Raw genomic sequence first — 53,964 nt, forward strand, 5'->3', positions numbered from 1 at the left:
AGCTCGGGCGCTACGCGCCGCGAGAATGCGAGTTCATACCCTCATGCTCTCTAGAAAGTAGACCAGCCAGAGACGGAAGCGCCATTCCGCCAAGTCAATGCGGCCTCAACCGTCGAAAAAATTTGCAGGGCGATGTCGGCTTCCGGAAACCCTGTTCGTCGTTCCGATGCCGCAAACCATGGGATGGAGATGACATGGCAAAGCTCGTCTTTGCAATGAACCAGTCGCTGGACGGATACGTCGATCACCTTGAAATGAGGCCGAGCCCTGAACTCTTCCGTCACTTTATTGAACACGCTCGCGATCTGACGGGCAGTGTCTACGGCCGCCGCATGTACGAGATCATGCGATATTGGGACGAAGTCCATCATGAGTGGAGCGCGGAGGAACGTGACTTCGCGGCCGCGTGGCGGCGCCAGCCAAAGTGGGTTGTGTCAGGCACGTTGGAGTCGGTGGGCCCCAACGCCACCCTCGTGGGGGAAGCCCCCGAAGCAGTGGTGCGCAGGCTCAAGGCTGAGCGCGTCGGGGAAATTGAGGTCGCGGGCCCTGAGCTTGCGCAAAGCCTGACCGCCCTTGGCCTTATCGACGAATACCAACTTTACCTGCATCCCATCGTGCTTGGTCGCGGCACGCCATTCTTCGCCGGCGCCCGCCCGCCGCTCCGGCTTTTGGCCAGCGATCGAATCGGCGCGGACGTGATTAGATTGACGTATGTTCCCGCCTGATCGCGTGACCGTCTTCAGCGGAGTGCGCCGATCCGCTCTCCCGCTATTCGCGGCCGATGATTTTTGGGCCAAGGAGGAGCCTCACGATGACCATCACCATAACTGCCTTTGAACGGTCACCCGATGGCGGCAAGGGACTGGCGCGTGATACGCGCGTTCGCTGGGCGCTTGAGGAAGTGGGCCAGCCCTATGAGGTTCGCCTGGTTTCGTTTGGTGCGATGAAGGGGCCCGCGCATCTGGCGCTGCATCCGTTCGGGCAGATTCCGACGTATGAGGAGGGCGATCTCGCCTTGTTCGAGACAGGGGCGATCGTCTTCCATATCGCCCAGCGCCATGCGGGCCTCTTGCCTGACGATGCCAATGCCCGGGCGCGCGCGATCACCTGGATGTTTGCGGCGGTCAACACGGTGGAGCCGCCAATCCTTGAACTTGTAACCGCCAGGATACTGGAGGGTGACAAGCCCTGGCATGCCGAGCGCCTGCCGTTGGTTGAGGATCGCATTCGCGACCGGCTGAAACAACTTTCCGTCCGCCTGGGCGATGCCGACTGGCTCGATGGTGCGTTCAGCGCAGGCGACCTGATGATGGTATCGGTGCTGCTCAGGCTGAAATCATCGGGCATTCTGGACGAATACCCGAACCTGGCAGCCTATCTCGCCCGCGGTGAAACGCGGCCCGCCTACATGCGGGCTTTCGCCGCTCAGTTGGCGGTTAATACCGCCCGCGCATCCTGAGAGCCAATACGGATTGCCGCGCGAGATCGGCCAACTCGGCAGCGCATATGTGCTGCCGATTGTGAAATGGCACACAGACAGATGTTGTCCGGTCTGGTTGGATAGGGGATGACGGCCCGTCGGTGCAGTTCTGCTACGGGCCGTTCGGTTTCGTTTTGGGAGTATCGTCATGCGCGGCTTTAATCGTACGGCACCTACGATGTGTGCCTCTCTCATTCTTGAGTCCACCTTGAGCGGGTGAACCAAAGAGGTTTCGCGTGCGCTGAACCGCGTACAGAGATTTTCTGGGCCCCGCCGGCGACGGACGGGGCTTTTTCTATTTCTTTATTCTGCCCACTTGCTGCCCGGCGGTGCCCCTGTGAAGAAGGACGCAGGGGTCATGTGGTACTTTTGGCCCGAATTGGCATTTGATCTTGTCAAAGGGTTGGTAGCCGGAGGTGCTTCGCTAGCGCTTCAAGCGGTTGCCCCCATGACGCTGCGCGCCTTGAAGCGATTTCGAGCGCGCTGGTCGGCTCGGAAAGCCGCAAGAAAAGCGTCCCGCAAGGCGGAATAGCGTCGCGTATTCCGCCTTCGCCCGGCCTGTCATCTGCCGTTTTCAATTCCCGCGCATATGCTAGAAGCCGCCGCGGAGGACACGCCATGTTTCGTCTCGTAAGCGATGTGCAGTTCTGGGACCGTGCTGCGCGCAAATATGCCAGCGATCCGATCGCCGATATGGCGGGCTATGAGCGCACGCTGGAGCGGACGCGAGATTACCTCAAGGGAGACGAGACGGCGTTCGAGTTCGGATGCGGAACGGGAACGACGGCGCTAAGGCTGGCGCCGTCGGTCGGGCGCATCGTGGCGACCGACGTATCCGGCGAAATGATCGCGATCGCGCGCGAGAAGGCGAAGGCGGAAGGCCAAGGCAATGCCACGTTCGAGGTGGCGCGGCCCGAGGCGGCGCCGTGGCCGGACGGGAGCTTCGACGTTGCTTTCGGCTTCAACGTTCTGCATCTGCTGGCGGAGCGCGAAGCGGCGTTGCGCGGCGTCCATCGCCTGCTGCGGCCCGGCGGGCACTTCATTTCCAAGACGCCGTGCCTGAAGGAAATGAATTCGCTGCTGCGCATCGCGCTGCCCCTGATGCAGCTTGTCGGCAAGGCGCCCTATGTGGCGTTCCTGTCCGTGGAGGATCTGGAACGCGAGATTTTGGCGGCAGGATTTGAAATCGTCGAACGCGCCCGCCATGCCTCCCGCGGCAAGGATGCGCGGCCGTTCGTTGTGGCAAGGAAGTAGTTATCGATAGCCGCATGCGCGTCATCGTGACGAACTGATGGAGCGGCGGGTTACGCTTTCGCTATAGGCTGTGGTGGCATTGGCACGACCAGGCGTCATTGACAGTCCCACAATTAAGGATGAGGCTCTTCGTTAACCCACCAAGGAGGGTTGCGGTCATGTCCAAGGCGCTAGCCTCGTTCGTTGGAATATTGGCTGTCCTTCTTTTCGCGGCCGTCAATGCGCAGACCAGGGCTGACAGCGATTTCAAGGTCACATTGCTCGGCACCGGTACGCCAATTCCTGATCCGGATCGGTTCGGCTCGAGCACGCTCGTAGAGGCAGGAAATCAGAAGTTGCTGTTTGACGCTGGGCGCGGCGCTACTATCCGTTTGCGGCAAATCAACATGACGAAGGGCACGATCATGAGCAAGATCGATGCGCTCTTCCTTACCCACTATCATTCGGACCACACGTTGGGCATTCCTGATCTATGGCTCACGGGGNTGGCTGAATAATAGCCGGAAGGAGCCATTCCGGTTGATTGGCCCGGTTGGCGNCGAAGTCACTGATGACCAGCCTGGAAACTGCTTACGCTCTCGACATCAAAATCCGGCTAGAGGACGAAAAGCTGTCGCCTGAGGGTATCGCAACGGTCGTGGAGGAGTTCGAAAAGGACGGCGTCGTCTATGACAGGGACGACGTCAGGGTGATCGCTTTCACGGTCGATCACGGGGCGGCCATCAAGCCCGCCGTGGGTTATCGCATTGAATACAAAGGTCGCGCGGTGGTGATTTCGGGCGACACCCGGTACGACCAAAACGTCATAAAATATAGTGCCGGCGTTGACCTGCTCATTCACGAGGTCTGTGTCGCACGAGCTGAACTGCTGTCTTCAAATCCGTACATGCGGCGCGTCATGGACCACCATACAAGTCCCCGGGAAGCCGGACAGGTGTTTTCTTTGGCCAAGCCGAAGCTGGCAGTCTATTCCCATCTAGTCTTTCTCGGCAGCGACAAAATTCCTCGGGCAACCGTTGAAGATATCGTGGCAGGAACGCGCGAAATCTATGACGGCCCGCTCCAGGTCGGTGCGGACTTAATGTCCTTTGAAATTGGCGATACTGTTATCGTGCGTCAACGCAATCCGTAGAAGAAGATGCAAACCTTTGCGCGCAAATGCGCCGCGAGATCGCGAAGTCATACTCCGCTGTCATCCCCCGCGAAGGCAGGGACCAGTATTCCAGAGACGTCAGCGATTGAACCGATAGGCCGCGGCGTACTGGATCCCCGCATGCGCGGGGATGACATTGGTATGTTGCGTCGCTATCTCGACGTCATTGTGAGCGCAGCGACTTGTCCGCCGTAGCTCGAACGCGAGGGCGGAAGCGATCCATAGCGCGGCGCAGCGGATCGATAGATTGCGCCAAGCGCAGACCTAATACCGCGGCGTATTGTACTGCGGACAGCGATGCACGTAGTCCCAGGGAATGTCATAGACGCAGGTGTAACGGAGGTCGTCCGACTGTTTGATTGGCGGCGGGGCCTCTACGATCACCGGTCGGTCGATATCGCTCGGCAGACCGTAGACGATGCCGCCGGGCCAGAAACCGCTTACGCCTCTGTGATGGTGATGGTGCCCGGCGTTGGGGAATGCCGGAAAGGCCGGACGCGTTGGCGCCGCGCCCGCACCGCGTGCCGCGGCCGGATCGGCCGATACTTCGCCCGCAGCAAGGACAAGCGCGACTGCGCTGAGAGATGCAATAAACGTCGTTCGATAGGTCATGGCATTCACCCATGGGAGGTTACTGGGCAGCATTCCCAAAACGCTAAGCCGGGCATTTCGTGCCCGCAAAGACATAATTAATTATTGGTTAAGACGTAATCTTAATGGTGCGGCGTACGATGTGAAAGCCCGCCCGGGAGCGGCCGAGTGAAGCAGGAGTTGCCAGGGGATGTCCGATTCAGTGCTCAAGCGAACGACCGAAATCTTTACGACGCGATTGCAGGTGCTTGCCGGCTTGCTCGACACCGCCGAGACGCAATGGCTCGAGAAGGCCGAGAGCCCCGAAGCCTTGCTGGCGGCCCGGCTGGCCGATGACATGTTTCCATTCCCGCACCAGATCGTCTTCACCTGCAACCAGCCCAATCAGTTCGCTGCCTGGTGCAGCGATGCGGCGGCGCCCGAGACCGATCCGGCGACGCTGGATTTTGCCGGCCTGAAGCGGCATGTGCAGGACACGATCGCTTACGTCGCGGAACGGACCGCCGGGATCGATGACCGCGTGCTCGACCGCGACAAGCGGATCGATCTGCCGGGCGGCAGGTTCATTTCATTCACCGGCCATCTCTATGTCGACGAGTGGCTGCTGCCCAATTTCTACTTCCATCTCGTCACCGCCTACGACATCCTGAGGCAACAAGGCGTGCGGATCGGCAAGGCCAATTACATGGCGCATCTTGCCGGACGGGTGCGCACCGCGGAGGCGGAGTAGAGGTGAGAGCAGGGGTATGAGCAACTGCAATGGGTGACATCTACGATCCCCAGTTCGTGAAGGCCGTCTTCGATCGCTGCTCGGACCGCTACATCACCTTCAGCCTGCTCTGTTCGTTCGGCTTCACCGAGCGCTGGCGCAAGCAATGCGTGGCGGCGATGCCGGCGCTTCCCGGTGGCGGTGCGCGCGGCTACGATCTGATGGCGGGGACCGGCGAGGTCTGGCCGCATCTGTTGCAGCGCTTTGACGATGTCGGCGCGATCACCGCGGTCGACATCTCCTCCGGCATGCATCGCCGCGCCATGGAGCGGCTGCACGCCCACCGCGCCCACCGGATCGAGTTCATCGAGGATGACGTGCTGGCGAGCGATCTGCCGCCGGAGAGCGCGGACTTCGTCATCTCCACCTTCGGCCTGAAGACATTCAACCCCGAACAGCATGCCCGCCTGGCCGCCCTGCTCGCGCGCGTGCTGAAGCCCGGCGGCGTCTTCTCCATGATCGAGGCGTCCGATCCCAAGGGATGGTGGCTGAGGCCGCTCTATCTGTTTCACCTCAAGGTCGTCTTGCCGCTCGTCGAACGCACGCTGCTGCGCGGCGCGCAGGATTTTGCGATGATCGGCACTTACAGCACCAATTTCGGCAATGCGGCCGAGATCGCGGCCATGCTGCGCGGCCACGGCCTTGAGGTAAAATTCACAAAATACTTTTTCGGCTGCGCCACCGGCGTCGCCGGCCGCAAGGTCGCGCCGGTGGTCGAACCATAGGCCAATGAAGGTGAACGATGGCGGATGATGCTGCGATGACGGCGCGGCCGGCTGAACCGTCCGAGACCGCTGTGCTTGCGCGCCTGTGGTATGACGGCTGGCAGGATGCCCACGCCGCGATCCTGCCGCCGAAATTAGCGCAGGCGCGCACGCTCGATAGCTTTGCCGAGCGGATGTCCGCCGCGCTCGCCGATGTGCGGGTAATCGGGCCGCGAGGCGCGCCGTCAGGCTTCGCGATGCTGAAGGGCGATGAGCTCTATCAATTCTATGTCGCGTCGGAAGCGCGCGGCACCGGGATTGCCGCCGCGCTGATGATGGACGCGGAAGCACGGTTGTCGGAGCGCGGTGTCGAAACGACGTGGCTCGCCTGCGCCATCGGCAACACGCGCGCCGCCAAATTCTATGAGAAGTGCGGATGGCATCTAGCCAGAACGATGGTCAACCGCCTCGACACGGCCGATGGTCCGTTCGATCTGGAAGTCTGGCGCTACGAGAAGCTCCTGATACGGCGGTGAAGGCGCGTTAGCGGGGCCGTACGCGTCCATCGGCTTGTGCGCAAGCAGCCCGAACGCTCAGGGATTCCAGCCGCCGGTGCCGTACTCGCGGGTGATAATTTCAAGAAGATGTCCATTGCTCTCCTTGAAGTAGATCCCGCGCCCGCCGTCGTGGTGGTTGATCTTGCCTGGTTGAGTCTGTCCGGGGTCGGCCCAATACGGAAGCTGCCGCTCCCGTATCCGGCTGAAGATTTCGTCGAACTCGGCCTCGCTGGTCAGAAATGCATAGTGCTGCGGAGCAATGTCGCCGTCGACATCCATGTAGTCGAGGTTGGCGCCGTTTTCGGTGGTGACCATGTAAAACGGTCCCCATCGTCGCGGAGCCGGCAGACCAAGCAGCTCGGCCAGGAATGTTGCCGAGGCCTTGCGGTCGTGGGTCGGCAGGATCGTATGGTTGAAATGGATGGCCATTGGCGCTCTCCCGGGCTGGAATCGCTCTGCGGCGTGGGCGGGTTAACTCGAACGCAGGTTGTATCGTTCCCCTCATGAAAGTAGGCGTCTTGCTGCGCCGCTTCCTGCTCGCAAAAAAGTGAGGCGGCGTGCTCGCCGGCCTGTAGCTTTCGGCCCATCCCATTCGTCTTGCACCCAGAGAACGTCAAACTGGAGGTCAGGGAATGGAAAACTCTAGATATCGCTGGGCGATCGTCGTGGCCGGGGGCCTGCTCGGCTGTGTCGCGATCGGCGGCATGTTTTCGCTGCCGGTGTTTTTGCAGCCGATCGCGCGGGACACCGGCTGGTCGGTGACCGGCATATCCAGCGCCATGACCATCGGTTTCCTCGCCATGGCCTTCACCAGCATGGCATGGGGCACCTTGTCCGACCGGCTGGGGCCGCGGCCGGTGGTTCTGACCGGCTCGGTTGTGCTGGCAGCGAGCCTCGGGCTTGCCAGCGTCGCGACATCGCTGGTGGTATTTCAGTTCGTGTTCGGACTGATGGTCGGCGGCGCGGCGGCTGCGATCTTCGCGCCGATGATGGCGACCGTCACCGGCTGGTTCGATACCCATCGCAGCCTTGCGGTATCGCTGGTCTCGGCCGGCATGGGCATGGCACCGATGACCATGTCGCCGCTCGCCGCCTGGCTGGTCTCGAACCACGACTGGCGGACCTCGATGCAGATCGTGGCGCTTGTCGTCGCCGCGATCATGATCCCGGTCTCGCTGCTGGTGCGCCGCGCGCCTGCGCTCGAAAGCAACGCGGCCGCGCCGTCCACGGTGCAGGCCGAACCGGAAATGTCGCTCGCGCAGGCGCTGCGCTCGCCGCAATTCATCATCCTGCTGCTGACGAATTTCTTCTGCTGCGCCACCCACTCGGGCCCGATCATCCACACCGTGAGCTACGCCATCAGTTGCGGCATACCGATGATCGCCGCCGTCACCATCTACAGCATCGAGGGCCTGGCGGGGATGGGCGGCCGCATCGCCTTCGGCCTGCTCGGCGACCGCTTTGGGGCCAAGCGCGTGCTCGTGTTCGGCCTGCTGGCGCAGGCGTTCGGCGCGCTCGGTTACGTCTTCGTGCGCGAGCTCGCCGCGTTCTATGCCGTCGCCGCATTGTTCGGATTCCTCTATGCCGGGACCATGCCGCTCTATGCCGTCCTGGTGCGCGAAAACTTTCCGCTGCGGATGATGGGCACCGTGATCGGCGGCACGGCAATGGCGGGCAGCCTCGGCATGGCGACGGGGCCGCTGGCCGGCGGTCTGATCTACGACACCTTTGCGAGCTACGCTTGGCTCTATATCGGCTCGTGGATCATGGGGCTCGGCGCGTTCCTGATCATGATGACGTTCCGCCCGGCGATGGCAGTGCGGCCTGCGCCGGTGCCGGCGTAGAAAGGCAGGGCAGGGCGGAATAGCAGAGCGTATTCCGCCCGATCTGTCCTTAGCTCCGCGAGATCTTCTCGAAACGCTTGATCAACCGCCCGCGCCTCAGGCGGGATAGTCGCTGAATCCAGAACAGGCCATTGAGTTGATCGATCTCGTGCTGGTGGCAAACGGCGCGCAATCCCTCGGATTCTTCGGTGTGCGAATTGCCGCCGATGTCTTGATAGCTGATCCGGACGCGTGCATGACGCCGAACTTCGTCATTAACTCCCGGCATCGACACGCTGCCTTCCTGATGCGCGATCAATTCGCTCGATGCCCAGATGATCTCGGGGTTGACGTAGGTCCGTGCGCCGTCGATGGGGTCGAGGTCGAGCACCACCACCCGCAGGGAGACGCCGATATGCGGTGCGGTGATCCCGATGCCGGGCGCGGCGTGCATCGTATCGAGCAGGTCTCCCGCGAGGTCGCGCAGCGCGTCGTCAAAGACCGTCACCGGCTGCGCCGGGAGCGCAAGGCGAGGGTCGGGATAACGGACAATCGGACGGATGCTCATGGTCTGTTGTTGGACGGCTGAATCGGGATACAGGCTACCACGCCTCACGCATACGCAACCCAGCCGCGCCAGGTAAAGGCGGCGTAGAACAATTCGACATCCCGGAATCCCGCCTCACGCAGAATTTGCGCGTCCTGTTCCGGGCTGAGCAGGGGCAAGCGCGCCTCGATCGCCGTGCGCGCGGTGTTGGCGTGAGCCGGATCGACGCCGGAGGCGATGGCATACGCGGCATAGCGCGACAGCCATCGCGGCCGCTGGCTGTCCTGCTGTGGAAAACTGGAATGGGCGGCCACGAACGGCGCTCCGGGTCTCAGGCGGCGGTGAATTTCCCTGGCCGTGCGCCGCCGTTCGTCGGCGCTCAGGAAATGCAGCGTGAGCAGACAGGCGGCGGCATCGAACGGCCCGTGGGGCGCATCGTCGATATAGCCTTGCTGCAACTGCACGCGCGCATTGAAGGGTCCCAGCGTCTGCTCGGCCAGCTTCAGCATCTCGGAGGCAGGATCGACACCTACGAATTGCCAGCGCGGCTCTGCTTCCGCCAATGCCTTCAACTCCAGGCCGCCACCCGCGCCGAGCACCAGCACCCGCGCGTCCGGCACAGCCTGCTCCGCCAGCAGGATGCCGGTCATGCGGTGAAGATCCGCAAAGCCGGGTACGAAGCGCAGTGGCCCATCCGCATATCGCTTGACCGCCTCGGGATCGGAGAAGTGGGCCAAATTCGCCTTGGCGGCTGCATCATGATCCATGCGCGGTCTCCAGACGATGACGGTTGCGCCGGTCGCCCAGGCGTCTCTGAAAATCGGCGCTCAACCTTGCAAGCGTCACGTCCTCAAGACGCGAGAGCAACAGCGCCTCCGCCTCGTCGAACGCGCGGTCGAGCGTGGCATTCACAGCCTGCTCGACGAGACAGCCGGGTGCTTCCGTCCGGTTTCCAACAGCGAACAGCGAAGGCTGGCCGAGTGCCTGATAGACATCCCGCAGCGTTATCGCCGCGAGGTCGCGGGCAAGGCTCCATCCGCCGCCATGGCCCTTCTCCGACCGCACATAGCCCTGATCGCGCAGTCCGGACATGATCCGCCGGATCACCACGGGATTGGTGTCCATGGCCCGTGCGAGCACGTCGGAAGTCACCGGCTCGTTCCGCTCGGCCATGTGCAGCAGAACGTGGAGGACGCCTGAAAGTCTGCTGTCTCGTTTCATGTAACTATCGATATTACATGAAGGACCCGCCGGTCAAGTCCGCACCAACGGCGGTCGCACTTGGCACGTGAAGCCAAGTGCAATCACGCCGCAGCCATCACTTCACCAGCGTGACGAGGGGTTTGCCCTTCTCGACGATGTAAGTGGCGAGTTCGCTGCCTTTGACGCTCCCGGGATTCCTGGCCGAATGCACGGTTCCGGCCGGGATGAAGAGGACGTCGCCGGCCTTCAGGGTGACGGGCGGTTGGTCCCCGACCTGATACTCGAGCTGACCCTCGACGACATAGATGATCTCTTCGCCGGGATGCGTGTGCTTGCCGAATGCGACGCCGGGAGCGAGATCGACGCGGACCTGGATGGCTTCACGTCCGGAGGCGCTGAGATCATGACGCTGCAGGTCGGTCCGCGTGACGCCGTTCTGCTGCGCCTGCGCGCCAAGCGGCGCAAGAATGGCTCCGGCGACGAGCGCCGCCATTGCCGAGATTTGTAACTTCTTCATGCTGGTCATGTTGAGCTCCCTGGTCTGAGATCCGTCACCGGCGGCTCGCCGCCGATGACGAGGATCGCTTCAGTGTTTTACGCGGCCTGCTGCTGGCCGGCCTGCTCGCGGATGATGTAGTCGGCGTACCAGTCCGGCCAGTTGGTGTCGTACTGACCGCCGTTCTGCTTCTCGTATTCGCCATGGGCGGCGGAGGCGCGGCGCAGCGCAGCCGCGAGATCGGCTTGCGAGGTGAAGGCCGTGCCATTGCCATCGATGCGTCCGGGCAACCGCGCGGTGACTTCCTGCAGCAGCCAGCCGTTGCCATCGGGATCGTTGAACGAGGCGTAGGAGCGATAGCTGCCGTGCTCGGGATGCGGACCGCTCAGGCGATTGCGTCCGAACAGATAGGGCTCGTCCGTGCCGACGTGCACATCGCCATTGGCGTGAAACACGTCGCTGATCGCGGCACCGCGGTCGAGCAGCTCTTTGCGAGCGGCCTCGATGTCGGAGACGACCAGATAGAGGCCCTGCGCGGAGCCGGGTGCGGCCGGGGTCACGTTCTTGCCGAAGATGACCGAGGCGCTGGAGCCGGGCGGGGTGAACTGGATGACACGGTAGTCGTCGGGGCCGGCGAAGTCGGCATCGAGCCGCCAGCCAAGGTTCGTGTAGAACTGCTTGGAACGTTCAACGTCGGAAACCGGGATGACGACGACTTCGAGCTTCAGGTCGACGGCCGGCGTGGCGGGGGTGCGGGGGGCTGTAGCGCTCATGGTTTATCTCCTGTTGTTGGATTTGCTATTAGATCGTATGCGATACATTCGTATGCGTGCTATAAAGCGCCATGAATGCCTGATGTCAAGGCTTCCGATTTAATCGGATACGATATATATGGATGCGAGACTTCACATGTTCGTGTCGGAAAGGACGAACCCATGAGACCGAATGACGGTTCCAGGCCCGGCTCAACTGCCGGGGCCAGGGACAATTCCAAAGACAGTTCAAAGGCTAACCAGAAGACCAAGCCGTCGCCGGGCGAGCGGCGCCTCGGCGACTTCCTGTGCTTCGCGGTCTATTCGGCCAATCTGGCCTTCGGGCGGGCCTACAAGAAGGGCCTGGACGAACTCGGCCTGACTTACCCGCAATGGATCGCGATCGTGGCGCTGTGGGAGCAGGATGGTCAGACGGTCAGCGAACTCGGCGAGAAGATGTTTCTGGAATCCAACACGCTGACGCCGATCCTGAAAAAGCTCGAGGCGGCGGGCTATCTGCGCCGCCAGCGCGATCCCGCGGACGAACGGCAGGTGCGCATCAGCCTGACCGAGGGCGGCCGGCGGTTGCGCGAAAAGGGCATGCACATGAACCTGGTGACCGCGACCGGATTGAAGCCCGACGAGTTCGCGCGGTTGCAGGAAAACGTCGTCACGCTTCGTGACAATCTGATCAAGGCGACGGCAGAGTAGGCATGACAATGCGCTCGAGCGGCGCTTTGATGCGATCTTATTGCGGCGGCGCGTGACGGAGAAGGTGCGATGAATGTTGCGTCACAGGGGGCTTCGCTTCGCGGACGGATCGCCGTCGTGGCAGGTGCGACGCGGGGCGCCGGCCGCGGCATTGCGGCTGCGCTCGGCGAGGCCGGCGCGACGGTGATCTGCACCGGACGCAGCAGTGCTCGCGCCGATGCTCGAACGCGATCTGATTACGACCGGCCGGAGACGATCGAGGAGACCGCCGAACTCGTGACCAGCCTTGGCGGCAAAGGCGTTGCTATTGCGGTCGACCATCTCGAATCTTTGCAGGTCGCGGCGCTGGCCGAACGTATCCGCGCCGAGCATGGCCGCATCGACGTGCTCGTCAACGACATCTGGGGCGCCGAAGTGCTGAAGGGCGGACCGCCGCAGTGGAACACGCCGATCTGGAAGCTCGACCTGCAGAAGGGCCTGCGGATTCTGCGGCTCGGCATCGAGACGCATCTGGTGACCTCGCATTACCTGCTGCCGCTGCTGGTCGCGCAACCCGGCGGCCTGTTGGTGGAAGTCACTGACGGCACGGCCGATTACAACGCAACGCATTATCGCATCTCGGTGTTTTACGATCTCGTCAAGCAGAGCGTGAATCGCCTCGCGTATTCGCAAGGTCACGAACTCGCGCCCCACGGCGCGACGGCGATAGCGATCACACCGGGTTGGCTGCGCTCAGAAATGATGCTGCAAAATTTCGGCGTCACCGAAACAAACTGGCGCGAGGCGCTGACGGAGCGGGGAGGCGGCAAGCACCAGGCGCCGCCGGATTTTGCGCTGTCGGAATCGCCGCGCTATGTCGGACGCGCCGTGGCGGCGCTGGCCGGCGATCCCGATCGGTCGAAGTGGAATCAGAAGTCTGTCAGCTCCGGCGAACTCGCGCGCCACTATGGCTTTACGGATATCGACGGCACGCGGCCCGACATCTGGCGTTACACCGCCGAGGTGAGGGAAGGCGGCAAGGTGGCGGACCCAGGTGATTATCGCTAGTTCTGACGTGCATGTGAGAATGAAAGTAGCCCGATGTCCGTTCACAACAACTCCACCCACCCACTCGACCACCCGATCTGGACTGCGCTGACCACGACGCAACAGGCGCTGGCGGAAGGCGATGCTCGCGCGCGGCGTTATCCGACAGCGATCACGCCATTCGCCGATATGCCCGATATGTCCGCTGAAAGCTTTGCTGCGCTTGGCGCGTTGATGTCGCCGGAGGATATCGCCGTGCTGTTCACCCCGGATCCGGTGACGCCGCCTGCCGATTTCAAGGTCGCTCTCGCAGATACCGGCGAGCAGATGATCGGGACGATCCTTGAAACGCCGGCCAATGGCGTCGACATCGTCACCCTCGGTGTCGAGGACGTTCCCGCGATGATCGAATTGACCGCGCTTACCAAGCCGGGCCCGTTCAGCACGCGGACCCATGAACTAGGCACCTTCCTCGGCATCCGCGTCGACGGGCAACTCGTGGCGATGATCGGCGAGCGGATGAAGCCCGCGCAATATACCGAGATCACCGCGGTCTGCGTGCATCCATCCCACCGCGGCCGCGGTTACGGGCAGATGCTGCTATCGGCCATCTCCCGCCACATTGTATCGCACGGCAAGATTCCCTTCCTGCACGTGTTCACCCACAATCGCTCCGCCATCGCGCTCTACCGGCGGCAGGGGATGGAAATCCGCCGTCGCCTGCACGTGACGGTGTTGAAGAAAGCGGATGGATAATCCGGCGATGACGGCCTCGACCGCTGCCATCCTCACGCGTTGCGGGTGCCGTTCGGGCCTCGATCGGGGCCGGGATCCTGGCCAGCGGCAGCCAGCGTCAACCTGCCGATATAGTGCGCCCATCCCTTGGCGTGGCTTGCCTGGTGCGTCGCGCTGGGAAGACCGCTATGGGTCATGCGCAGCAACGTGCCGCCATCGTGCTCGATCAGGTCGATCTCGATCAGGCCTGATCCCGGTGGCACCTCGTCATTGCCTTCCCAGCCAAAACTGTAGGCGAGGCGATGTACTGGCACCACCTCGCGGAACGTGCCGCGCGCCGTTGAACTGCCCACGCCCTTCAGGAGGTACAGGCCGCCGGGATGCATCTCTGTGGTGGCCTCGCTGCCCATCCATTGCACGATCTTCTCGGGGTCGGTCAGGAAGGCGAACACGCTGGCACGCGGCGCGGCGATCTGGGTCTCGCGCTGGACCACAAACGATTCTGGCATCGAAAACCTCGCTGCTCTCTGGCATGACGGATCGTGCAACCCGCACGAGAACATATGCCGGCGCGACGATTTACCAAGTGCCGACGATGACAATCAATTGTTCCTGCCGGATGGTCGACCCATGCAGCTGAGCCCGACGCTGACATGGCTGGTCGATGCGGCCAGCGCTTCGCCGGGCGCCGACCGGTTCCTCGCCGAACTCGGCACGCGCCTGATCGCGGACGGCGTACCGCTTGCCGGCGGGGCGCTGACGCTCGCCGTGCCGCATCCGATCATCGCCCGCCGCACCTGGCTGTGGCGGGCCGGAAACGGAGAGGTGATCGAGGCGGTGGGATTCGCGCCGGCGGGATTTGCAAGCGCGGGGCATTCATCCGGCGATGCGGGGCGGAGCTGGTTGGCGGGCCTCGCGGGCGGTGCGGTGCATGAAGACAGCGTTGGCGCAGGCGAGGGCGGGCCGCTGCTTGGCTGGATCGGACCGCGCCGGTTCACCGAAGCGGAAGCGGGTCGGTTACGCGAGGCGGCCCGCTTTGCCGCGGCGCCGCTTGCCACGCTCTCCGCGCGCGCGACGCTGTCGGCGGCGCTCGAGGCCTATCTCGGCCGGCGCAGCGCCGCGCGCGTGTTGGCGGGACCGCTGCGGCGCGAAGTCGGCGAAACCATTCGGGCGGTGTTGCTCTATGCCGATCTGCGTAGCTTCACCGCGTTGTCTGAGGCGCAGCCTGCGGCTGCCGTCATCGAAGCGCTGGGTGGCTGGTTCGACTGCATCGGCGGCGCGGTCCATGCCTTCGGCGGCGAGGTGCTGAAATTTATCGGCGACGGTGTGCTCGCGATCTTCCCCGTCGGTGAGAAACCACGCGACGCCTGCGATGCGGCCGTACGCGCCGTTGCTTCCGCGAAGGCCGGCATGGCGCATCTCGACGTCGAGCGGAGAGGGCAAGGGTTGCCCTCGCTGTCGTTCGGCGTCGCGCTGCATCTTGGCGAAATTCTGTGGGGCAATGTCGGCGCGGCGGACCGGCTGGATTTCACCGCGATCGGGCCCGCGGTGAATCTGGTCAGCCGGCTCGAAGGGCTTTGCCGCCCGCTCGGCCGGACAGTTCTGATCTCGGCTGCAGTTGCGGCTGAAACAACGGCGACCCTGGTTCCGATGGGAACACATGCGCTGCGCGGCATTGAAGCGCCCTGCGTTGTTTACACCGTGCCGGACAACTAGAGGCAGATCACGAAAACGTTAAACCAAATGGTTGACTGTTCGCTTCGCACGACTATATTAAACCACATGGTTGAACAAAATCTCGACGCTGTCTTTCATGCCCTCGCGGATCCAACGCGCCGGGCGATGCTTGGACAACTGGCCGAACGCGAACGCACGATCGGGGAACTGGCGACGCCGTTCCACATGAGCTTCGCCGGCGCCTCGAAACATGTGCGGGTGCTGGAAAATGCTGGCCTCATGAAACGCACAATTCGCGGCCGCACCCATCTGTGCCGCCTCGAAGCGGCGCGGCTCGCGGAAGCCGATGCGTGGCTCAGGCGTTACGAGCGTTTTTGGAGCGACAATCTCGACCGGTTGGAAGCGCTGTTGCGCGCGGAAGACGAGGCGAAGGCCAGGAAGTGAAGGAGAGTGGAGCAATGAATTCAACGACGAAGCCCGAAGCGTATGGCGAATTGCCCGAGCCCAGGACGTTGAAAATCCAGCGGCTGTTGCCGGGCCCGATCGAGCGCATCTGGGCCTATCTCACCGACAGCGAATTGCGCCGCAAATGGCTGGCCGCAGGCGATATGGGAACGGAGGCTGGCGTGCCTTTCGAACTCGTCTGGCGCAACGACGAGTTGACGGACCCGCCCGGCAAGAGCCCGGCCGGCTTCGGTGGCGAGCATCGCATGCAGAGCCTGATTACCGAATTCGATCCGCCGCGAAAATTGTCGATCACCTGGAACAGCACCGGCGATGTCACGTTCGAACTGGAGCCGAAAGGCAAGGGCGTGCTGCTCACGATCGTGCATCGGTGCTTCCCCGACCGCGCCACGCTGCTCAAACACATGGCCGGCTGGCACATGCATCTCGATGTCCTGGTCGCCCGTGCGAGCGGCGAAGAACCGACGCCGTTTTGGGACGGCTGGAGCGGCCTCATGAAGGAATACGACGCCCGTCTGCCGGCCTGACGCTGCAAATTCACTCAAATAGGATCACAACAAAACAGGAGGTTAGCCATGCAAATTCACACCGTTTCGGCACAGGAGTGGGAGGCGGCACGCCAGCAACTGCTTGCGAAGGAAAAAGAAGTGACCCACGCCCGTGACGCGCTCGCCGCTGAGCGGAGGCGGATGCCGTGGCTGGCGGTGGAGAAGGAGTACAAGTTCGACGGACCTAACGGCAAGGCGAGCCTGCGCGACCTGTTCGAAGGCCGTCATCAACTGATCGTCTATCGTGCATTCTACGAGCCCGGCGTGTTCGGCTGGCCCGAACATGCCTGCCGCGGCTGCTCGATGGTGGCCGATCAGGTCGCGCACCTCGCCCATCTCAACGCCCGCGATACGACGCTGGTGTTTGCCTCGCGCGCGCCGCAGGCGGACATCGCGCGCCTGAAGAAGCAAATGGGATGGGAGATGATCCCCTGGGTCACCGTCACCGACAGCTTCGATACCGATTTCGGTGTGAACGAGTGGCACGGCACCAACGTGTTCTTCCGCAACGGCGACAAGATCTACCGCACCTACTTCATCAACAACCGTGGCGACGAGCAGATGGGAGGCACCTGGAACTACCTCGACATCACGCCGCTCGGCCGTCAGGAGGTGTGGGAGGACTCGCCCGAGGGATATCCCCAGACGCCTACCTACAAATGGTGGAATTGGCACGACAGCTACGTCGAGGGCGCCGCGCCCGACAAGAGGTGGGTCGAGGTGTCGGACGCCGGCGAGGCCGCGTTCCGGAAGCAGAGCGCGAGCACGAAGACATGAGCAAGTCCTGCTCCGGCGGGTCTGACGGCACTGTCGCTGGCTGGCTATCGCTGGCGGCAGCGCCGACATTTGCGATCATGGCGCTGCTTTCGGCCATGATCGGCAGCGGCGCGCCCGACTATCTATGTTCGGCCGCGCACGCATCCTTCATCGGCGGCATGGTGCCAATGTACATGCTGATGAGCGCCTTCCATTTGGCGCCCTGGCTGAAGCTGATCTCGAACCGCAGCCGACCATCTCGGCTCGGCAAAAGCCGGGCGTGAGACGCAGAGTTCGACGCTTTCGAACAATCCATTGACCAACTTTCGCCACTCAGTCGCCAAGCGACTGAGTGATATGTCGTTTCAGTGTCTTGCTATTTGTGGTTGTTGTTGATGTGATCCCAATTCACATCAAGGGCGATATTTCGGGAGAGTTCGGTGCATAAGGTGATTTCCGCCGTCGTAGCGTTGTTTGTCGTGTTTGGGGCACCGGCGGCATTTGCGCAGGCGTCGCCACCGAGCGAAGCGTCGCGAAAGGCGGAATTGGCTGCTGCCTGGAAAGCCGCCAGCACGGTAGCCGTCGGCGGGCCCAAGGATGTTTCCCTGATCGATCAGGCCGCGCTGAAGCTTCCGTCCGGGCGCTTCTTCGTGCCGAAGGCCGAAGCCGCCCGCATCTTGCGGGCGCTCGGCAACGTCGTCAACGATGCAAGCCTGGTCGGCCTTGTCGTCGGCAACGGGGCGAACGACGGATGGATCGTGGTGATCCGCTACATCAAGGAAGGCTATATCAAGGATGACGACGCCAAGAACTGGAATGCCGACGACCTCCTGAAGAATCTGAAGGACGGGGTGGAGGAGTCGAACAAGGACCGCATCGCCCGCGGATTTCCCGAGATGCAGGTGATCGGGTGGGTGCAGGCGCCGAGTTACGATGCCGCCACCCATCGTCTGGTCTGGTCGCTGCTCGCCAAGGACAAGGGTGAGCCTGATAACGCGACGAAGAGCATCAATTACAATACCTACGCGCTGGGGCGGGATGGCTACTTCAGCCTCAATCTGCTGTCGACATCGGAAGGCATCGCCGGCGACAAGTCGGTGGCCCATGAACTGCTCGGCAATCTCGCCTACAACACCGGCAAGCGCTACGAGGACTTCAGCGCCTCTACCGATCGTATCGCGGAGTATGGTCTGATGGCGCTGGTCGGTGGCGCTGCAGCCAAGAAGCTCGGTCTGTTTGCGCTCGTGAGCGCATTTGTGCTCAAATTCGCAAAGGTCATTCTTGTCGGCCTGGCGGTGGCGGGTGCGGGCGTGATGAATTTCTTCCGTCGCAAGCCGCGCAGCGATGCGGCCGACGGCCCGGCATGAAGAACAGGTCAGGCTTGCCGTATACCCGGGCGCGTGTTGGCGCGCCCGGGGCACTTGTTGTTACAGATGCAGATCAATGCATCGTCTGCTCCGATGCCGCGATCCACGCGATGACGGCTTCCGAGAAGCCGTGCACGCGCGTCCACGCATCGTACCCGACACCGTGCTGGTACGAGGCCACATTCACCATGTAGCCGCGCCCCTTCGGGTCGGGGACCGAGTCGTGGCTCTGCTCGTCGGTGAAGACGATCAGGCGATCGCCCCTGCGGTCGATCTCGCTGATGGCCTTGCCGAGATAGGTCCCGCTATGCGGCTGCGAGCCGACGATCTTGTCGCGCAGCGCAAAGCCGCGGCGCGGCGGGATCTTCACGACCTCATTGCTGAACGTGAAGATCTCCACCTCGTCGCAGACCTCGCGGGCGAGGACCGCCAGACCGCAGGCCGCCTCGGCGCGGGTCATCTCGGACTGCGCCGAGAGCGGATAGAACATCGACCCTGATACGTCGATCAGGAGCCGCGTGCGGCCCGGAAGCCGCGCATAGCCCTTGATCGACTTCAGCATCGCGGATTCGAGCTCGGCCTCGAAATCCGGCGCATAGCGCGCCGCCGTGATGAAGCGGTAGGGAAGGATACGGTCCGTCCGCATCGCCTCGATCGCATCCGCAATGGTGCTGCGTGGCACCTCCACCTTCTGCATCAGGCGCAGATTGCGGAGCAGCGCCAGGGCACCCAGCCGGTTCTCGCCGATCAGCCGCTCGAAGGTCGCGCGCTTGTCCTTGCCGGACGAGAGCGAAACCTCCCAGGTATCGGGCGAAGCCAGCTCGCCGTCGACGAGCTGCTTCCACACCTTGGCCTGGTCCGCGTCCTTTGGCTTGGCGTGAACCAGGAACAGCACGTCCCTGATGCGCACCGCGCCGTCGCGGTCGTACTTCGCGAGCTGATAGGCGTCGAACTTGGTCACCGCGCGCGCAAGGCCCTTCTTGACCTGCGCCGAGACGGGCTGACGCTTGCGCTGCTGCATCGGTCCGAGCGCATCCGCCCAGTAGATCGCAAGCAGCTCCGTCATCTCGTCGGGCCGCTGGATGATGCGGGCGAGCGTATCGGCGACCAGCACGCGATGCTTCTCGTGCCGCGCCATCTCGCGCACCACCACTAGCGGCGCATGCCGAAGCTTCATCGCCTCGCGCGCCTCGATGGCGAGCGCCGCGACGCGCGCGGGCTCGACCTGCGGCACCAGAAGCATGATGCGCTCGGCGATCGCAACGCCGTCCTCGTAGAACTGGTTCTCCCACAGGAGGCAGTTCATCAGCGCGCGCTTCAGCGCCATTTCGGGCGTGAAGCGCTTGCCGCGCGCACCCTCGAACGTGAAGGCGCGAACGATCTTGTTCAGATGGACCATGATGGCCTCCTCTTGGGGTTGATTAGTGATCGGAAAGGGGCGCCGGGGAACAGGCGAGTCTGGACTGCCCTTGCGGGCGTTGTCACACGCTCTATCCTCTGAGCTACGGACTTTGGGTCCGGAAGGAATCGAACCTTCGACCTTGTGAGTGCGAAGTAACAGATCTCTTCACCACCGGCGTTTTGGAAACCACGATCCGGGAACAGGCGATGCTGAGACCCCAGCCTGCAGTTTACCTGCAGGCCAGGAAGCGCTCTACCAGCTGAGCTACCGGCGCATGGAACGCCGGGCGGGACTCGAACCCGCGACCGCTCGATTAACAGTCGAAGTAACAGCGATCTTCACCACGGATCGTGGAGGGGGTTGGCGGGGAACGGACGATGCTGTTGCCGCTCCGAAGAGCACACTCAGCCACGGCATTGCTGCCGGCGGGATTCGAACCCGCGACTCCGGACCGCGATAGCGGCACGGCGCTTCTACCGAAGTAACAGACATCTTCACCACCGCCCTGCCGATGCTTGCGCATCGGCAGTTGAAGGGTACGCTGGGGAACAGGCGATATCGGTGTCAGTGACAGCAACGCAGTTTCGCCTCTTGTGGAAGCAAAGCTGCGCCGGGCCGCGTGCAAGCCCTCGCGAGGCCGCATCCCGGTGCGTGTGTCAAAGGCGGGAGTCGAACCCGCTTTTCCAATGGGTGCGAAGTATCCGAAATCTTCACCACCAGCGTCGGTTTAGCCGCGATACGCGGCAAACCAGATTGAAAAGAAATTTCATGCGCGGCGCTCAGCGGCGCCGCTACCGCGAACCCCTCAGGGTTCGCTCTGCCATCGGTATCCGGCTTACGCCTCGTTCCCTCCGGCAGGCCCCGCGCTTTCGGGCACACGCCTGCCGGCGCGAGCCCCGGGATCCGGGTCTCCCGTTCCGGCTTGCGCCGGGATGTTTCGAATGAGCCTGCTTCGGACAATAAAAAACCCTCCGGAGCAGTTGGCTCGGGAGGGTCCGTATGGAGCGGACTGTCGATCTCGTTTACGCGAGATCGCTCCCATGAGCCGGGCGTGCGTCATCGATTGACCTGAGGCCATTCGATCCTCTGACGAGCTTTTCGCAACCTTGGTTCATCACTCGGCTCATGTTTGATCGCGGGCCCAATGCTCGCGAAGGGCGCGGGGAATACGCCTGTAATTTTGGATTGTCAACCCAATGAACGCGATAATTTGGCGCAGTCCGCGCCATGGCCGGAAGTGCGTCCCAAATATTCAGCAGGGACGGACTTGCTGTTCGAGTGCTCCACGCCAATGTTAGCCGACAGTATTCGTCACCGATGAACGTGTGATGCCGGAGCCCCGACTGATTCAATCCATCGAACGCGCTGCGGCGATCCTCGAGATCATCGCCGAGGAGGGCGGCGCCGCGCGTCTGCAGGACATTGCCGAGCAGGCGAAGCTCGGCAAGACCACCGCGCACAATCTGCTGAGGACACTGGACGAACTTGGTTACGTGCGTCGCCGCGCCGGAGATACGCGTTACCATCTCGGCGGCCGCATTCTCAATCTGGCGCGGATTGCCGGAGACGATGGTGCGCTTCGCACCCGGCTGCGGCCGGTGCTCGAATCCGTCGCAAAGCGGACCGGAGAGATGGTCACGCTCGCGGTGCCGAGCGGCGATGAAGTCTACTATCTCGATGCGATCGACTCGTCGCACGCGTTGAAGGCAGGCGCGTGCCCGGTCGGCGTACGCCTGCCCCTGGAGGGCTCGGCGGTCGGTCTGGTGTTTCTCGCCTTCATGCCGAGGCTCGGCAAGCGTGTCCTCGCCAGCCGTGCCGACGCACTCGGTCCGCATATCCTGTCCGAGATCAAGGCGGTGGCGACGCGCGGCTTTGCGGTCGATATCGAGAGCTTTCAGCCGGGTCTGCACTGCGTTGCCATTCCCTGGCGTGAGGGCGGCGAGGTTCGTGCGAGCATCGGCTTGAGCGGGCCATCGACGCGCTTGTCGCCGCAGGCGTTGACGGACATGGCCTGGATGATGATGAGAGAAGTCGAGCGCGCCTGAGTTCAGCATTGCTGAACATTTGACGTTTGCCGGATTTGCTCGCTCGCCTTTGCGAGTTTGCCCACCATGTTGAGGCCATCGCGCAACCTCAACAGGAGCAGGTCTTGAGCAACATCCTTATCGTCCATGCCCATCCGGAACCGAAATCGCTCACCAGTGCCTTGAAGGATCTGGCGGTCGAAACGCTGACCGCGCAGGGGCACACGGTGCAGGTCTCCGATCTCTATGCGGTCAATTGGAAAGCAGTAGCCGACCGCGGAGATTTTCTCGAGAAGGCGCAACCGGATCGTTTCAGCTACGTCGCGGAGTCGCGCCATGCTTTCGCCACGGGCACGCAAACGTCCGACGTTGAAGCCGAACAGCAAAAGCTTTTGTGGGCTGACGCCGTTCTGCTTAGTTTTCCGATGTGGTGGTTCGGTATGCCGGCCATCCTGAAGGGCTGGGTCGACCGTGTCTTCGCCTATGGTTTCGCATACGGCCTCGGGGTCCATGGTGGCGAAAGATGGGGCGACCGCTACGGCGAAGGCAATCTCCTAGGACGCCGCGCGATGCTGTCAGTCACCATCGGCGGCCGCGCACCGCATTATGGCGAGCGTGGCGTGAATGGACGGCTCGATGATCTGCTGTGGCCGATCCAGCACGGCATGCTTTTCTATCCGGGTATGCAGGTCCTGTCGCCCTTTACCGTCTATCAGACTGACCGGCTGTCCGAGGCCGAGTGGCCGGCGGTCGCCGAGGCCTACAAGCGTCGCATCAGGGGACTCTTCAGCGACCAGCCGATCGCGTACCGTACCCAGAATGGCGGGCATTATGACGGACAGCAGGTTTTGAAACCGGGCCTGGGCGCCGGCGTGAGCGGCACGCGCATCCATCTTGTTCAGCCCGGCGATCCCAAAGAGGTTCTCGAAGGGACCACCGGGCGGGATGCCGCACGCGAAATGGAGGCGTGTTCGGACCGCTGATCGCGCTATTCGCATGCCTGCCGTGCCGTGTTGCGCCGTGGCTTGACGCCGCGGCCGCAAGCGGGGATTGAGAGGGAGGATTTTCGCCGGATAATATCCCGCAACAAACAACAAGAGGAAACCCGATGGCACGCGTGCGCTGTATCACCGAAATGGGCATGGGCGTCGACGTTCACGGACGTGATGCCACCAAGGCCGCCAAGCGCGCCGTCTCCGACGCCATCCGCCATTCCAGCCTCGGCTTCTTCCGGATGCTGGGCAAGACCGCCAACGACATGTTCGTCGACGTCATGATCGCCGTGCCGAATCCGGAAGGAGTTGATACCGCGGCCGTGGCAAAAGAGCTGCCGTACGGCACTGTGAAAGTGACGGCGGTTGCTGGTGGGCTGGAAATTCCGTCCGAGAGCGGTAACGACCCCATCCTCATCGCCAATGCCGCCGTGATCGTCAGTTTCGACGACGGCAAGACTGGCTAGTCCACGCAAGGCGGGAGCGGTTCATGACCACACAGGACAGCAGCACCTACTGGAAGCGGTCGCGGGTCGAACTGCGCGCCGCCGGTTTCGATCCGGACCGCGCCGCGGAGACCAGCGCGGTGGTGACCATTGCCAGCGCCTGGACCAACGCCCATCGCTGCAACAACCGCGTTCGCACCATTGCCGATTTCCTGGTGGAAATCCTCGCCGAACGCGGCGGGCAGGGGTTGGTCGTCGGGGCGCCGGCGGTGTCTGACGCGTTGACGCAGGGCACGCCGACGGCGGGCTACAGCCTTGCGTCCCGCGACGTCGTCGCCGACTGTTTCGAGATCGGTCACTACGCGCATCACGGCGACGCCATGATCGTGATTTCCGGCTGCGACAAGACCGGCGCCGCCGCGCTGATGCCGCTGGCGCGCACCAATGCCTTCGGGCTCGTGCTCTATCCCGGCACCAGCACGCCCGGCCGCGTCTCGTTCGGGGCGTGGGCGGGCAAGGGCAACAATCTGACCATCATGGATTACGCGGAGGCCCGCGCCGCCAACGAGTCCGGCCGCCTCTCCGGAGAGGAGCTATTGGAAGTCGAGCGCAACGTGATGCCCGGCAGCGGCACCTGCGGCGCGATGTTCACGGCCAACACCATGAGCACGATCGCGGAATCGATCGGCATGATGTTGCCGCGCGGCGCCTCGCATCCGGCCGACTACAACGCCGGCAGCGACATTCACGCCGACGTCCGCGCCCAGGCGCGCGCCTCGGTCGATGCCCTGTACCGGCTGATGGCGGCCGGCATCCGGCCGCGCGACATCATGACCGAGAGCGCGTTCGAGAACGCGATCACAACCATCTATGCGATGGGCGGTTCGACCAACATGTATCTGCATCTGCTGGCGGTGGCGCGCGAGGCCCAGGTACCGATCACGATCGAGCGCATCCAGGCGGTCGGCGAGCGCGTCCCGTTACTGGCCAATCTGCAGCCGCACGGCCCGTTTGCGATGGGCAGCCTGCATGCGATCGGCGGCGTGCCGATCGTGATGAAGGAATTGCTCCGTGCCGGCTTGCTGCATGGCGACGTCATGACGGTGACCGGCAAGACGCTGGCGGAAAATCTCGTCGATGTTCCGACACTGGAGCAGCTTCCGCCGCAGGAGATCGTTTCCCCGGTATCGAAACCGGTCGCGCCGGCCAACAACCACATCAGCGTCCTCAAGGGCAATCTGGCGCCGGAGAGCTGCCTGCTGAAGCTCTCGGGCAAGACCCTCGAGAAGGGACAGTTTCGCGGCACCGCGCGTGTATTCGAGTCCGAAGCCGATACGATGGCCGCGATCCGCGCCGGTGAGATTGTCGCAGGCAACGTGATCGTGGTGCGCAATGTCGGCCCGGTCGGCGGACCCGGCATGCCCGAGATGGTGATGCTGACCATCCAGTTGCAGGGACGGGGCCTCGGCGAGGACGTCGCACTGATCACCGACGGCCGCTTCTCCGGCGTCTCGCACGGCATTCTGATTGGTCACATATCGCCGGAAGCCGCGCGCGGCGGTCCGATCGCGGCAGTGCGCGACGGCGACATCATTGTCATCGATCCCGGCGCCCGCACCCTTACTCTCGAAGTGCCACCGGAAGAAATCGCACGCCGCATGGCAGACTGGCGCGCGCCGGCATCGGTGGCGCAAGTGCGGCCGGGGTCGGTGCACGACAAATACATCCGCCTGGTGTCGTCGGCGCACTATGGGTGCGTGTTGTAAGATCATAGGAATTTGCCCGGCGGAAGTTGTATTCGACTCTTGATACAACTATATGTTCATGATCTGTTCTGGTCAATCATGAACAGGTTTGCAAGCTGTAGTAGCGGTCGACTTTTCCTCGCGACACTCCCGGACGCAGCCACGGCGGAGCGAATTCACCAACTCGCCAGCGTGCTCAAGCGCGCGCATCGGTTTGACGGCAAGCTCATTGCGGCGGACCGGCTGCACGTTTCGCTGTTCTCGCTTACCGGACTCTCGGATCGTCAGATTTGCGCGGCACGCGAGGCCGCGACATGTTTTCGGACCGAACCGTTTGAGGTGTCGTTCGATCGGACGGCGAGCTTCCGGGGCGGGCCAGGCAATCGTCCCTTTGTGCTGGTCGGCGAGAAGGGACTGCGCCGGCTGCAGGCATTTCGGCAGATGCTCGCTGCCGCGCTGACGCGAAGTGGGTTGAGACGGTTGGCCAACACGAACTTCACGCCGCATGTCACGCTGTTGTATGACGTGCGAAGCGTGGACGATTACCCGGTTGAGCCGATCGCCTGGACGGTCGCCGAGTTTGTGCTCGTCCACAGTATGAAGGGCCATCACCACCTCGAACGGTGGTGCTTGCGGGCATAACAGCCATCGGCTGCAAAGTGCGGCGGGAAGCTTCGCCCACCGCTATTTCATTGTCGCAAGCCGTTCGATCATCTCTTCAATCGAGTTGAACAGATGCGTCGGTCCCGCGGCTTGCAGCGCAGAAGGGAGGGCATAGCCCCAAGCTACCGCGCCCGAATCCATCTCGGCGGCTTTCGCGGCCTCGATATCGCGGATTTCATCGCCGATGCAGATCGTCTCCGATGGCTTGACCCCAAGTTGCCGGGCGACGCGACGGAATTTCCAGTGCTTGCCAAAGATCGCCGCGCCGCAGTCGAAGCGGGTGACGAGAGTGGTGACGGGACCAAGCACTCGCCGAACAGAGGCCTCGCTGTCCGAACTGACGATGGCGATCTGGATGCCGAGGCGCTGAAGCTTGGTCAGCGTTTCCGGAATGCCTGAAAAGAGCGATGTTTCACCCGCCGCGGCGAGCTTGCGCTTCCGCATGTCATTGACGATGGCCGGAAGCTGCCATGTGGATACGCCAAGCCGCGCCATGATTTCCCGCGCGGACAGCCCGCGCAGATCTTCCAGCTCGTCCGCCGTGACCGGTTTGAGACCGAAACGCGCGATCACGTCGTGAAAGGAAGCGCGAAACCAGGGAAGCGTGTCGGCAAGCGTGCCGTCGAAATCGAAGATGGCGAGACGATAGCGTGTCATGGAAATACGGCTTTCGGTGCGTTACTTGTCGTCGCCGCCGAAATAGGCCGGCTTTCCGGTGGTCCAGGTCTCGCCCCAGAGCTGGCCACCGCCATCGACGGTCAGCGTCTCGCCGGTGATGAATTTGGCCGAAGGGCCGGCGAGGAAGGCGGTGGCTTCGGCGACTTCCCAGGGCGAGCCGACCCGCATCATCGGGTTCGAGCGTGGGTAGGCGGCGCGGGCCTCCGGCGTATAGACGTTCCAGCCCTCGGTTTCGATCGCGCCGGGCGCCACGCAGTTGACCCGGATGTTCAGCGGCGCCCATTCGACCGCGACAGCGCGCGACAGCCCGATCACGCCGCTTCGCGCCGCAATCGTGTGCGCGATGCCGTAGAGGCCGTGCGTCGTCACCACCACGATGTTGACGATGCTGCCGGGATGCTTGTGGTTGCGCCAGTGCTGCGCGGCGGCCTGCATCATGTACCAGGTGCCGTTCAGGTTGGTGTTGATGACGGCATTCCAACCTTTTACGGAAAAGTCGATCGCGGGTTGCGGAAATTGCCCGCCGGCGCTGTTGACGAGGCTGTCGACGCGGCCTTGGGCGGCCCAGATCGCATCGAACAGGAGATTGACTGCATCAGGCTCCCTGATGTCGGCGACATGCGCTGACGCCTTGAGGTGGCGCTCCGCCAACTGGGCCACGAGCGCATCGAGCTTGCTGCCGTCACGCCCGACCACGGCCACATGCGCGCCCAGCCGCGCGAACAGCCAGGCGATAGCGCGTCCGATGCCGCCAGCGCCGCCTGAGACGACAATGACCTGGTCCTTCAGCACGTCATTCGCAAAGACCGTCGGATGAACCGCGAGCTCCGCGTCGGTCAGGCCGAGTTTCGATGGCGATGGATGTTCGGTCATGGATCGGCGCGGGCCTTGTTATATGCGACATCGGCCGTACATTAGCCCGACACCGGAAACCAAGCAAAAGAACCCGTTGATGCCCGATCTCTCTGCTTTCCCAATCACCAAACGCTGGCCCGCCAAATACCCCGACCGTCTTCAGCTCTACTCGTTGCCGACGCCGAACGGCGTCAAGGTCTCGATCATGCTCGAGGAGATCGGCTTGCCCTATGAGGTCCATCTGGTCGATTTCGGCAAGGATGACCAGAAGACGCCGGAATTCCTGTCGCTGAATCCGAACGGCAAGATCCCTGCGATCCTCGATCCCGATGGGCCCGGCGGCAAGCCGCTGCCGCTGTTCGAGTCCGGGGCGATCCTGCAATATCTTGCAGACAAGACCGGCAAGCTTCTGCCTGACGATCCGGCGCGGCGATACCAGGCCATCCAGTGGCTGCACTTCCAGATGGGCGGCATCGGGCCGATGTTCGGGCAGGTCGGCTTCTTCCACAAATTCGCCGGCAAGGAATATGAGGACAAGCGGCCGCTCGAGCGCTACGTGGCCGAATCGAGACGTCTGCTCGATGTGGTGGAGACGCGCCTTGCCGGGCGGCAATGGATCATGGACGATGAATATACCATCGCCGACATTTCTATGCTGGGCTGGGTGCGCAACCTGATTGGCTTCTACGGGGCGCGCGATCTCGTCGCGTTCGATACGCTGAAGCTGGTGCCGGCATGGCTGGAGCGCGGGCTGGCCCGGCCGGCGGTGCAGCGCGGGCTCGACATTCCGAAGCGGCCTACTTGAGCATTTCGTAAACGACGGGGTTGTCGGCGCAGGCGCCGAAGCCGCATTCCAGCAGCGTCGTTACCACGTTCGCGGCCGTCAGTGCGATCACGAGCCACACTGCGATCTGGGCGAGGGGACCGCCCGTGGGCGGCAGTACGGCGCCGTCGTCCTCGAACTGACGGTCGAACAGCATGACGGTGGCGATCAGGATGATCGCGGCAATGAAGCCGATCAGTGCCCAGGTGTAGTAGTGGTAGCCCAGCAACGCCGAACCATAGCCGGCGTCGCCGGGCAGGATGTGCAGCAGCACCTGCCGGGTCGATGCAACCGCACCCGCAACCGCCGCCAGCAGTGACATCGCATAGTGGCTGGGGCGCGGGCCGAAGCGGATATTGAGGATCGGGCCGATGGCCAGCGCCGCGAACAGGATACGCTGCAGCAGGCAGAGCGGGCAGGGCAACTCGTTCAGGATGAACTGCGCCGCAAAGGCGGCCATCAGCACCAGCGCCACCGCGTAGAGGCTGAGTGCGTTCAGCGTGATGGCGCGCGCCTGGGTCATGCGTCCCTCAGAACGACAGTTTCAGCGTATCGGTCGCGTGGTGCAGGTAGGTCGCGACGCAGGCGATCAGGACGGCCCCAAACAGGCCCAGTGCCAAGAGACGCGACCCGCGCCAGGCGACCAGCATCACGATGGCCGTGGCCAGAAACAATATGGTGAATTCCATCGGCGGGTCCCGGCAGAGATAGGTCAGTCTATGATAGATTCGCCGATCTGCTCACCTCTAATCGGTCCGACGGACCAATAACGCCATTCCGGAATGCGAAAATGCCCATCACTATCTACGGCATCAAGAACTGCGACACCATGAAGAAGGCGCGCGCCTGGCTGGACGACCACGGCGTGGCTTACGACTTTCACGACTACAAGCTTGCCGGCATCGCCAAGGATCAGCTCAAGCAATGGTCCGACGACATCGGCTGGGAAACGCTGCTCAACCGCGCCGGCACGACGTTCAAGAAGCTGCCGGAGAGCGACAAGGAAGGCCTGAACGAGCGCAAGGCGCTGGCGCTGATGCTGGCGCAGCCTTCGATGATCAAGCGCCCGGTGCTCGATCTCGGCGGCAAATTGCTGGTCGGGTTCAAGCCGGATATCTACGCCAAGGAAGTGGCGGCGAAGTCGCGCGGACGGAAGGCCTAACCGAATTCGAGCTCGTCGCCGGACGGAATGCGGCCGGGTGCGCGGTGAAAGAGATCGCGGTCGATGATGGTGCGCAGCGTCGGCACCGGCAGCTTGTCATTTCCGCGAATGAGGTTCTTGATTTCAAAGCCGCCGTCTTCGCTGATGGTCTTCAGCGAAGCGATGATATGGGTGACGCTACCCTTGTCGGCGAATGGCAGCAGCAGCCGCTCATAGGCGACGACACGCCCGTAGATATCGTTCATGTCAGCGATGGTGTAGGCGGGAAGGCGGCGGGCAATGCATTCATAATAAACCGGCATCACGATCGGAGCGAGCCTGGCGCCGAGATACTCGTCGAGGTGGCGCCCCTTGCCGGTATTTCCATAAGCGGTCGACATCCGCGTGCCGTCGCTCTGGATGGTCAGACGCGGCGGCTGTGCCTGGGCATCAACGGTATAGAATACCAGGTCTGGAAGTTCGTCTTCGATGCGTGCCGGCTGGTATTCGGCCATACACGGTAGCGACTGGTTGCGGGCGTATAGCCGCAGCCAGGTGTTGAGCAGGTCGCGCTGTTTGATCGATTTGACGACAGACGGTTGGGCGCTCTCAAATTCCAAGACGGCAATTCCTGGCGATTTAAATTGCGTGATGATGCGATTGGGGCGGAAATATTCTGTGAAAGTGGCCGATTGCAGCAGAACACCGTTAATGATGGCTTGCCGGGGCGAAGATCACGATTGAACGCCGGTGGTGCGCGGGCCGAGCTCTGCGCGGGCGGCGCATTCGACTTATGGCGCATCGGAACCAGGCCCCCGGCTTTTCCCCGTGACAGCTTTCCACCTTGCCTAATCCATCGCGTTGACGGCATATTCCGGCCCGGAGGCGGCGGGCTCGGTACGGTTTCCAAGGACGTCCAGGAGAGCCCGCCCGAACAGGGAAAAAATGGCCGCGCGCGAGCGACTTCGCGGAGACGGCTTATGGGGGAATTTGTTTGGCTGATGAGTTTATTCTCGAAACCCACGGATTGACCAAGGAATTCGCGGGTTTCTTCGCCGTTCGCGATGTCGCCCTCAAGGTGCGCCGCGGCAGCATTCATGCGCTGATCGGGCCGAATGGCGCCGGCAAGACGACGTGCTTCAACCTGCTGACCAAGTTCCTGAGGCCGTCGGCAGGTCAGATCCTGTACAAGGGGCAGGACATCACCGCGATGGCGCCGGCCGACGTGGCCCGCCTCGGGCTGGTGCGCTCGTTCCAGATTTCAGCGGTGTTTCCGCACCTGACCGCGCTGGAGAACGTCCGTGTCGCGCTCCAGCGCCAGCATGGATCGTCGTTCGATTTCTGGCGCTCCAAGAGCGTGCTGGATCGCTTCAACGGCCGCGCGATCGAACTGCTGAACGACGTCGGCTTGAGCGAGTTCGCCAATACGCCGGCGGTCGAGATGCCTTATGGACGCAAGCGTGCGCTGGAGATCGCGACGACGCTGGCGCTCGACCCGGAAATGATGCTGCTCGATGAGCCGATGGCCGGCATGGGCCACGAGGACATCGACAAGATCGCGGCGCTGATCAAGCGCATCTCGGCAAAGCACACCATCCTGATGGTCGAACATAATCTCTCTGTGGTGGCCAACCTGTCCGACATCATCACGGTGCTGACGCGCGGACAGGTGCTGGCGCAAGGCAATTACGCCGAGCTCTCAAAGGACGAGCGGGTCAAGGAAGCCTATCTGGGGGCCGGTCATGCCTGATTTGAAAATGGCCGAAGCCGCCAACAAACCGGCGGGCGCCGAGGTGCTTTCCGTTTCCGACCTGCAGGCCTGGTACGGCGAATCCCACATCCTTCACGGCATCAACTTCAATGTGAAGGCCGGCGAGGTGGTCACGTTGCTCGGCCGCAACGGCGCCGGCAAGACCACGACGCTGAAGTCGGTGATGGGAATTATCGGCAAGCGTACCGGTTCGATCCGTTTCAACGGTCAGGACATCACGCGCGCCTCGTCGGACAGGATCGCGCGCCAGGGCATCGCCTTCTGTCCCGAGGAGCGGGGCATTTTCGCAAGCCTTGACGTGCGCGAGAACCTGCTGCTGCCGCCCGTCGTGCGCAGCGGGGGACTGTCGCTCGACCAGATCTTCGAATTGTTTCCGAACCTGAAGGAGCGCCTCGGCAGCCAGGGCACCAAGCTCTCGGGCGGCGAGCAGCAGATGCTGGCGATCGCCAGAATCCTGCGCACCGGCGCGCGCTTCCTGATGCTGGACGAGCCGACTGAAGGTCTCGCGCCCGTTATCATCCAGCAGATCGGCCACACCATCGCGCGGCTGAAATCGGAAGGCTTTACCATCCTGCTGGTCGAGCAGAATTTCCGTTTCGCCTCCACGGTGGCTGACCGCTACTACATCGTCGAACACGGCAAGGTCATCGACGGTTTTGCCAATTCGGAGCTGTCGGCCAATATGGACAAGCTCCACACCTATCTCGGCGTTTAATCGGTAATTTGGCTGCACTCTGGATTAATGGAGATACTATGAAACATCGGATTTCAGCTCTCTTCCTCGGCACCGCGCTGGCGCTTGCCGCAGGTGGCGCCATGGCGCAGGACAAGACCGTCAAGATCGGCGTGCTGACCGATAATTCCGGACTTTACTCCGACCTCGGCGGTGCGGGCTCGACGCTCGCCGCCCAGATGGCGATGGAGGATTCCGGGCTCGCGGCCAAGGGCTGGAAGATCGACATCATCTCCGCCGACCACCAGAACAAGCCGGACATCGCCACCACCATCGCGCGGCAATGGATCGATGTCGAGAAGGTCGACATCTTCATGGATGTGCTGAACTCCGGCGTGGCGCTGGCGGTCAACAATCTGGTGAAGGAAAAGAACTCCATCATGATCAATACCGGCGCGGCAACGTCGGATCTCACCAATGCCCAGTGCTCGCCCAACACGATTCATTGGGTTTACGACACCTACATGCTCGCCAACTCCACCGGGCAGGCGCTGGTGAAGGCCGGCGGCGACACCTGGTACTTCCTGACCGCGGACTATGCGTTCGGTCACGCGCTCGAGCGCGATACCACGGCGGTTGTAGTGAAGTCGGGCGGCAAGGTCATCGGCGGCGTCAAGCATCCGCTGAACTCGTCGGACTTCTCGTCCTTCCTGCTGCAGGCGCAGGCCTCTAAGGCCAAGATCATCGGCATGGCCAATGCCGGCGGCGACACCACGAACACGATCAAGCAGGCGGCTGAATTCGGCATCGTCGCCGGTGGCCAGAAGCTTGCCGGCCTTCTGTTGTTCATCACCGACGTGCATTCGCTCGGGTTGAAGGTGGCGCAGGGCCTGAACTTCACGGAAACCTTCTACTGGGATCTCAACGACGGCACCCGCGCGTTTTCGAAGCGCTTCTCCGAGCGCATGAAGAACAAGGCGATGCCCTCGATGGTGCAGGCGGGCGTTTATTCGGGCCTGGTCCACTATTTCAAGACGATCGATGCGATGGGCGGCAACCCGCATGACGGCGCCAAGGTCGTTGCCAAGATGAAGGAATTGCCGACGGATGATGCGCTGTTCGGCCAGGGCACGATCCGCGCCGACGGCCGCAAGATTCATCCGGCCTACCTGTTCGAGGTCAAGAAGCCCGCGGAATCCAAGGGGCCGTGGGACTATTACAAGCTGATCGGGACCACCCCGGGCGAACAGGCCTTCCGGCCGCTTTCGGAAAGCGCCTGTCCGCTGGTCAAGAAGTAAGAACAACGGCCCGCCCGCATCGCGCCGGCGGGCCACGTTTCGCTTAACAACGAGATCGAGTGCCAAACCGATGCAAGCTCTCTACGCCCAGCTCCTGGTGGGACTGATCAACGGATCGTTCTACGCGCTGCTCAGTCTCGGGCTGGCCGTGATCTTCGGCATGCTCAACATCATCAACTTCGCCCATGGCGCGCTCTATATGATGGGCGCGTTTACAGCGTATTTTCTGCTGCACCTCACGGGGCTTGGATACTGGTGGGCCCTGATCATCGCGCCAATCGTCGTCGGCATCTTCGGCATGATCCTGGAACGGACCATGCTGCAATGGCTGGCGGGTCTCGACCACCTCTACGGGCTGCTGTTGACGTTCGGCATCGCGCTGATCGTGCAGGGCGTGTTTCAGAATTACTTCGGCTCCTCCGGCCTGCCGTACGCGATTCCCGATTATCCGGAGATCGGCGGCTTCCGCGGATTGCAGGGCGGCATGAATCTCGGCTTCATGTTCCTGCCGATCTACCGCGGCTGGGTCGTCATCTTTTCGCTGGTGGTCTGTCTTGCGACCTGGTTCCTGATCGAGAAGACGCAGCTCGGCGCCTATCTGCGGGCGGCGACCGAAAACCCGACCCTGGTGCGGGCATTCGGCATCAACGTGCCACGCATGATCACCCTGACCTACGGCCTCGGCGTCGGCCTGGCGGCGCTCGCCGGCGTGTTGTCGGCGCCGATCAACCAGGTGCGGCCGCTGATGGGTGCAGACCTGATCATCGTCGTGTTCGCGGTGGTGGTGATCGGCGGCATGGGATCGATTATGGGATCGATCATCACCGGCTTCGCGCTTGGCGTGATCGAAGGACTGACGAAGTATTTTTATCCCGAGGCTTCCAACACCGTGGTGTTCGTCCTGATGGTGCTGGTGTTGCTGGTGAAGCCAACGGGACTGACGGGACGGGCGGCCTGACAATGAGCGCATTGACTGACGACACACTGCCGGTAACGCCGCGCGCGATGCGCGACGAGATGATCGTGTTCGCCGCGATGGCGGTGCTGCTGGGGCTCGTCCCCCTGACGGGTATCTATCCGTTCTTCGTGATGCAGGCGCTGTGTTTTGCGCTGCTTGCCTGCGCCTTCAACCTCCTGATCGGCTATGGCGGCCTGCTGTCGTTCGGCCACGCGATGTTCTTAGGGACCGCGGGCTACTGCTCGGCGCATGCGCTCAAGGTCTGGGGTGTAACGCCGGAGGTCGGAATTCTGGTCGGCGTCGCCGGCGCCGCGGCGCTCTCCGTCGTCACCGGCTTCATCTCCATTCGCCGGCAGGGCATCTATTTCTCGATGATCACGCTGGCGCTTTCGCAGCTGTTGTTCTTCATCTATCTGCAGGCGCCGTTCACCCATGGCGAAGATGGTATCCAGGGCATTCCACAGGGCCATCTGTTCGGGATCTTCAATCTCGCCAAGCCCACGGTGCTCTACTACGTCGTGCTGGCGGGCTTCCTCGGCGGCTTCCTGCTGATCTACCGCACCATCAACTCGCCGTTCGGCGAGGTCTTGAAGTCGATCCGCGAGAACGAGCAGCGGGCGATTTCGCTGGGCTACAAGACCGACCAATACAAGCTGCTCGCCTTCATCCTGTCCGGCACGCTTGCGGGCTTTGCCGGGTCGCTGAAAGTGTTCGTGGCGCAGAACGCCTCGCTCACCGACGTGCACTGGACGATGTCAGGCGAAATCGTGCTGATGACGCTGGTCGGCGGCCTCGGCACCATCTTTGGCCCGGTGGTCGGCGCCTTCGTCATCATCGCCATGCAGCAGTATCTGGCCGGGTTCGGCCAGTGGGTGACGGTGATCCAGGGTGTCATCTTCGTGGCCTGCGTGCTGACGTTCCGCCGGGGTATCATCGGCGAAATCGCGCATTTTTTCCGCCGATCCCTGTAAAACGGCCGGTTTTGGCGCTGTTTTCGGCTTCACAAAGCGGTGGATGACCCGGTTCCCGGGTCCCGCCGTGGCGCGTTTTTCCTGCGAATGGTCTATGACAGCTTTGTGACAGGCTGCTCCCCGCGGCCGTTTCTGAACGACGGAAAATACCCATGCTGCGCTGGTTTCGTGCCTTTTTGCCCAAGGAGGAGCGGTTTTTTGACCTGTTTGCCCGGCATGCCCAGACGGTGGTGCAGGGCGCGCTGGCGTTGCAGGACATGCTGCGCGGCGGCGACGAGACGCCGGTATTCTGCCAGCGCGTCAATCAGTTCGAAAACGACGCCGATGGCATCACCCGCGAGGTACTAACCGCGGTCCGCCGCACCTTCATCACCCCGTTCGACCGCGGCGATATCAAGAACCTGATCACGGCGATGGACGACGCCATCGACCAGATGCAGCAGACCGCGAAGGCGGTGGTGCTGTTCGAGGTCCGGACGTTCGAACCCCCGATGCGCGAAATAGCCACGCTGCTGGTGGAATGCGCCAACCTCGTCAGCCGCGCGCTGCCGCTGATGCAGTCGATCGGCAACAACGTCGCGATGCTGACCTCCATCACCGAGGAAATCGGAAAGCTGGAGGGGCGTATCGACGACCTCCACGACATCGGGTTGAAGGAGCTGTTTCTCAAGCACCGCGACGGCAATTCGATGGATTTCGTGGTCGGCGCCGAGATCTACAAGCATCTCGAAAAAGTGTCCGATCGTTTCGATGACGTCGCCAACGAAATCAACTCGATCGTGATCGAACAGGTATAGGGCAGGGCCAATTCAGTGGACGCCACGCTTGGTCTTCCGATTCTGATCTTCCTGATTGCGGTCGCGCTGCTGTTCGATTTCCTCAACGGATTGCACGACGCCGCCAATTCGATCGCTACGATCGTATCGACCCGCGTGCTGCGCCCGCAATATGCGGTGATGTGGGCCGCTTTTTTCAATTTCATCGCCTTCCTGGTGTTCGGATTGCACGTTGCCAACACCATCGGCACCGGCATCATCGACGCCAGCGTCGTGGATGCCACCGTGATCTTCGCGGCGCTGGTCGGCGCCATCGTCTGGAACCTGATCACCTGGGCGCTCGGTATTCCGTCGTCGAGTTCGCACGCGCTGATCGGCGGACTGGTCGGCGCCGGCGTCGCCAAGGCCGGCATCTCCGCGGCAGTCTGGACCGGTCTGTCCAAGGCGCTGCTGGCGATCGTGCTGTCGCCGTTGGTTGGATTCCTGTTGGCGCTGATGCTGGTCGCGATCGTGTCCTGGCTGTCGGTGCGCTCGACGCCGTTTGCAGTCGACCGCGCCTTCCGCATCCTGCAATTCGCTTCGGCCTCGCTCTATTCGCTCGGCCATGGCGGCAACGACGCGCAAAAGACCATGGGCATCATTGCGGTGCTCTTGTATTCGCAGGGGCATCTCGGGGCGGATTTCTCCGTCCCGTTCTGGGTCGTGATCTCCTGCCAGGCCGCCATGGGGCTCGGTACGCTGATGGGGGGCTGGCGGATCGTCCGCACCATGGGGCTGCGGATCACGAAGCTGACGCCGATGCAGGGCTTTTGCGCCGAAACCGGCGGAGCGGCGACCCTCTTCATGGCGACCTTTCTCGGGGTTCCCGTTTCCACGACCCATACCATCACCGGCTCCATCGTCGGCGTCGGCGCGGCGCGGCGGGTCTCGGCGGTGCGCTGGAATGTGGCAAGTTCGATCGTCTACGCTTGGGTGATCACCATCCCGGCGTCCGCGAGCGTGGCAGCGCTGACCTATTGGGCGGTGTTGTTGCTACGCTGATCCGGTGACGAGCTTGAGCCCGACAATGCCGGCGACGATCAGTCCGATGCAGGCCAGGCGGGCGGCGGTCGCGGGCTCGCCGAACAGGGCAATGCCCAGGATCGCGGTTCCGACCGCGCCGATTCCGGTCCATACCGCGTAGGCGGTTCCGATCGGCAGCGCTTTCAGGGCAAGACCGAGCAGCAGGATGCTGCCGGCCATGCAGGCGAGCGTCAGGACCGATGGAATGGGCCGGGTGAAACCTTCAGTATATTTGAGGCCGATCGCCCAGCCTATTTCCATGAGGCCGGCGACGAACAACACGATCCAGGCCATGACAACCCTCCTGATCAGGCAGGGTCGTCCCCGCGGATGAGCTGTGAGATTGGAAGGTCGTCCCTCCGCAGCCGATATGGGACTGGAGAGCCGCCCCTGCAACGACCAAATGAGGCTTGATTAGCCTCCCTTTCCCTGCCAAACGCTCGAGCCTCATGTCCGACATTGCTGTTACTTCCGAATCGCCGTCCCGCTCGCCGCTTGCAGATGAAGTGGCGCGGCGGCGCACGTTTGCGATCATCTCCCACCCGGACGCCGGCAAGACGACGCTGACCGAAAAGCTGTTGCTGTTCGGCGGCGCCATCAACCTGGCGGGGCAGGTCAAGGCCAAGGGCGAGCGCCGCAACACCCGCTCGGACTGGATGAAGATCGAGCGCGAGCGCGGAATCTCGGTCGTGACCTCGGTCATGACGTTCGAGTTCCAGGATCTCGTCTTCAACCTCCTGGACACGCCGGGCCACGAAGACTTCTCCGAGGACACCTACCGCACGCTCACGGCCGTCGATTCCGCGGTCATGGTGATCGACGCCGCCAAGGGCATCGAGGCGCGCACCCGAAAGCTGTTCGAGGTGTGCCGGCTGCGCGACATCCCGATCATCACCTTCATCAACAAGATGGACCGCGAGAGCCGCGATACGTTCGAGCTCCTGGACGAGATCGAAAAGACGCTGGCGCTCGATACCACGCCGATGACCTGGCCGGTCGGCCGCGGCCGCGACTTTCTCGGCACCTACGACGTCGTCAATGGCGGCGTGCGGCTGCTCGAAGGCGGCGGCGCCAAGACCGGCGCGACCGAGCAGATCGATATTGCTGATCTCGCCGGCCGCAACGCCAATCTCGACGTCACCGAGATCAAGGACGAACTCGCGCTGGTGTCGGAAGCCTGCAAGCCGTTCGAACTCGAGGCGTTTCGCGAGGGGCACCTGACGCCGGTCTATTTCGGCAGCGCGCTGCGCAATTTCGGCGTCGGCGACCTCCTGGAAGGTCTCGGCAAGTTTGCGCCCGCGCCACGCGCGCAGGATTCGAATGTTCGTAAAGTGGAGGCCGCCGAGCCGCGCATGAGCGCGTTCGTGTTCAAGATCCAGGCCAACATGGATCCGAACCACCGCGACCGCATCGCCTTTGCGCGGCTGTGCTCCGGCAAGCTCAGCCGCGGCATGAAGGCGAAACTGGTGCGCACCGGCAAGAACATGTCGCTGTCGTCGCCGCAATTCTTCTTTGCCCAGGACCGCTCGGTGGCGGACGAGGCCTTTGCCGGCGATGTCGTCGGCATTCCGAACCACGGCACCTTGCGGATCGGCGATACGCTGACGGAAGGCGAGGACATCACCTTTGTCGGCGTCCCCAGCTTTGCGCCGGAAATCGTCCGCCGCGTGCGCCTCACGGATGCGATGAAGGCGAAGAAGCTGAAAGAAGCGCTGCAGCAGATGTCGGAAGAGGGCGTAGTGCAGGTGTTCCGCCCGCGCGACGGCGCGCCGGCGCTGGTCGGCGTCGTCGGTCCGCTGCAGCTCGACGTGCTGAAGGCCCGGCTCGATGCGGAATACTCGCTACCGGTGGAGTTCGAGGTCTCGGAATTCCAGCTCGCGCGCTGGATTTCTTCCGACGACCGCAAGAAGCTCGACGCTTTCGTCGCCGCCAACAATTCCGGCATTGCCGATGACGTCGACGGCGATCCCGTGTTCATGGCCAAGAACGAATTCTATCTCGGCTATACCCGCGAACGCGCCGAGGGCATCAACTTCTCCAACGTCAAGGACGTGAAGAAGAAAGCTTGAGGCGGCCCGCGCTGCCTGCACCAACCACCGCTGTCGTCCTCCGCGAAAGCGGGGGATCCAGTACGTCGCGGCTTATCCGTGGATCACTACCGTCTCTGGAATACTGGATCGTCCGGTCGAGCCGGACGATGACAGGTGAGGCTTGGCCCGGCGAGAAGGCCCTGATTGCGGAACTGTCCGCCATGAACGCAGGGATGTGATCACCGTCCGTCTTGATAGCGCCTGCAGTGTGTATCAGCTTAGTGGGGTTGCCCGTGAGGACGCTGCATGTTTCGCCCGGCCATCGTCTGCCTGATCGGCCTGCTCGTCGGGATGGGCGCCGCCGATGCCCAGCACCGGCGCCAGATCGACGCCACGCCGTTTGCGCATGCGCCCTGTAGCGTGTTCGACCGCGAGCCGTGCACGCCGACGTTCTGCAGCGTGTTCAACCACGGCCCGTGCATTCCCGAAATTTTCTATCCGTACGGCCAGAACCTGCAGCTCACGATCCAAAGCGTGCCGCCGCAGGACCAGGCGGAAAAATACCGCAAGCCCGACCACGACCTAGACAACATCGGCGACCTGTTTGCGGCACTGCGGTCCTGCTGGGCCCCGCCGCCGGCCGACACCGCGCGCGAGGGCATGCAGATGTCGGTCCGCTTCAGTTTCAAGAAAACGGGCGAGATCATCGCCACGCCGCAGGTGACGTATGCCACGGCAGGCGTCCCGGCCGATACCCGCGCCACCTACCTCAAGGCCATCAATGAATCGCTTACTGCCTGCATGCCCCTGAAATTCACCGGCGGGCTTGGCGGTGCGCTCGCCGGGCGGCCGATCGCGATCCGCTACGTCGACAACCGCGATCTGGGCAAGCAGGCGGAGAAGCCGTAATTGGTGACCGCGTGGCGCATTGCGCACCAAGCCACTAAAATGATACGCGGGATATTCCGGAAAACCAGCCGCGCAACGGGAGGGACAGCATGGGACTGTGGGTGATGATCCTGGGCCTGATCCTGTTCTTCGGCGTCCACACCCTCACCATCCAGCGCAAGCTCCGCGCGCAGGTTATCGCCGCAACCGGCGAGGGCGGCTACAAGATCGGCTATACGCTGGCTTCCTTCGCAGGGCTTGCACTGATCATCTGGGGTTTTGCCAAATATCGCGCGACTGGCTGGATTGACGTCTGGAACCCGCCAGTGGCGTTCAAGCACATCACGGTGGCGCTGATGTTGCCGGCGGTCATCCTGGTGGTGGCGTCTTACATCCGCGGCCGGATCTATACGACGCTGAAACATCCGATGCTGACCGGCATCAAGCTGTGGGCGGCGGCGCATCTGCTCGCCAATGGCGATCTCGGCTCGATCATCCTGTTCGGCTCGTTTCTCGCCTGGGCGGTCTATGACCGCATTTCGCTGAAATCCCGGTCCGACGCCGGCGCGCCGCCGATTCCCGTCGGCGGACCCGGCAACGATCTGATCGCGATCGCGGTCGGTCTCGTCGCCTATCTGGCGCTCGCATTCGCGTTCCACCCGGTCGTGATCGGCGTCCCCGTGGTTGGAGCCTGACATGTCCGTTCAATCTGCCATCAAGCGCAAATCGGCGCCGGATATCCGCGCGCGAAAGAATGGCGAGCCGATCGTGATGCTGACGTCCTACCACGCGCACACCGCCGCGCTGGTGGATCGCCATTGCGACGTCATTCTGGTCGGCGATTCCCTCGGCAATGTCATGCACGGTTTCGAGACCACCGTGCCGGTAACGCTCGACATGATGATCCTGCAGGGGCGCGCGGTGATGCGGGGCTCGAAGCACGCGCTCGTCGTGGTGGATATGCCGTTCGGCTCCTATGAGGCCTCGAAGGAGCAGGCGTTTCATTCTGCCGTGCGGATCTTGAAGGAGACCCATTGCGGCGCGGTCAAGCTCGAAGGCGGCGTGCGGATGGCGGAAACGGTCGCGTTCCTCTCCGAGCGCGGCGTGCCGGTCATGGGCCACATCGGCTTGACGCCGCAGTCGATCAACACGCTCGGCTCGTTCCGTGCGCAGGGCCGCGACCAGGGCAGTTGGGATCCGATCCTGAACGACGCCAGGGCGATTTCGGATGCCGGCGCCTTCTCCGTCGTGGTCGAGGCGGTCGCCGAGCCGCTGGCGCGAAAGATCACGGAGACCATCGCCATCCCGACCATCGGCATCGGTGCCAGCGCGGCCTGCGACGGGCAGGTGCTGGTGCTGGAGGATATGCTGGGCCTGTCGCCGCGGACGCCGAAATTCGTGCGCCGCTACGGCGAGCTCGGTCCCGCGATCGAGGCGGCGATCAAGGGCTATGCCGACGACGTGCGCTCGCGCGCGTTCCCCGGACCCGAGCACGTCTACGAGATGAAGAAGAGCTGACGAGGCGCGCCATGGACTGGTCGCAGCACTCCATTCCGGCGATGCGGCTAGAGCCACGCTTCGGCGATCGGGTCGTTCCGGTCTTTTGCGAACGGCCCGGAAGTATTCCGGCGATGGTGGCTGAAGCCGTGGCGCGAAATGGCGATGGCGAAGCGCTGGTTTGCGGCGCCACGCGAATGACATGGCGCGAAGTCGCGCAGCGATCGGCGCAAATCGCAGCGGGCTTTCAAAAGCTCGGCCTGCGGCGCGGCGATCGCGTTGCGGTGCTGCTCGGCAACCGAACGGAATTCGTGCTGACGATGCTGGGTGCGGCCCATGCCGGGCTGGTGACGGTGCTGCTTTCGACCCGTCAGCAAAAACCTGAAATCGCCTACATGCTCACCGATTGCGGGGCAAAGCTCCTGATCCACGAGGCCGCGCTGGCCGACCGCGTGCCCGATGCGGCCGATATTCCCGACGTGACGCACCGGATCGCCGTCGACGACGATCCGCGGCTCTCGCGCTTTCCCGAACTGGCCAATCATTCGCCTGCAGCGCCGGTCGAGGTCGGTGAAGAGGACACCGCCATGATCCTCTACACCTCGGGCACCACGGGCCGGCCAAAGGGCGCGATGCTCGCCCATTGCACCATCATTCATTCGTCGATGGTGTTCGTGTCGTGTCTGAAGCTGACCGCGGCGGACCGCTCGATCGCCGCGGTGCCGCTCGGCCATGTCACCGGTGTGGTTGCCAACATCATGACCATGGTGCGCGCCGCCGGCGCGCTGATCATCATGCCGGAGTTCAAGGCGGCGGAATATCTGAAGATGGCGGCGCGCGAGCGCGTCACCTACACCGTAATGGTGCCGGCGATGTACAATCTCTGCCTGCTGCAGCCGGATTTCGACAGCTATGACCTGTCGAGCTGGCGGATCGGCGGCTTTGGCGGCGCGCCGATGCCGATCGCCACCATCGAGAAGCTCGCGGCGAAAATCCCCGGCCTCCAACTCGCCAATTGCTATGGCGCGACCGAGACGACCTCGCCTTCGACGATGATGCCCGGCGCATGCGTCGTGAGCCACATCGACAGCGTCGGGCTGCCGTGCCCGGGCGCCACCATCATCGCCGTCGACGCCGAGGGCCGCGAGCTGCCGCGCGGGGCGATCGGCGAAATCTGGATTCACGGCGGCTCGGTCATCAAGGGCTACTGGAATAATGCGAAGGCGACGGCGGAGAGTTTTACCGCCGGCTTCTGGCATTCCGGCGATCTCGGCTCGATCGACGAAGAGAACTTCGTCCGCGTGTTCGATCGGCAGAAGGACATGATCAACCGAGGGGGCTTGAAGATCTATTCTGCGGAGGTCGAGTCGGTCCTGGCCGGCCACCCCGACGTGCTCGAGAGCGCGATCGTCGCAAAACCGTGCCCGGTACTGGGAGAGCGCGTGCATGCGGTGGTTGTGACGCGCAACACGGTCGGGGCGGAGGTGCTGCGCACCTGGTGTGCCGAGCGGCTGTCCGACTACAAGGTGCCGGAAACCATGGATCTGCGGACGGATCCATTACCGCGCAACGCTAACGGCAAGGTGATGAAACGCCAGCTCCGCGACGCCTTAACAGCCGCCTGAGCGAGGAGCCGATCAAGTCGAACTTCTGTCGACGAATTCCTCGAGATAGGCGGGCACCTCAAGCCCATCGATGTCGCAACGACAGCGGATTTCTCTCGCGACGTCCTTGGAAAGATTGTCGGTCCAGTGCTCCAGCGTGTTGAAGGCGACCACCTCGATCGGGTCATTGAATTGTCCCGACAGGAGATCGGTAATCACCGTCTCGATGTCAGCGCGCTCGCTTTTCCGAGCGGCGCCGAGCTGCCCTGGACCTTCCACGACCAGATAGATCGTCTGATCGGCGCCATACGGCACAATCGGCGGAAATTCGCGCATTGTCCGATCCTCCATCGAACTTGGATTTCAATTGCAGCGCAGGGGAAAGGTTCCTATCACGCGGCGGCATTTCAAAAACGCTGCCTGACGGTGACGATGCCCAATGCCGTCCCTAATTACCGCGCGTCGGCGCGCGACAGACGACTAGAGTTTCGGCGCGCTGCCCTTGGGCATCGCGCTCTCGCCTTGCCCGCCGGCAAGTGCTGCGCTGTCGATCGCGGCCGCGCTGATGAGTTGCTTGACGTCCAGCAGGGTGAATTGCGCGATGCCGACACGATCGGTCGGTGTGCCCGGAACGAGCTGCACGCTCAGCACGCCGTCGCAATTCGCGCCCTTGGCCTCGGCCAGCATAGCGCTCGGATCCTTGGCTTTGGTCTGAGCGCGCTTGACGACCGCCACGCAACTGCCGCGGACAGTGTCACCGTTGAGCTTGACGGCGGCCCTCGGGTCGAGCGGCTTGTCGATCGCTTCCAGCGCGGTCGCTTCCTTGTACTTGCCGCCGACCGACATGATCGAGCCCTTGCGGTAGATGTAGTACAGGTGTTGATCGCCGACGATGGTGGGCACGCCGTATTTGCCCATGATCTCCTTGATCATGTCGGCCTTCGACGGCTGCTGGTCCTGCGCGAAGGTCAGATTGCGCGCGACGAAATAGGCGCGGTTGGCGCTCGCGGGCGAGGAGAAGCTGGCCGAGAGCATTTCGCCGTTCTGCTTCGGACCGGCGGGAAGGCTGAAATTCAAGGCGGCGACGTAGCCGGTGCCGTCGCCGGACTTCTGCTGCTGGATGTCGGTCTGGGTGTCGGTCCGGCCCCTGAGCAGGGAATCGAAGACGGCGCGCGCCGATTCGGCGTTTGATTCGGTCGACATGCCCAAAATGTCGGGGCGCAACTTGCCCGAGAACGCCGTCTCGGGCGTCTTGAGCTTGACGTCATCGGCCAGTGACGCGGTGGCCACGGATGCCAGTCCCATGGCAAGCATCATCGAAACCAGCACATGGCGAGACATGAAACACCTGAAAAATCGGGTAGAGTCGAGCGCTGCAGCGGCCGGGATTACGCCAAGCTTTGAACCGCGAAGTCAACATTGGCAGACGGTTTCGGAGGTGCCTGGGAGGCGCTGTTAACGCTTTGATCCGCCTCGCTTTGCCTTGCCACCGCCATATCGATAGGCTACGCCCCGGCCATGCGGGGATCGGGCGCGCGATACGGCCGCCCAAGTCGCGGTTCCTCGGGGATGGGATATCATTAAGTGTCTGAATTATTTGATGAAGTAGACGAGGAGGTCCGTCGCGAGCAGCTCAAAAAGCTGTGGGACAAATATTCGATTCTCATCATTGCCGGCATGATTTTGATCATCGCTGCCGTGGGCGGCTGGCGCGGCTACCAGTATCTGGAGGCCAAGAAGGCGGCCGAGGCGGGGGCTGCGTTCGACAGGGCGGTCGAGCTTACGGAGGCCAACAAGCATGCCGAGGCCGAAGCGGCCTTTGCCGATCTGGCTGCGAAGGCGCCGTTCGGATACCGCGTGCTGGCACGGCTGCGGATGGCTGCGGAAGTCGCCGAACGCGATCGGCCGGCCGCGGCGAAGCTGTTCGATGAGATCGCCGCCGATCGCAGCGTCGGCGTGGCAGAGCAGGATCTGGCGCGGATTCGCGCCGCCCAGCTGCTGCTGGAAACCGCCACCTATCCCAATATGAAAGAGCGCCTCGAAGCCGCTGCTGCGCCGGGCTCTACCTTCCGTCATTCCGCACGCGAATTGCTGGCGCTGTCGGCCTGGCGTGCGAACGATACCGCGGCGACGCGGCAATGGCTGGACATGATCGCGAACGATGGCGAGACGCCGCCGAGCCTGCGCTCGCGCGCCGAAGCGCTGCAGGCCCTGTTGCCGCCGGTCGCCAAGAGCTGACACCAGCAAAACGAGTTGGGAACTTGATATGCGCCGCCCGCAACGTTTGATCGCAACGGCCGTCCTCATCGCGCTTTCGGGTGCGCTGGCAGGCTGCGGCAGTACGGCCAATTTCGACCCAAGCGATCTGCTCGACTTCCTCGATACCAAGAAGAAGCTGCCTGGCGACCGCAAGCCGGTGTTCCCCGAAGGCGTGCCGGGCCTCGAGCAGGGCGTGCCGAAGGATCTCTACCGGGGGGCCCGCCAACAGGACGACCCGAACGCGCAGGCTGCCGCTGCTCCTCCGCCGGTGGAAGAACCGAAATCCAAGCGTGGCGCCAAATCCAAGGGCAAGCAGGCTGCCGCCCCCGCCGCGGCTGCGGACCCCGATGCCGCGCCCGAGGAGGATAGCGCCGCTGCTGCGCCGCCGGCGCCCAAGCCGGCCAAGATCGTGCGCAAGCGCACCACCGCGCCGCCGCCCGATCAATCGGCCGCACCGGCACAATCCCAACAATCCGCATTCCCGGCCCCGATGCCGAGCGGCAGTTTCACGCGCTGATTTCTTGTTTTCGCTCGATTGACACGCCCTTCAAAAGAGGGCGTTTGGATCATTTATGTCCTTCACGATCGCCATCATTGGCCGCCCCAATGTGGGTAAGTCGACGCTGTTCAACCGGCTCGTCGGGCAGAAGCTTGCGCTGGTGGATGACGAACCCGGCGTCACCCGCGACCGCCGCGAGGGCAATGCGCGTCTCGGCGATCTCGAATTCACCGTGATCGACACCGCCGGCCTCGACGAGGGTGCCAGGGGCTCGCTGACCGCGCGGATGCAGGAGCAGACCGAAACCGCGATCGGCCTTGCCGATGCGCTGATGTTCGTGATCGACGCCCGTGCAGGGCTGACGCCGAACGATCGCGCCTTCGCCGATTTCGCCCGCCGCGCCAACAAGCCGGTGGTGCTGGTCGCCAACAAGAGCGAGGGCAAGCACGGCGAACTCGGCGCGATGGAATCCTATGCGCTCGGGCTCGGCGATCCCATCCAGATTTCGGCCGAGCATGGCGAGGGCATGAGCGATCTTTACGACGCGCTCGCCGCGCTGATGCCGGAGCCGGCCGAGGAGGCCGAAGAGTTCGACGACGATGACATCATCTCGGACGAGGATCTCGCCCAGCGTCCGATCCGCGTCGCCATCGTCGGCCGCCCCAACGCCGGCAAATCCACGCTGATCAACCATCTGCTCGGCGAGGAGCGGCTGCTGACCAGTGCCGAGGCCGGCACCACGCGCGATTCCATTTCGGTGGAGATCCACTGGCAGGGACGCGATTTCCGCGTGTTCGACACTGCCGGCTTGCGGCGGCGCTCGCGGATCGAGGAGAAGCTGGAAAAGCTGTCGGTGGCGGACGCGCTGCGCGCGGTGCGCTTTGCCGAAGTCGTGGTCATGATGATGGATGCGCAGAACCGGTTCGAGGAACAGGATCTGCGCATCGCCGATCTGATCGAGCGCGAGGGGCGGGCGATCGTGCTCGCGGTCAACAAATGGGACTTGATGGAGCGTAAGCCCCATCTCATCTCGGCCCTGCGTAGCGATGCCGATCACTGGCTGCCGCAGGTCAAGGGCGCTCCCATCGTCGCGGTGTCCGGCCTGATGGGCGAGGGCATCGATCGCCTGATGACCGCGATCCAGGACGCTTACGCAGTGTGGAACAAGCGCGTGCCGACGGCCGCGCTCAATCGCTGGTTCGAACAGGCGGTCGACGCCAACCCGCCGCCGGCGGTGTCGGGCCGCCGGCTGAAGCTGAACTACATCACCCAGACCAAGGGGCGTCCGCCGAGTTTCGTGCTGTTCTGCTCGCGTGCGGATGCGGTGCCGCAATCCTATCTGCGCTACCTCACCAACAGCCTGCGCGAAGCCTTTGACCTGCCGGGCACGCCGATCCGGATCACGCTGCGCGAAAAGGCCAATCCGTTCGCCCACAAGCGCAAGCGGCCGTCATGAGCGAGCAGGCGTCCACCGCTGTTGCCGACGAGAAACCGCCGGTACGCAGCGGCGCGGCGGCCTTCATCTTCGTCACCATCTTTCTCGACATGCTCGCGCTCGGCCTGATCCTGCCGATCCTGCCCAAGCTCGTGGAGAGTTTCGTCGACAACGATACCGCAACCGCGGCGCGGATTTTTGGCCTGTTCGGTACAGCCTGGGCGCTGATGCAGTTCCTGTTCTCGCCGATCCTCGGCGCACTCTCGGACCGGTTCGGTCGGCGGCCGGTGGTGCTGCTGTCGAATTTCGGCCTGGCGCTGGATTACGTGCTGATGGCGCTGGCGCCGACGCTTGTATGGCTGTTCATCGGCCGGGTGATATCGGGCATCACCTCGGCGAGTATCTCCACCGCGTTTGCCTACATCGCCGACGTGACGCCGCCGGAGCGGCGCGCCGCGGTGTTCGGCAAGATCGGCGCGGCCTTCGGCGCAGGCTTCATTCTCGGCCCCGCTGTCGGCGGTCTGCTCGGCGGCATGGACCCGCGCCTGCCGTTCTGGATCGCAGCGGGCTTGAGTTTTGCGAACGCGCTTTATGGCTGGCTGATCCTGCCGGAGTCGTTGCCGCCGGAACGGCGCGCGCCGTTTCACTGGAAGAGCGCCAGCCCGATCGGCGCGCTGCATCTGTTGCGCTCGAACCGGATTCTCGCAGGCCTGTCGCTGGCCAATTTCTTCGGGCAGGTGGCGCATGTGGTGCTGCCATCCACCTTCGTGCTGTATGCGACCTATCGCTATGGCTGGGACACGAAGACGGTGGGCCTCACGCTGGCCTTGGTCGGCATCTGTGCGATGGTGGTGCAGGGCGCGGGCGTCGGGCCGATTGTCAAATGGCTCGGCGAGCGCCGGGCGCTGCTGCTTGGGCTTGCCAGCGGCGCGCTGGGCTTCTTCATCTACGGCGCGGCGCCGACCGGGCCGTTGTTCTGGGTCGGCATTCCCGTGATGGCGCTGTGGGGCGTGGCAGGCGCGGCGATCCAGGCGCTGACCACGCAACTCGTTGCACCGGACCAGCAGGGCCAATTGCAGGGCGCGACCAACAGCGTCAACAGCATCGCCCAGATGTTGGGACCGTTTCTGTTCACGCTGACGTTTGCCTATTTCATCGGCGACCAGGCGCCGGTGAAAATGCCGGGGGCGCCGTTTCTGTTGGCGGCGGCGTTGCTGGGGCTGGCGCTGCTGATCGCGTGGCGGACGCTGAAAAAGTAGGGTGGGTTAGCCGAAGGCGTAACCCACCATTTGCTCGCGTGAAAAGAGGTGGGTTACGCTTCGCTAACCCACCCTACGATTCTTACTTCTTCACCAGCGGGCAATCGCTGGCTTCGAGCGGCTTGGCGGCGTCCTCCGGCGAGATCGTGGCGATCTGCTTGTAGTAATCCCACGGTCCCTTCGACTCTTCCGGCTTCTTCACTTCGAACAGATAGGCCGGGATGAGGCGGCGGCCGTCGGCGCGCAGCGGACCCTTGCCGAACAGCGGATCGTCGGTCGGCAATTCCTTCATCTTGGCGACGACCTTGGCCCCGTCATGCGGATTGCTGCCGAGTGCGTCCATCGCCTTCAGGTAATGCAGGATCCCCGCATAGAGGCCGGCGACGGTCATCGAGGGCATCGAGCCCTTCGGCGAGAGCTTCTGGAAGCGCTTCGACCATTCGCGGGTGTTGTCGTTGAGATCCCAGTAGAAGGATTCGGTGAACGTCAGGCCCTGCGCGGTCTTCAGGCCGAGCGCATGCACGTCGTTGATGAAGAGCAGCAGCGCGGCGAGTTTCTGACCGCCCTGGACGATGCCGAATTCGGCTGCCTGCTTGATCGAGTTGGTGGTGTCGCCGCCGGCATTGGCAAGGCCGATGACCTTGGCCTTCGAGGACTGCGCCTGCAGCAGGAAGGAGGAGAAGTCCGAGGTGTTGAGCGGATGCCTGACGGCGCCCAACACCTTGCCGCCGGTCTGGGTGACCACATTGCCGGTGTCGCGCTCCAGCGCATGGCCGAAGGCGTAGTCGGCGGTCAGGAAGAACCAGGTGTCGCCACCGGCCTTGGTCAGCGCCTTGCCGGTGCCGTTGGCGAGCATGTAGGTGTCGTAGGTGAAGGAGACGGTGTTCGGCGTGCAGGCCTTGCCGGTGAGGTCGGCAGTGGCGGCGCCCGAGTTGAGCAGCACCGAATTCTTTTCCTTCACGAGATTGTTCACCGCGAGCGCGACGCCGGAGTTCGGCGTATCCGCGATCACGTCCACCTTGTCGGCGTCGATCCACTGCCGCGCGATGTTGACGCCGATGTCGGGCTTGTTCTGGTGGTCGCCGCTGACGACATCGATCTTCCAGCCCTTCTTGGTGAGACCGGAATCCTCGACCGCCATCTTGACCGCAGCCACCGAATTGGGGCCGCCGATGTCGGCATAGAGGCTCGACATGTCGTTGAGCACGCCGATCTTTACGGTCTTGTCCTGGGCCAGTGCTGGCGTTGCGAGGGTAAGGGCGGCAAGCGCCACAGAGGCGGCGAAGCGCCGCGCAATTCTAGTCGTCATGATATTCCTCCAGAAATGATTGTTCGCCGGCTCTCTTTTCGGAACCTGCCAGCGCTTTTGCGATAGTCCTTCTCGAAAGCGCGGGCAATGCACCTATCGTAGCGCGTCCGACGTCAGTTTGAACTTCTGGATCCGCTTTCCGGTATCGACCTCGGCGGTATAGACGTTGCCCTTGGCATCCACGGCCATGGCGTGAATCCAGTGGAACTGTCCGGCATTGCGGCCGCTGCGGCCAAAACTGCCGACTACGGTACCATCTTCCCGTTTCAGCACCCGGATTTCGTTGTTCTCGCCGTCGGCGCTCAGCAAATAGGTCTGCTTCGGGTCGGGCCAGATCGCGATATCCCAGACCGCGCCGTTACCGCGCGTGTTCTTTTCGTAAAACCATTCCTTAACGAAGGTTCCATCTTTCCTGAAAACCTGGATGCGGTTGTTGATGCGATCGCAGACGTAGAGCAACCCGTCGTTGGCGAGCTTCACGCAATGCACGGGGTTGGCGAATTGCTGTGGGGCCGGTCCGTTGGGATCGTAAGGCGGCTGTTTCTCGTCGCTCGGCGGTTTGCCATAGGCGCCCCAGTGCCGCTTGTAGGCGCCTGACGTGGCGTCGAACACGATGATGCGGCGGTTGCCGTAACCGTCGGCGACGAAGATTTCGTTGGCGTCCTTGTCGACCGCGGTCTCGGCGGGCTTGCCGAGCTGCGTGGTGTCACCGGAGCCCTTGCTCGGCGCGATCTGTCCGATCTGCATCACGAACTTGCCGTCGGCCGTGAATTTCAGGATCGCATTGTCATTGTCGGCATTGCCGCCGACCCAGACAAAACCCTTCTCGTCCACTTCGATGCCGTGCTCGCGGCCGACCCATTCGTAACCCTCGCCGGGGCCGCCCCACGAGCGCAACAGGTTGCCGTCGGCATCGAACTCGAGCACCGGCGGAGCGGAGACGCAGCATTTTGAGCGGGGCGGGTTCAGCGCTGCGCCCTTTTCGTCGTCGGTCAGCGAACGCGGACGATGAATGACCCAGATATGGCCCTGCGCATCGACGGTGATGCCGCCGACCTGGCCCAGGATCCAGTTGTTCGGCAGCGGTTTTGGCCAGGACGCATCGACGGCGAAGGTTGGGATATCGCCGGCGTGCGACCGTGCGGGCGCTGCAATCAGCATTGCGGCGGAGAAGCAGGCAGCAATGGCTCTGGAAAGATGTTGGCGGGCGCGATTACGCGTCGGCGTCATGAGTGCCTCCCGATGATTTTTCTTGGCGGGTTATCCCGCTTGGGAGGGCAGTCAATCGTGGGGAGGCGACCAAGTCAATCGGTGTCGCCCCGTCATTGCGAGCGCAGCGAAGCAATCCATCCTTCGGCGCACGCGGATGCATGGATTGCTTCGTCGCTTCGCTCCTCGCAATGACGGAGAGAAATGACGCGGCTACGCCGGCGGATGAAAGCTCATCAGCGTACGGCTCTTGTAGTCATAGAGCTTGCCGGTCTCGTTCCACTCCGGCGCGCACATCGGCACGATGAATTCCGCCGCCTGTTCAGGCGTATCCAGCGTCATCGGGTCTTCGCCGGGAAAAACGCTGGCGCGCATGCGGGTGCGGATCGGGCCGGGGCTGAACAGGTTGACGCGCAGCTTGGTGCTCACGGTCTCGTTGGCCCAGGAGCGCACCAGCGTATCCAGTGCGGCCTTCGAGGCGGCGTAGGGACCCTGATAGGCGTTGGCTTTGCTGGCGGCGCCCGAGGTCACGAACACGGCACGGCCGGCGTCCGAGACCCGGAGCAGCGGATCCATGCAGCGGATCAGCTGGAAGTTCGCGGTGACGTTCACCGCGATCACGTCGTTCCAGGGTTTCAGCTCGATATGCCCGAGCGGCGAGGAGGGACCGGCGATACCGGCGTTGCCGACGAGAATGTCGAGCTTGCCGTGGCGCTCATGCAGCGCTGCGCCGAGCCGCGCGATGCCGTCGAAATCGGTGAGGTTGAGCGGCACCAGCGTGGCGCTGCCGCCCTCTTTCCGGATCTCGTCGTCGAGTTCCTCCAGACCGCCTTGCGTGCGCGCGATGGCAACGATGTGCGCGCCGGCGCGGGCGAGCGCGCGGGCCGTGGCATAGCCGATGCCGCGTGAGGCGCCCGTGACGAGCGCGATGCGGGAGGCGAGGGGTTTGGTCATGATGTGCCACTTTCGTCATGCCGGGACTTGTTCCCGGCATCCACGTCTTTGCGGCGGGTATTACAGACGTAGATGGCCGGGACAAGCCCGGCCATGACGGAAAATAACTCGATTATTGGCCGCAAACGCGCCGTCAGCTCGCCTCCGCCAGCAGCGACAATTGACGGGGCTGCGGCTCGACCTGGGTCTGGTCGGTGAGGTGGGTCGGGTAGGTGCCCGTGAAGCAGTGATCCGAGAATTTCGGATTGGCGGGGTCACGGCCGGGTTCGCCCATGGCGCGGTACATGCCGTCGATCGACAGGAACGCCAGCGAATCCGCGCCGATGATCTCGCGCATTTCCTCCAGCGAGTGGGTCGCGGCGAGCAGGCCGCCACGATCCGGCAGGTCGATGCCGTAATAATCGGGATAGAGGATCGGGGGCGAAGCGAGACGGAAATGCACCTCGCGCGCGCCGGCGTCGCGCATCATGCGCACGATCTTTTTCGAGGTCGTGCCGCGCACCAGCGAATCGTCGATCAGGATGATGCGCTTGCCTTCGATTGCGGCGCGGTTGGCGGAATGCTTCATGCGCACGCCGAGCTCGCGAACGCTCTGGGTCGGCTGGATGAAGGTGCGGCCGACATAGTGGTTGCGGATGATGCCGAGTTCGAACGGCACGCCGGAAAACTGGCTGTAGCCCACGGCTGCGGGCACGCCGGAATCCGGCACCGGTACCACGACGTCGACGTCGGGATGGCTCTCGCGCGCGAGCTGCGCACCGAAGGCTTTTCGGACGTCGTAGACCGAGCGGCCGCCGACGATCGAATCCGGCCGCGCGAAGTAGATGTATTCGAAGATGCAGGGCCGCGGCGGCTTCGGCGGGAACGGCTTGTGGCTGTGCGCGCCGGTCTCGTCGAACACGATGATCTCGCCGGGCTCGACGTCGCGGACATATTTGGCGCCGATCATGTCGAGCGCGCAGGTTTCCGAGGTCAGGATCGGACGGCCGTCGAGATCGCCGAGCACCAGCGGCCGGATGCCGAGCGGATCGCGCGCCCCGATCAGCTTCTTGTTGGTCAGCGCGACCAGCGCATAAGCGCCTTCGATTGCGCGGAGCGACTCGATGAAGCGGTCGATGAAGCGGCTGCGCTTGGATTGCGCGACCAGATGCAGGATGACCTCGGTGTCCGTGGTCGACTGCATCATCGCGCCGCCCTTCACCAGCTCGCGGCGCAGCGTCAGTCCGTTGGTGAGGTTACCGTTGTGGCCGACCGCGAAGCCGCCGGCGCTGAGCTCGGCAAACAGCGGCTGGACGTTGCGCAGGATGGTGCCGCCGGTCGTGGAATAGCGGACATGGCCGACGGCCATAATGCCGGGCAGGCGCTCGATCACCTCGCGGCGGGAGAAGGTGTCGCCGACGAGACCGAGCCGGCGTTCGGAGTGGAAGCGGCTGCCGTCGAAGGAGACGATGCCGGCGGCTTCCTGGCCGCGATGCTGGAGAGCGTGTAGTCCGAGCGCCGTGATTGCGGCGGCCTCGGGGTGGCCGAAAATGCCGAACACGCCGCATTCCTCGCGTAGCGTGTCGCCTTCGAGATCGTCCTGCAACTCGATCCCAAGGTTTAGATCGAGTTGGTCGGCGGGATCGGAAGGGTTTTGCATCGCGTCCATCGCCTCTCTATCTTGGCCAGAATTATCGGCCCGCGGGTTTCTCGATCAGCTTTTTAAGGCTGTCGCGGGCAGGTTTACTGTAGCCATCGCCAGACGCAGGGGCTGCCTGGTCGGCGTCAGTTTGGTCGTCTTCCGGTTTATTCTTCTTGAATCGTTTTAAGATGGTGTTCTCGGGGTCGTCAGGCAAGAGCGACATTAACCAATCCCCGGTTCCCTGCAGGACGACCCGGGATTTCGCACCGGTGATCCAGTCCGGCCGCTGCTTGTCCGGGACCAGCCAGCTGAAGAACAGGAAGGCGACCACCACGATCAGGAGGCCGCGGCCGAGGCCGAACAGGAAGCCGAGCGTGCGGTCCAGCGCGCCGATCCGGGAATCCAGGATCATGTCGGAGATTCGCACCGTGATGACGGAGACCACGATCAGGGTGCCGATGAAGGTGCCGGCTACCACCACCACGGTCGCGATCGTATCGCTACCGAA

Annotated in this window: 63 protein-coding genes (1 of these 63 only partly in view); 41 read left to right on the forward strand and 22 right to left on the reverse strand. The window is 63.2% G+C overall.

From position 1 onward, the window contains the following. The first annotated feature begins 194 nt into the window (after nt 1-194). The 5 genes from CQ14_RS09820 (at nt 195) to CQ14_RS46005 (ending at nt 3,866) form a co-directional block, all read left to right on the forward strand. On the forward strand, nt 195-725 hold the full coding sequence (locus CQ14_RS09820) for a dihydrofolate reductase family protein (RefSeq protein ID WP_057857707.1): 531 nt from the start codon (nt 195-197) through the stop codon (nt 723-725). Between the two features lie 86 nt (nt 726-811). Then, on the forward strand, nt 812-1,459 hold the full coding sequence (locus CQ14_RS09825; RefSeq protein ID WP_057857708.1) for a glutathione S-transferase family protein: 648 nt from the start codon (nt 812-814) through the stop codon (nt 1,457-1,459). Between the two features lie 639 nt (nt 1,460-2,098). Continuing rightward, nucleotides 2,099-2,734, forward strand: coding sequence for a class I SAM-dependent methyltransferase (locus CQ14_RS09830; RefSeq protein ID WP_057857709.1), 636 nt, complete (start codon nt 2,099-2,101; stop codon nt 2,732-2,734). Nucleotides 2,735-2,892: 158 nt separating this feature from the next. Then, the coding region (locus CQ14_RS46000) for an MBL fold metallo-hydrolase (RefSeq protein ID WP_245320279.1) at nt 2,893-3,219 on the forward strand (327 nt) is incomplete at its 3' end. 65 nt (nt 3,220-3,284) lie between these two features. Continuing rightward, the gene (locus tag CQ14_RS46005) at nt 3,285-3,866 is read left to right on the forward strand and encodes an MBL fold metallo-hydrolase (RefSeq protein ID WP_245320286.1); all 582 of its coding nucleotides are present in this window, start codon (nt 3,285-3,287) and stop codon (nt 3,864-3,866) included. 285 nt (nt 3,867-4,151) lie between these two features. Here the strand turns inward: CQ14_RS46005 and CQ14_RS09840 are convergent, their stop codons facing one another. Continuing rightward, nucleotides 4,152-4,499, reverse strand: coding sequence for a hypothetical protein (locus CQ14_RS09840; RefSeq protein ID WP_057857710.1), 348 nt, complete (start codon nt 4,497-4,499; stop codon nt 4,152-4,154). A gap of 169 nt (nt 4,500-4,668) precedes the next feature. On the opposite strand from CQ14_RS09840, the gene CQ14_RS09845 reads away from it, so the two are divergent. Genes CQ14_RS09845 through CQ14_RS09855 form a run of 3 tightly spaced genes read left to right on the forward strand, consistent with a single transcriptional unit; the run spans nt 4,669 to nt 6,487 of the window. Next, nucleotides 4,669-5,208, forward strand: a complete 540-nt coding sequence (locus CQ14_RS09845; protein ID WP_057857711.1) for a DUF1993 family protein — start codon at nt 4,669-4,671, stop codon at nt 5,206-5,208. A 29-nt stretch (nt 5,209-5,237) separates the two neighbouring features. Continuing rightward, the gene (locus tag CQ14_RS09850; protein WP_057857712.1) at nt 5,238-5,972 is read left to right on the forward strand and encodes a class I SAM-dependent methyltransferase; all 735 of its coding nucleotides are present in this window, start codon (nt 5,238-5,240) and stop codon (nt 5,970-5,972) included. A 17-nt stretch (nt 5,973-5,989) separates the two neighbouring features. Next, on the forward strand, nt 5,990-6,487 hold the full coding sequence (locus CQ14_RS09855) for a GNAT family N-acetyltransferase (protein ID WP_245320280.1): 498 nt from the start codon (nt 5,990-5,992) through the stop codon (nt 6,485-6,487). A 57-nt stretch (nt 6,488-6,544) separates the two neighbouring features. Here the strand turns inward: CQ14_RS09855 and CQ14_RS09860 are convergent, their stop codons facing one another. Further along, the gene (locus CQ14_RS09860) at nt 6,545-6,937 is read right to left on the reverse strand and encodes a VOC family protein (protein ID WP_057857713.1); all 393 of its coding nucleotides are present in this window, start codon (nt 6,935-6,937) and stop codon (nt 6,545-6,547) included. Between the two features lie 203 nt (nt 6,938-7,140). On the opposite strand from CQ14_RS09860, the gene CQ14_RS09865 reads away from it, so the two are divergent. Next, nucleotides 7,141-8,352, forward strand: a complete 1,212-nt coding sequence (locus tag CQ14_RS09865) for an MFS transporter (protein WP_057857714.1) — start codon at nt 7,141-7,143, stop codon at nt 8,350-8,352. Nucleotides 8,353-8,401: 49 nt separating this feature from the next. Here CQ14_RS09865 and CQ14_RS09870 read toward each other — a convergent pair whose 3' ends face one another. The 5 genes from CQ14_RS09870 to CQ14_RS09890 form a co-directional block, all read right to left on the reverse strand. Then, the gene (locus tag CQ14_RS09870) at nt 8,402-8,899 is read right to left on the reverse strand and encodes a peptide deformylase (RefSeq protein WP_057857715.1); all 498 of its coding nucleotides are present in this window, start codon (nt 8,897-8,899) and stop codon (nt 8,402-8,404) included. Nucleotides 8,900-8,943: 44 nt separating this feature from the next. Further along, nucleotides 8,944-9,645: a class I SAM-dependent methyltransferase gene (locus CQ14_RS09875; protein ID WP_057857716.1), complete on the reverse strand. Its 702-nt coding sequence runs from the start codon at nt 9,643-9,645 to the stop codon at nt 8,944-8,946. Then, nucleotides 9,635-10,099, reverse strand: a complete 465-nt coding sequence (locus CQ14_RS09880) for an Rrf2 family transcriptional regulator (protein ID WP_057857717.1) — start codon at nt 10,097-10,099, stop codon at nt 9,635-9,637. The genes CQ14_RS09875 and CQ14_RS09880 overlap by 11 nt, the downstream gene beginning before the upstream one ends. 97 nt (nt 10,100-10,196) lie before the next feature. Then, on the reverse strand, nt 10,197-10,598 hold the full coding sequence (locus CQ14_RS09885; protein WP_057857844.1) for a cupin domain-containing protein: 402 nt from the start codon (nt 10,596-10,598) through the stop codon (nt 10,197-10,199). Nucleotides 10,599-10,675: 77 nt separating this feature from the next. Beyond that, nucleotides 10,676-11,350, reverse strand: coding sequence for a VOC family protein (locus tag CQ14_RS09890; RefSeq protein WP_057857718.1), 675 nt, complete (start codon nt 11,348-11,350; stop codon nt 10,676-10,678). Between the two features lie 162 nt (nt 11,351-11,512). Here CQ14_RS09890 and CQ14_RS09895 point away from each other — a divergent pair, with 162 nt between their 5' ends. The 3 genes from CQ14_RS09895 to CQ14_RS09905 all read left to right on the forward strand — a co-directional run bounded on the left by CQ14_RS09895 (nt 11,513) and on the right by CQ14_RS09905 (nt 13,822). Beyond that, a complete protein-coding gene (locus CQ14_RS09895; protein WP_082649796.1) occupies nt 11,513-12,040 on the forward strand; it encodes a MarR family winged helix-turn-helix transcriptional regulator in 528 nt (175 codons plus the stop codon). A 69-nt stretch (nt 12,041-12,109) separates the two neighbouring features. Then, a complete protein-coding gene (locus CQ14_RS09900) occupies nt 12,110-13,087 on the forward strand; it encodes an SDR family oxidoreductase (protein WP_057857719.1) in 978 nt (325 codons plus the stop codon). 33 nt (nt 13,088-13,120) lie between these two features. Next, nucleotides 13,121-13,822, forward strand: a complete 702-nt coding sequence (locus tag CQ14_RS09905) for a GNAT family N-acetyltransferase (protein ID WP_057857720.1) — start codon at nt 13,121-13,123, stop codon at nt 13,820-13,822. A gap of 32 nt (nt 13,823-13,854) precedes the next feature. Here the strand turns inward: CQ14_RS09905 and CQ14_RS09910 are convergent, their stop codons facing one another. Then, complete coding sequence (locus CQ14_RS09910; protein ID WP_057857721.1) at nt 13,855-14,310, reverse strand: SRPBCC family protein; 456 nt, start codon at nt 14,308-14,310, stop codon at nt 13,855-13,857. 121 nt (nt 14,311-14,431) lie between these two features. Between CQ14_RS09910 and CQ14_RS09915 the strand changes: the two genes are divergently transcribed. The 6 genes from CQ14_RS09915 to CQ14_RS09940 all read left to right on the forward strand — a co-directional run bounded on the left by CQ14_RS09915 (nt 14,432) and on the right by CQ14_RS09940 (nt 18,614). Then, nucleotides 14,432-15,517 (forward strand): adenylate/guanylate cyclase domain-containing protein, encoded by a 1,086-nt coding sequence (locus CQ14_RS09915; RefSeq protein ID WP_057857722.1) that lies wholly within the window; start codon nt 14,432-14,434, stop codon nt 15,515-15,517. A 27-nt stretch (nt 15,518-15,544) separates the two neighbouring features. Then, nucleotides 15,545-15,922 carry an ArsR/SmtB family transcription factor gene (locus CQ14_RS09920; RefSeq protein ID WP_245320281.1) on the forward strand — a complete coding sequence of 126 codons (378 nt, stop codon included), beginning with the start codon at nt 15,545-15,547 and terminating at the stop codon, nt 15,920-15,922. Between the two features lie 14 nt (nt 15,923-15,936). Next, complete coding sequence (locus CQ14_RS09925; RefSeq protein ID WP_057857724.1) at nt 15,937-16,470, forward strand: SRPBCC family protein; 534 nt, start codon at nt 15,937-15,939, stop codon at nt 16,468-16,470. Between the two features lie 48 nt (nt 16,471-16,518). Next, a complete protein-coding gene (locus CQ14_RS09930) occupies nt 16,519-17,268 on the forward strand; it encodes a DUF899 domain-containing protein (protein ID WP_057857725.1) in 750 nt (249 codons plus the stop codon). Beyond that, the gene (locus tag CQ14_RS09935) at nt 17,265-17,531 is read left to right on the forward strand and encodes a hypothetical protein (protein WP_057857726.1); all 267 of its coding nucleotides are present in this window, start codon (nt 17,265-17,267) and stop codon (nt 17,529-17,531) included. Before CQ14_RS09930 ends, CQ14_RS09935 begins: the two co-directional genes overlap by 4 nt. A gap of 156 nt (nt 17,532-17,687) precedes the next feature. After that, nucleotides 17,688-18,614: a DUF2167 domain-containing protein gene (locus CQ14_RS09940; protein WP_057857727.1), complete on the forward strand. Its 927-nt coding sequence runs from the start codon at nt 17,688-17,690 to the stop codon at nt 18,612-18,614. Between the two features lie 73 nt (nt 18,615-18,687). Here the strand turns inward: CQ14_RS09940 and CQ14_RS09945 are convergent, their stop codons facing one another. Further along, on the reverse strand, nt 18,688-20,013 hold the full coding sequence (locus CQ14_RS09945) for a TROVE domain-containing protein (RefSeq protein WP_057857728.1): 1,326 nt from the start codon (nt 20,011-20,013) through the stop codon (nt 18,688-18,690). A 1,331-nt stretch (nt 20,014-21,344) separates the two neighbouring features. Here CQ14_RS09945 and CQ14_RS09955 point away from each other — a divergent pair. The 5 genes from CQ14_RS09955 (at nt 21,345) to CQ14_RS09975 (ending at nt 25,865) form a co-directional block, all read left to right on the forward strand. Next, complete coding sequence (locus tag CQ14_RS09955; RefSeq protein ID WP_057857729.1) at nt 21,345-22,061, forward strand: IclR family transcriptional regulator; 717 nt, start codon at nt 21,345-21,347, stop codon at nt 22,059-22,061. A 104-nt stretch (nt 22,062-22,165) separates the two neighbouring features. Then, nucleotides 22,166-23,023, forward strand: a complete 858-nt coding sequence (locus CQ14_RS09960) for an NAD(P)H-dependent oxidoreductase (RefSeq protein WP_057857846.1) — start codon at nt 22,166-22,168, stop codon at nt 23,021-23,023. Between the two features lie 125 nt (nt 23,024-23,148). Next, nucleotides 23,149-23,499 (forward strand): Lin0512 family protein, encoded by a 351-nt coding sequence (locus CQ14_RS09965; protein WP_057857730.1) that lies wholly within the window; start codon nt 23,149-23,151, stop codon nt 23,497-23,499. Nucleotides 23,500-23,522: 23 nt separating this feature from the next. Beyond that, on the forward strand, nt 23,523-25,244 hold the full coding sequence (ilvD, locus tag CQ14_RS09970; RefSeq protein WP_057857731.1) for a dihydroxy-acid dehydratase: 1,722 nt from the start codon (nt 23,523-23,525) through the stop codon (nt 25,242-25,244). Between the two features lie 78 nt (nt 25,245-25,322). After that, nucleotides 25,323-25,865 (forward strand): 2'-5' RNA ligase family protein, encoded by a 543-nt coding sequence (locus CQ14_RS09975; RefSeq protein WP_063800333.1) that lies wholly within the window; start codon nt 25,323-25,325, stop codon nt 25,863-25,865. 42 nt (nt 25,866-25,907) lie between these two features. Here CQ14_RS09975 and CQ14_RS09980 read toward each other — a convergent pair whose 3' ends face one another. Beyond that, the gene (locus tag CQ14_RS09980) at nt 25,908-26,543 is read right to left on the reverse strand and encodes an HAD-IA family hydrolase (protein WP_057857733.1); all 636 of its coding nucleotides are present in this window, start codon (nt 26,541-26,543) and stop codon (nt 25,908-25,910) included. A gap of 21 nt (nt 26,544-26,564) precedes the next feature. Further along, a complete protein-coding gene (locus tag CQ14_RS09985; protein ID WP_057857734.1) occupies nt 26,565-27,437 on the reverse strand; it encodes an SDR family oxidoreductase in 873 nt (290 codons plus the stop codon). Nucleotides 27,438-27,516: 79 nt separating this feature from the next. Between CQ14_RS09985 and CQ14_RS09990 the strand changes: the two genes are divergently transcribed. Next, the gene (locus tag CQ14_RS09990; RefSeq protein WP_057857735.1) at nt 27,517-28,224 is read left to right on the forward strand and encodes a glutathione S-transferase family protein; all 708 of its coding nucleotides are present in this window, start codon (nt 27,517-27,519) and stop codon (nt 28,222-28,224) included. Here CQ14_RS09990 and CQ14_RS09995 read toward each other — a convergent pair. Both CQ14_RS09995 and CQ14_RS44555 read right to left on the reverse strand, forming a co-directional pair. Then, nucleotides 28,217-28,765: a disulfide bond formation protein B gene (locus CQ14_RS09995; RefSeq protein WP_057857736.1), complete on the reverse strand. Its 549-nt coding sequence runs from the start codon at nt 28,763-28,765 to the stop codon at nt 28,217-28,219. The genes CQ14_RS09990 and CQ14_RS09995 overlap by 8 nt on opposite strands. Nucleotides 28,766-28,772: 7 nt before the next feature. Beyond that, complete coding sequence (locus tag CQ14_RS44555; RefSeq protein WP_199805494.1) at nt 28,773-28,931, reverse strand: DUF5993 family protein; 159 nt, start codon at nt 28,929-28,931, stop codon at nt 28,773-28,775. A 101-nt stretch (nt 28,932-29,032) separates the two neighbouring features. Between CQ14_RS44555 and CQ14_RS10000 the strand changes: the two genes are divergently transcribed. After that, entirely contained in the window at nt 29,033-29,404 is a 372-nt protein-coding gene (locus tag CQ14_RS10000) for an ArsC family reductase (protein WP_057857737.1), read from the forward strand. On the opposite strand, the gene CQ14_RS10005 is transcribed toward CQ14_RS10000, so the two are convergent. Further along, a complete protein-coding gene (locus CQ14_RS10005; protein WP_057857738.1) occupies nt 29,401-30,003 on the reverse strand; it encodes a PAS domain-containing protein in 603 nt (200 codons plus the stop codon). The two genes, CQ14_RS10000 and CQ14_RS10005, sit on opposite strands and share 4 nt — an antisense overlap. A gap of 374 nt (nt 30,004-30,377) precedes the next feature. Here CQ14_RS10005 and CQ14_RS10010 point away from each other — a divergent pair, with 374 nt between their 5' ends. The 7 genes from CQ14_RS10010 to CQ14_RS10040 all read left to right on the forward strand — a co-directional run bounded on the left by CQ14_RS10010 (nt 30,378) and on the right by CQ14_RS10040 (nt 36,871). Then, nucleotides 30,378-31,133 (forward strand): ABC transporter ATP-binding protein, encoded by a 756-nt coding sequence (locus tag CQ14_RS10010; protein ID WP_057857739.1) that lies wholly within the window; start codon nt 30,378-30,380, stop codon nt 31,131-31,133. After that, complete coding sequence (locus tag CQ14_RS10015) at nt 31,126-31,869, forward strand: ABC transporter ATP-binding protein (protein ID WP_057857740.1); 744 nt, start codon at nt 31,126-31,128, stop codon at nt 31,867-31,869. Before CQ14_RS10010 ends, CQ14_RS10015 begins: the two co-directional genes overlap by 8 nt. A gap of 38 nt (nt 31,870-31,907) precedes the next feature. Continuing rightward, a complete protein-coding gene (locus CQ14_RS10020; RefSeq protein ID WP_057857741.1) occupies nt 31,908-33,125 on the forward strand; it encodes an ABC transporter substrate-binding protein in 1,218 nt (405 codons plus the stop codon). 70 nt (nt 33,126-33,195) lie between these two features. Continuing rightward, on the forward strand, nt 33,196-34,083 hold the full coding sequence (locus CQ14_RS10025; protein WP_057857742.1) for a branched-chain amino acid ABC transporter permease: 888 nt from the start codon (nt 33,196-33,198) through the stop codon (nt 34,081-34,083). Nucleotides 34,084-34,085: 2 nt separating this feature from the next. Further along, nucleotides 34,086-35,054, forward strand: coding sequence for a branched-chain amino acid ABC transporter permease (locus tag CQ14_RS10030; protein ID WP_057857743.1), 969 nt, complete (start codon nt 34,086-34,088; stop codon nt 35,052-35,054). 152 nt (nt 35,055-35,206) lie between these two features. Further along, nucleotides 35,207-35,851, forward strand: coding sequence for a DUF47 domain-containing protein (locus tag CQ14_RS10035; RefSeq protein WP_057857744.1), 645 nt, complete (start codon nt 35,207-35,209; stop codon nt 35,849-35,851). Nucleotides 35,852-35,866: 15 nt separating this feature from the next. Next, nucleotides 35,867-36,871 carry an inorganic phosphate transporter gene (locus CQ14_RS10040; RefSeq protein ID WP_057857745.1) on the forward strand — a complete coding sequence of 335 codons (1,005 nt, stop codon included), beginning with the start codon at nt 35,867-35,869 and terminating at the stop codon, nt 36,869-36,871. On the opposite strand, the gene sugE is transcribed toward CQ14_RS10040, so the two are convergent. Beyond that, nucleotides 36,863-37,186, reverse strand: a complete 324-nt coding sequence (gene sugE, locus CQ14_RS10045; RefSeq protein WP_057857746.1) for a quaternary ammonium compound efflux SMR transporter SugE — start codon at nt 37,184-37,186, stop codon at nt 36,863-36,865. The genes CQ14_RS10040 and sugE overlap by 9 nt on opposite strands. 155 nt (nt 37,187-37,341) lie before the next feature. Here sugE and CQ14_RS10050 point away from each other — a divergent pair, with 155 nt between their 5' ends. The 5 genes from CQ14_RS10050 to CQ14_RS10070 all read left to right on the forward strand — a co-directional run bounded on the left by CQ14_RS10050 (nt 37,342) and on the right by CQ14_RS10070 (nt 42,932). After that, entirely contained in the window at nt 37,342-38,961 is a 1,620-nt protein-coding gene (locus CQ14_RS10050) for a peptide chain release factor 3 (RefSeq protein ID WP_057857747.1), read from the forward strand. Between the two features lie 267 nt (nt 38,962-39,228). Beyond that, nucleotides 39,229-39,831, forward strand: coding sequence for a hypothetical protein (locus tag CQ14_RS10055; protein ID WP_057857748.1), 603 nt, complete (start codon nt 39,229-39,231; stop codon nt 39,829-39,831). An 89-nt stretch (nt 39,832-39,920) separates the two neighbouring features. Continuing rightward, entirely contained in the window at nt 39,921-40,505 is a 585-nt protein-coding gene (locus CQ14_RS10060) for an NnrU family protein (RefSeq protein ID WP_057857749.1), read from the forward strand. A gap of 1 nt (nt 40,506) precedes the next feature. Then, on the forward strand, nt 40,507-41,328 hold the full coding sequence (panB, locus tag CQ14_RS10065) for a 3-methyl-2-oxobutanoate hydroxymethyltransferase (RefSeq protein WP_057857750.1): 822 nt from the start codon (nt 40,507-40,509) through the stop codon (nt 41,326-41,328). Nucleotides 41,329-41,339: 11 nt separating this feature from the next. Further along, a complete protein-coding gene (locus tag CQ14_RS10070) occupies nt 41,340-42,932 on the forward strand; it encodes a class I adenylate-forming enzyme family protein (protein ID WP_057857751.1) in 1,593 nt (530 codons plus the stop codon). A gap of 12 nt (nt 42,933-42,944) precedes the next feature. On the opposite strand, the gene CQ14_RS10075 is transcribed toward CQ14_RS10070, so the two are convergent. Beyond that, nucleotides 42,945-43,247 carry a hypothetical protein gene (locus CQ14_RS10075; RefSeq protein ID WP_057857847.1) on the reverse strand — a complete coding sequence of 101 codons (303 nt, stop codon included), beginning with the start codon at nt 43,245-43,247 and terminating at the stop codon, nt 42,945-42,947. Between the two features lie 144 nt (nt 43,248-43,391). Then, nucleotides 43,392-44,216: a hypothetical protein gene (locus CQ14_RS10080; protein WP_156434835.1), complete on the reverse strand. Its 825-nt coding sequence runs from the start codon at nt 44,214-44,216 to the stop codon at nt 43,392-43,394. A 279-nt stretch (nt 44,217-44,495) separates the two neighbouring features. On the opposite strand from CQ14_RS10080, the gene CQ14_RS10085 reads away from it, so the two are divergent. The 4 genes from CQ14_RS10085 to CQ14_RS10100 are packed head-to-tail and all read left to right on the forward strand — an operon-like array spanning nt 44,496 to nt 48,363. Further along, nucleotides 44,496-45,149 (forward strand): tetratricopeptide repeat protein, encoded by a 654-nt coding sequence (locus CQ14_RS10085; protein WP_057857753.1) that lies wholly within the window; start codon nt 44,496-44,498, stop codon nt 45,147-45,149. A gap of 28 nt (nt 45,150-45,177) precedes the next feature. After that, on the forward strand, nt 45,178-45,687 hold the full coding sequence (locus CQ14_RS10090; RefSeq protein ID WP_057857754.1) for a hypothetical protein: 510 nt from the start codon (nt 45,178-45,180) through the stop codon (nt 45,685-45,687). Nucleotides 45,688-45,742: 55 nt separating this feature from the next. Beyond that, on the forward strand, nt 45,743-47,125 hold the full coding sequence (gene der, locus CQ14_RS10095) for a ribosome biogenesis GTPase Der (protein WP_057857755.1): 1,383 nt from the start codon (nt 45,743-45,745) through the stop codon (nt 47,123-47,125). Further along, nucleotides 47,122-48,363 (forward strand): TCR/Tet family MFS transporter, encoded by a 1,242-nt coding sequence (locus CQ14_RS10100; RefSeq protein WP_057857756.1) that lies wholly within the window; start codon nt 47,122-47,124, stop codon nt 48,361-48,363. Before der ends, CQ14_RS10100 begins: the two co-directional genes overlap by 4 nt. Nucleotides 48,364-48,445: 82 nt before the next feature. Here the strand turns inward: CQ14_RS10100 and CQ14_RS10105 are convergent, their stop codons facing one another. The 5 genes from CQ14_RS10105 to CQ14_RS10125 form a co-directional block, all read right to left on the reverse strand. After that, nucleotides 48,446-49,672, reverse strand: a complete 1,227-nt coding sequence (locus tag CQ14_RS10105) for an ABC transporter substrate-binding protein (RefSeq protein WP_057857757.1) — start codon at nt 49,670-49,672, stop codon at nt 48,446-48,448. Nucleotides 49,673-49,765: 93 nt separating this feature from the next. Continuing rightward, on the reverse strand, nt 49,766-50,833 hold the full coding sequence (locus tag CQ14_RS10110; protein ID WP_245320287.1) for an NHL repeat-containing protein: 1,068 nt from the start codon (nt 50,831-50,833) through the stop codon (nt 49,766-49,768). Nucleotides 50,834-51,094: 261 nt separating this feature from the next. Next, nucleotides 51,095-51,835, reverse strand: a complete 741-nt coding sequence (locus CQ14_RS10115) for an SDR family NAD(P)-dependent oxidoreductase (RefSeq protein ID WP_057857759.1) — start codon at nt 51,833-51,835, stop codon at nt 51,095-51,097. Nucleotides 51,836-51,968: 133 nt separating this feature from the next. Beyond that, entirely contained in the window at nt 51,969-53,474 is a 1,506-nt protein-coding gene (gene purF, locus CQ14_RS10120; RefSeq protein WP_057857848.1) for an amidophosphoribosyltransferase, read from the reverse strand. Nucleotides 53,475-53,505: 31 nt separating this feature from the next. Next, nucleotides 53,506-53,964, reverse strand: the 3' portion of a protein-coding gene (locus CQ14_RS10125; protein WP_057857760.1) for a CvpA family protein. Its footprint extends 171 nt past the window's final position; 459 of the gene's 630 nt are visible here — the last part of the coding sequence; the start codon falls outside the window, past its right edge — the gene reads right to left on this strand; it ends in the stop codon at nt 53,506-53,508.

The organism is Bradyrhizobium lablabi, assembly GCF_001440475.1.
Lineage (GTDB): Bacteria > Pseudomonadota > Alphaproteobacteria > Rhizobiales > Xanthobacteraceae > Bradyrhizobium > Bradyrhizobium lablabi.

Excerpts from the sequence above, each read along its gene's own strand:
- panB (WP_057857750.1), top strand. The coding sequence starts at position 40,507 with ATGTCCGTTCAATCTGCCATCAAGCGCAAATCGGCGCCGGATATCCGC.
- CQ14_RS09965 (WP_057857730.1), top strand. The coding sequence starts at position 23,149 with ATGGCACGCGTGCGCTGTATCACCGAAATGGGCATGGGCGTCGACGTT.
- CQ14_RS09885 (WP_057857844.1), bottom strand. The coding sequence starts at position 10,598 with ATGAAGAAGTTACAAATCTCGGCAATGGCGGCGCTCGTCGCCGGAGCC.
- CQ14_RS09985 (WP_057857734.1), bottom strand. The coding sequence starts at position 27,437 with ATGACCGAACATCCATCGCCATCGAAACTCGGCCTGACCGACGCGGAG.
- CQ14_RS10110 (WP_245320287.1), bottom strand. The coding sequence starts at position 50,833 with ATGCTGATTGCAGCGCCCGCACGGTCGCACGCCGGCGATATCCCAACC.
- sugE (WP_057857746.1), bottom strand. The coding sequence starts at position 37,186 with ATGGCCTGGATCGTGTTGTTCGTCGCCGGCCTCATGGAAATAGGCTGG.
- CQ14_RS09920 (WP_245320281.1), top strand. The coding sequence starts at position 15,545 with ATGGTTGACTGTTCGCTTCGCACGACTATATTAAACCACATGGTTGAA.
- CQ14_RS10015 (WP_057857740.1), top strand. The coding sequence starts at position 31,126 with ATGCCTGATTTGAAAATGGCCGAAGCCGCCAACAAACCGGCGGGCGCC.
- CQ14_RS10020 (WP_057857741.1), top strand. The coding sequence starts at position 31,908 with ATGAAACATCGGATTTCAGCTCTCTTCCTCGGCACCGCGCTGGCGCTT.
- CQ14_RS09910 (WP_057857721.1), bottom strand. The coding sequence starts at position 14,310 with ATGCCAGAATCGTTTGTGGTCCAGCGCGAGACCCAGATCGCCGCGCCG.
- CQ14_RS09935 (WP_057857726.1), top strand. The coding sequence starts at position 17,265 with ATGAGCAAGTCCTGCTCCGGCGGGTCTGACGGCACTGTCGCTGGCTGG.
- CQ14_RS09980 (WP_057857733.1), bottom strand. The coding sequence starts at position 26,543 with ATGACACGCTATCGTCTCGCCATCTTCGATTTCGACGGCACGCTTGCC.
- CQ14_RS10070 (WP_057857751.1), top strand. The coding sequence starts at position 41,340 with ATGGACTGGTCGCAGCACTCCATTCCGGCGATGCGGCTAGAGCCACGC.
- CQ14_RS10075 (WP_057857847.1), bottom strand. The coding sequence starts at position 43,247 with ATGCGCGAATTTCCGCCGATTGTGCCGTATGGCGCCGATCAGACGATC.
- CQ14_RS09875 (WP_057857716.1), bottom strand. The coding sequence starts at position 9,645 with ATGGATCATGATGCAGCCGCCAAGGCGAATTTGGCCCACTTCTCCGAT.
- CQ14_RS09975 (WP_063800333.1), top strand. The coding sequence starts at position 25,323 with ATGAACAGGTTTGCAAGCTGTAGTAGCGGTCGACTTTTCCTCGCGACA.
- CQ14_RS09955 (WP_057857729.1), top strand. The coding sequence starts at position 21,345 with ATGCCGGAGCCCCGACTGATTCAATCCATCGAACGCGCTGCGGCGATC.
- CQ14_RS09905 (WP_057857720.1), top strand. The coding sequence starts at position 13,121 with ATGTCCGTTCACAACAACTCCACCCACCCACTCGACCACCCGATCTGG.
- CQ14_RS09880 (WP_057857717.1), bottom strand. The coding sequence starts at position 10,099 with ATGAAACGAGACAGCAGACTTTCAGGCGTCCTCCACGTTCTGCTGCAC.
- CQ14_RS09990 (WP_057857735.1), top strand. The coding sequence starts at position 27,517 with ATGCCCGATCTCTCTGCTTTCCCAATCACCAAACGCTGGCCCGCCAAA.
- CQ14_RS09930 (WP_057857725.1), top strand. The coding sequence starts at position 16,519 with ATGCAAATTCACACCGTTTCGGCACAGGAGTGGGAGGCGGCACGCCAG.
- CQ14_RS09825 (WP_057857708.1), top strand. The coding sequence starts at position 812 with ATGACCATCACCATAACTGCCTTTGAACGGTCACCCGATGGCGGCAAG.
- CQ14_RS10035 (WP_057857744.1), top strand. The coding sequence starts at position 35,207 with ATGCTGCGCTGGTTTCGTGCCTTTTTGCCCAAGGAGGAGCGGTTTTTT.
- CQ14_RS09830 (WP_057857709.1), top strand. The coding sequence starts at position 2,099 with ATGTTTCGTCTCGTAAGCGATGTGCAGTTCTGGGACCGTGCTGCGCGC.
- CQ14_RS09865 (WP_057857714.1), top strand. The coding sequence starts at position 7,141 with ATGGAAAACTCTAGATATCGCTGGGCGATCGTCGTGGCCGGGGGCCTG.
- CQ14_RS09860 (WP_057857713.1), bottom strand. The coding sequence starts at position 6,937 with ATGGCCATCCATTTCAACCATACGATCCTGCCGACCCACGACCGCAAG.
- CQ14_RS10050 (WP_057857747.1), top strand. The coding sequence starts at position 37,342 with ATGTCCGACATTGCTGTTACTTCCGAATCGCCGTCCCGCTCGCCGCTT.
- CQ14_RS10115 (WP_057857759.1), bottom strand. The coding sequence starts at position 51,835 with ATGACCAAACCCCTCGCCTCCCGCATCGCGCTCGTCACGGGCGCCTCA.
- CQ14_RS09895 (WP_082649796.1), top strand. The coding sequence starts at position 11,513 with ATGAGACCGAATGACGGTTCCAGGCCCGGCTCAACTGCCGGGGCCAGG.
- der (WP_057857755.1), top strand. The coding sequence starts at position 45,743 with ATGTCCTTCACGATCGCCATCATTGGCCGCCCCAATGTGGGTAAGTCG.
- CQ14_RS09925 (WP_057857724.1), top strand. The coding sequence starts at position 15,937 with ATGAATTCAACGACGAAGCCCGAAGCGTATGGCGAATTGCCCGAGCCC.
- CQ14_RS09890 (WP_057857718.1), bottom strand. The coding sequence starts at position 11,350 with ATGAGCGCTACAGCCCCCCGCACCCCCGCCACGCCGGCCGTCGACCTG.
- CQ14_RS10105 (WP_057857757.1), bottom strand. The coding sequence starts at position 49,672 with ATGACGACTAGAATTGCGCGGCGCTTCGCCGCCTCTGTGGCGCTTGCC.
- CQ14_RS09915 (WP_057857722.1), top strand. The coding sequence starts at position 14,432 with ATGCAGCTGAGCCCGACGCTGACATGGCTGGTCGATGCGGCCAGCGCT.
- CQ14_RS10055 (WP_057857748.1), top strand. The coding sequence starts at position 39,229 with ATGTTTCGCCCGGCCATCGTCTGCCTGATCGGCCTGCTCGTCGGGATG.
- CQ14_RS10090 (WP_057857754.1), top strand. The coding sequence starts at position 45,178 with ATGCGCCGCCCGCAACGTTTGATCGCAACGGCCGTCCTCATCGCGCTT.
- CQ14_RS09845 (WP_057857711.1), top strand. The coding sequence starts at position 4,669 with ATGTCCGATTCAGTGCTCAAGCGAACGACCGAAATCTTTACGACGCGA.
- CQ14_RS09870 (WP_057857715.1), bottom strand. The coding sequence starts at position 8,899 with ATGAGCATCCGTCCGATTGTCCGTTATCCCGACCCTCGCCTTGCGCTC.
- ilvD (WP_057857731.1), top strand. The coding sequence starts at position 23,523 with ATGACCACACAGGACAGCAGCACCTACTGGAAGCGGTCGCGGGTCGAA.
- CQ14_RS09820 (WP_057857707.1), top strand. The coding sequence starts at position 195 with ATGGCAAAGCTCGTCTTTGCAATGAACCAGTCGCTGGACGGATACGTC.
- CQ14_RS09945 (WP_057857728.1), bottom strand. The coding sequence starts at position 20,013 with ATGGTCCATCTGAACAAGATCGTTCGCGCCTTCACGTTCGAGGGTGCG.
- CQ14_RS10080 (WP_156434835.1), bottom strand. The coding sequence starts at position 44,216 with ATGGGACTGGCATCCGTGGCCACCGCGTCACTGGCCGATGACGTCAAG.
- CQ14_RS10025 (WP_057857742.1), top strand. The coding sequence starts at position 33,196 with ATGCAAGCTCTCTACGCCCAGCTCCTGGTGGGACTGATCAACGGATCG.
- CQ14_RS09855 (WP_245320280.1), top strand. The coding sequence starts at position 5,990 with ATGGCGGATGATGCTGCGATGACGGCGCGGCCGGCTGAACCGTCCGAG.
- CQ14_RS10100 (WP_057857756.1), top strand. The coding sequence starts at position 47,122 with ATGAGCGAGCAGGCGTCCACCGCTGTTGCCGACGAGAAACCGCCGGTA.
- CQ14_RS09900 (WP_057857719.1), top strand. The coding sequence starts at position 12,110 with ATGAATGTTGCGTCACAGGGGGCTTCGCTTCGCGGACGGATCGCCGTC.
- CQ14_RS09850 (WP_057857712.1), top strand. The coding sequence starts at position 5,238 with ATGGGTGACATCTACGATCCCCAGTTCGTGAAGGCCGTCTTCGATCGC.
- purF (WP_057857848.1), bottom strand. The coding sequence starts at position 53,474 with ATGCAAAACCCTTCCGATCCCGCCGACCAACTCGATCTAAACCTTGGG.
- CQ14_RS44555 (WP_199805494.1), bottom strand. The coding sequence starts at position 28,931 with ATGGAATTCACCATATTGTTTCTGGCCACGGCCATCGTGATGCTGGTC.
- CQ14_RS46005 (WP_245320286.1), top strand. The coding sequence starts at position 3,285 with ATGACCAGCCTGGAAACTGCTTACGCTCTCGACATCAAAATCCGGCTA.
- CQ14_RS10000 (WP_057857737.1), top strand. The coding sequence starts at position 29,033 with ATGCCCATCACTATCTACGGCATCAAGAACTGCGACACCATGAAGAAG.
- CQ14_RS09995 (WP_057857736.1), bottom strand. The coding sequence starts at position 28,765 with ATGACCCAGGCGCGCGCCATCACGCTGAACGCACTCAGCCTCTACGCG.
- CQ14_RS10060 (WP_057857749.1), top strand. The coding sequence starts at position 39,921 with ATGGGACTGTGGGTGATGATCCTGGGCCTGATCCTGTTCTTCGGCGTC.
- CQ14_RS09840 (WP_057857710.1), bottom strand. The coding sequence starts at position 4,499 with ATGACCTATCGAACGACGTTTATTGCATCTCTCAGCGCAGTCGCGCTT.
- CQ14_RS10030 (WP_057857743.1), top strand. The coding sequence starts at position 34,086 with ATGAGCGCATTGACTGACGACACACTGCCGGTAACGCCGCGCGCGATG.